This window comes from Paenibacillus mendelii, assembly GCF_024498075.1.
Taxonomy (GTDB): domain Bacteria; phylum Bacillota; class Bacilli; order Paenibacillales; family Paenibacillaceae; genus Paenibacillus_Z; species Paenibacillus_Z mendelii.
Map to the genome: position 1 here is coordinate 173014 of NZ_JANHOF010000010.1, position 48884 is coordinate 221897.

36 protein-coding genes (1 of these 36 running past the window's edge) are annotated in these 48884 nt (G+C 53.1%); 18 read left to right on the forward strand and 18 right to left on the reverse strand.

The window, feature by feature from the left end; genetic code table 11:
- Both uvrA and NNL21_RS25155 read right to left on the reverse strand, forming a co-directional pair.
- Positions 1-1909 carry the 5' portion of an excinuclease ABC subunit UvrA gene (gene uvrA / locus NNL21_RS25150; RefSeq protein ID WP_256555460.1) on the reverse strand. Its footprint begins 1010 nt before the window's first position, so the window shows 1909 of its 2919 coding nt (coding positions 1-1909); its start codon is at positions 1907-1909; its stop codon lies beyond the left edge, outside the window.
- Entirely contained in the window at positions 1902-2834 is a 933-nt protein-coding gene (locus NNL21_RS25155) for a nucleotidyltransferase family protein (protein WP_204820173.1), read from the reverse strand. The genes uvrA and NNL21_RS25155 overlap by 8 nt, the downstream gene beginning before the upstream one ends.
- Positions 2835-3117: 283 nt before the next feature.
- Between NNL21_RS25155 and NNL21_RS25160 the strand changes: the two genes are divergently transcribed.
- Complete coding sequence (locus tag NNL21_RS25160) at positions 3118-3345, forward strand: DUF1450 domain-containing protein (RefSeq protein WP_204820174.1); 228 nt, start codon at positions 3118-3120, stop codon at positions 3343-3345.
- A 119-nt stretch (positions 3346-3464) separates the two neighbouring features.
- Positions 3465-3968, forward strand: a complete 504-nt coding sequence (locus NNL21_RS25165) for a ferritin (RefSeq protein WP_305880959.1) — start codon at positions 3465-3467, stop codon at positions 3966-3968.
- A 91-nt stretch (positions 3969-4059) separates the two neighbouring features.
- Here NNL21_RS25165 and NNL21_RS25170 read toward each other — a convergent pair whose 3' ends face one another.
- Positions 4060-9798, reverse strand: coding sequence for a HAMP domain-containing protein (locus tag NNL21_RS25170; protein ID WP_204820176.1), 5739 nt, complete (start codon positions 9796-9798; stop codon positions 4060-4062).
- 232 nt (positions 9799-10030) lie between these two features.
- Positions 10031-10501, reverse strand: a complete 471-nt coding sequence (locus tag NNL21_RS25175) for a hypothetical protein (RefSeq protein ID WP_204820177.1) — start codon at positions 10499-10501, stop codon at positions 10031-10033.
- A 330-nt stretch (positions 10502-10831) separates the two neighbouring features.
- Between NNL21_RS25175 and NNL21_RS25180 the strand changes: the two genes are divergently transcribed.
- From NNL21_RS25180 to NNL21_RS25210, 7 genes are all read left to right on the forward strand, one after another.
- Positions 10832-11893 carry an ATP-binding cassette domain-containing protein gene (locus tag NNL21_RS25180; RefSeq protein WP_204820178.1) on the forward strand — a complete coding sequence of 354 codons (1062 nt, stop codon included), beginning with the start codon at positions 10832-10834 and terminating at the stop codon, positions 11891-11893.
- Positions 11890-13683, forward strand: coding sequence for a putative 2-aminoethylphosphonate ABC transporter permease subunit (locus NNL21_RS25185; RefSeq protein ID WP_204820179.1), 1794 nt, complete (start codon positions 11890-11892; stop codon positions 13681-13683). The genes NNL21_RS25180 and NNL21_RS25185 overlap by 4 nt, the downstream gene beginning before the upstream one ends.
- A gap of 137 nt (positions 13684-13820) precedes the next feature.
- Positions 13821-14621: a phosphonoacetaldehyde hydrolase gene (gene phnX / locus NNL21_RS25190; protein ID WP_204820180.1), complete on the forward strand. Its 801-nt coding sequence runs from the start codon at positions 13821-13823 to the stop codon at positions 14619-14621.
- Positions 14618-15784 carry a 2-aminoethylphosphonate--pyruvate transaminase gene (gene phnW, locus NNL21_RS25195; protein ID WP_204820181.1) on the forward strand — a complete coding sequence of 389 codons (1167 nt, stop codon included), beginning with the start codon at positions 14618-14620 and terminating at the stop codon, positions 15782-15784. The genes phnX and phnW overlap by 4 nt, the downstream gene beginning before the upstream one ends.
- Before the next feature lie 67 nt (positions 15785-15851).
- Positions 15852-17021: a saccharopine dehydrogenase family protein gene (locus NNL21_RS25200; RefSeq protein ID WP_204820182.1), complete on the forward strand. Its 1170-nt coding sequence runs from the start codon at positions 15852-15854 to the stop codon at positions 17019-17021.
- Between the two features lie 65 nt (positions 17022-17086).
- Positions 17087-17872, forward strand: a complete 786-nt coding sequence (locus NNL21_RS25205; RefSeq protein ID WP_204820183.1) for a DeoR/GlpR family DNA-binding transcription regulator — start codon at positions 17087-17089, stop codon at positions 17870-17872.
- 268 nt (positions 17873-18140) lie between these two features.
- The gene (locus NNL21_RS25210; protein ID WP_204820184.1) at positions 18141-19256 is read left to right on the forward strand and encodes a putative 2-aminoethylphosphonate ABC transporter substrate-binding protein; all 1116 of its coding nucleotides are present in this window, start codon (positions 18141-18143) and stop codon (positions 19254-19256) included.
- A gap of 118 nt (positions 19257-19374) precedes the next feature.
- Here NNL21_RS25210 and NNL21_RS25215 read toward each other — a convergent pair whose 3' ends face one another.
- The 3 genes from NNL21_RS25215 to NNL21_RS25225 all read right to left on the reverse strand — a co-directional run bounded on the left by NNL21_RS25215 (position 19375) and on the right by NNL21_RS25225 (position 23636).
- On the reverse strand, positions 19375-20121 hold the full coding sequence (locus NNL21_RS25215) for a phytanoyl-CoA dioxygenase family protein (RefSeq protein ID WP_204820185.1): 747 nt from the start codon (positions 20119-20121) through the stop codon (positions 19375-19377).
- A 257-nt stretch (positions 20122-20378) separates the two neighbouring features.
- Positions 20379-21605 carry a glucose-1-phosphate adenylyltransferase gene (locus NNL21_RS25220; protein WP_204820186.1) on the reverse strand — a complete coding sequence of 409 codons (1227 nt, stop codon included), beginning with the start codon at positions 21603-21605 and terminating at the stop codon, positions 20379-20381.
- 285 nt (positions 21606-21890) lie between these two features.
- Positions 21891-23636: an alpha-glycosidase gene (locus NNL21_RS25225; RefSeq protein ID WP_204820187.1), complete on the reverse strand. Its 1746-nt coding sequence runs from the start codon at positions 23634-23636 to the stop codon at positions 21891-21893.
- A 198-nt stretch (positions 23637-23834) separates the two neighbouring features.
- On the opposite strand from NNL21_RS25225, the gene NNL21_RS25230 reads away from it, so the two are divergent.
- The 4 genes from NNL21_RS25230 to NNL21_RS25245 all read left to right on the forward strand — a co-directional run bounded on the left by NNL21_RS25230 (position 23835) and on the right by NNL21_RS25245 (position 30988).
- Complete coding sequence (locus tag NNL21_RS25230; protein ID WP_204820223.1) at positions 23835-24161, forward strand: YflT domain-containing protein; 327 nt, start codon at positions 23835-23837, stop codon at positions 24159-24161.
- A gap of 106 nt (positions 24162-24267) precedes the next feature.
- Positions 24268-27972 carry a response regulator gene (locus NNL21_RS25235; protein ID WP_204820188.1) on the forward strand — a complete coding sequence of 1235 codons (3705 nt, stop codon included), beginning with the start codon at positions 24268-24270 and terminating at the stop codon, positions 27970-27972.
- A gap of 46 nt (positions 27973-28018) precedes the next feature.
- The gene (locus NNL21_RS25240) at positions 28019-28813 is read left to right on the forward strand and encodes a CheR family methyltransferase (RefSeq protein WP_309145355.1); all 795 of its coding nucleotides are present in this window, start codon (positions 28019-28021) and stop codon (positions 28811-28813) included.
- Positions 28814-28837: 24 nt separating this feature from the next.
- Positions 28838-30988 (forward strand): response regulator, encoded by a 2151-nt coding sequence (locus NNL21_RS25245; protein ID WP_204820189.1) that lies wholly within the window; start codon positions 28838-28840, stop codon positions 30986-30988.
- Between the two features lie 93 nt (positions 30989-31081).
- On the opposite strand, the gene NNL21_RS25250 is transcribed toward NNL21_RS25245, so the two are convergent.
- From NNL21_RS25250 to NNL21_RS25285, 8 genes are all read right to left on the reverse strand, one after another.
- Positions 31082-32953, reverse strand: a complete 1872-nt coding sequence (locus NNL21_RS25250; RefSeq protein WP_204820190.1) for an LTA synthase family protein — start codon at positions 32951-32953, stop codon at positions 31082-31084.
- A 300-nt stretch (positions 32954-33253) separates the two neighbouring features.
- Positions 33254-34279: an NADH:flavin oxidoreductase/NADH oxidase gene (locus NNL21_RS25255; RefSeq protein WP_204820191.1), complete on the reverse strand. Its 1026-nt coding sequence runs from the start codon at positions 34277-34279 to the stop codon at positions 33254-33256.
- Between the two features lie 153 nt (positions 34280-34432).
- On the reverse strand, positions 34433-35179 hold the full coding sequence (gene pyrH, locus NNL21_RS25260) for a UMP kinase (protein WP_204820192.1): 747 nt from the start codon (positions 35177-35179) through the stop codon (positions 34433-34435).
- Positions 35180-35679: 500 nt separating this feature from the next.
- On the reverse strand, positions 35680-36069 hold the full coding sequence (locus NNL21_RS25265) for a DUF350 domain-containing protein (protein ID WP_204820193.1): 390 nt from the start codon (positions 36067-36069) through the stop codon (positions 35680-35682).
- Complete coding sequence (locus NNL21_RS25270) at positions 36066-36740, reverse strand: hypothetical protein (protein WP_204820194.1); 675 nt, start codon at positions 36738-36740, stop codon at positions 36066-36068. The genes NNL21_RS25265 and NNL21_RS25270 overlap by 4 nt, the downstream gene beginning before the upstream one ends.
- A complete protein-coding gene (locus tag NNL21_RS25275; protein WP_204820195.1) occupies positions 36741-37940 on the reverse strand; it encodes a glutathionylspermidine synthase family protein in 1200 nt (399 codons plus the stop codon).
- Positions 37937-38617, reverse strand: coding sequence for a hypothetical protein (locus NNL21_RS25280; protein ID WP_204820196.1), 681 nt, complete (start codon positions 38615-38617; stop codon positions 37937-37939). Before NNL21_RS25280 ends, NNL21_RS25275 begins: the two co-directional genes overlap by 4 nt.
- Positions 38618-38637: 20 nt before the next feature.
- Positions 38638-38868, reverse strand: coding sequence for a hypothetical protein (locus NNL21_RS25285; protein WP_256555461.1), 231 nt, complete (start codon positions 38866-38868; stop codon positions 38638-38640).
- A gap of 226 nt (positions 38869-39094) precedes the next feature.
- Between NNL21_RS25285 and NNL21_RS25290 the strand changes: the two genes are divergently transcribed.
- Positions 39095-39475 carry a cbb3-type cytochrome c oxidase subunit I gene (locus NNL21_RS25290; RefSeq protein WP_204820197.1) on the forward strand — a complete coding sequence of 127 codons (381 nt, stop codon included), beginning with the start codon at positions 39095-39097 and terminating at the stop codon, positions 39473-39475.
- A gap of 166 nt (positions 39476-39641) precedes the next feature.
- On the opposite strand, the gene NNL21_RS25295 is transcribed toward NNL21_RS25290, so the two are convergent.
- Both NNL21_RS25295 and NNL21_RS25300 read right to left on the reverse strand, forming a co-directional pair.
- Positions 39642-41666 (reverse strand): DEAD/DEAH box helicase, encoded by a 2025-nt coding sequence (locus tag NNL21_RS25295; protein WP_204820198.1) that lies wholly within the window; start codon positions 41664-41666, stop codon positions 39642-39644.
- Positions 41667-41770: 104 nt separating this feature from the next.
- Complete coding sequence (locus NNL21_RS25300; RefSeq protein ID WP_204820199.1) at positions 41771-42850, reverse strand: Gfo/Idh/MocA family protein; 1080 nt, start codon at positions 42848-42850, stop codon at positions 41771-41773.
- Positions 42851-43097: 247 nt separating this feature from the next.
- On the opposite strand from NNL21_RS25300, the gene NNL21_RS25305 reads away from it, so the two are divergent.
- From NNL21_RS25305 to NNL21_RS25320, 4 genes are all read left to right on the forward strand, one after another.
- A complete protein-coding gene (locus tag NNL21_RS25305) occupies positions 43098-43943 on the forward strand; it encodes an SDR family oxidoreductase (RefSeq protein WP_204820226.1) in 846 nt (281 codons plus the stop codon).
- A 36-nt stretch (positions 43944-43979) separates the two neighbouring features.
- Complete coding sequence (pgsA, locus tag NNL21_RS25310) at positions 43980-44567, forward strand: CDP-diacylglycerol--glycerol-3-phosphate 3-phosphatidyltransferase (RefSeq protein WP_204820200.1); 588 nt, start codon at positions 43980-43982, stop codon at positions 44565-44567.
- A 319-nt stretch (positions 44568-44886) separates the two neighbouring features.
- The gene (locus NNL21_RS25315) at positions 44887-45618 is read left to right on the forward strand and encodes a hypothetical protein (RefSeq protein ID WP_204820201.1); all 732 of its coding nucleotides are present in this window, start codon (positions 44887-44889) and stop codon (positions 45616-45618) included.
- A 203-nt stretch (positions 45619-45821) separates the two neighbouring features.
- On the forward strand, positions 45822-46853 hold the full coding sequence (locus NNL21_RS25320) for a DUF2332 domain-containing protein (protein ID WP_204820202.1): 1032 nt from the start codon (positions 45822-45824) through the stop codon (positions 46851-46853).
- A 100-nt stretch (positions 46854-46953) separates the two neighbouring features.
- Here NNL21_RS25320 and NNL21_RS25325 read toward each other — a convergent pair whose 3' ends face one another.
- Positions 46954-48369: a HEAT repeat domain-containing protein gene (locus tag NNL21_RS25325; protein WP_204820203.1), complete on the reverse strand. Its 1416-nt coding sequence runs from the start codon at positions 48367-48369 to the stop codon at positions 46954-46956.
- Between the last annotated feature and the right edge of the window lie 515 nt (positions 48370-48884).

Below are 48884 nucleotides of genomic sequence, written 5' to 3' on the forward strand. Positions count from 1 at the left end.
CTACGATCCGCAGCTTGCCCCCATCGGGCCTTCGCCTCTGAATCGGCAGCGTTATTGTCTTTCGTCCACTGAGATATTGCCCTGTAAGCGAATGTACATCGGCCTTCAGATCGTCGATTGTTCCCTGCGAGACGATCTCCCCTCCATGAATGCCAGGCCCTGGCCCGATCTCGATGACATGATCCGCATGTGCGATCGTATCGATATCATGCTCCACGACGATCACGGTATTCCCCGTGTCTCTTAGCCGCTTCAACGTATCGATGACCCGGCGCCCATCGCGCGGATGAAGGCCGATGCTCGGCTCATCCAGTACATAGAGCATGCCCATGAGACCCGAGCCGATCTGCGTCGACAGCCGTATCCGCTGCGCCTCGCCGCCAGAGATGGAATCCGATCGCCGGTTCAAGTTGAGATAACCAATCCCGATATCCAGCAGCAGCCCGATCCGGCCTACCAGCTCATTCATGATCGGTACGCCCACACTCCGCATCCGCTCCGGCATCTTCAGCTTCACTTCATCAAGAACGGGCTTCAGCTCATCGATCGGCATCGTACAAGCATCGTGAACGTTCATACCTCCGACGGTGACAAGCAGCCGCTCCGGCTTCAGCCGCGTGCCGCTGCATTCCGGGCATATATGCTCCACCATGACCTTCTTGAACATGCTCTCCTCGTAGCCCTTCACATCCTGCTTCTTACGCGAATTCCGGTACCAGCGGTCGATCTCCCCTACGATCCCTTCGAACGTGAACATCTTCCCGACATGCTGCTGAATCCACGGGGAGCGGTCCCCATCCTCGGAGCCAAGAAACGGAAACCGTTCACCCTTCGTGCCGAAGAATAGCAGGTCTACGGCCGTCTGCGGCAGCTCGTTAAGCGGAGTGTCTAGGCTGAAGCCATAATGCTCGGAGAGGCTGTAGATGATCATATTCCGCCATGACCGGGAATTCGTCAGCTTGTAGATCCGGTCGCTGAGCGCCCCTTTGCGTATGCTCTTCTCGGGGTTATCGATCATCAGCTCGGGCTTGGCGTACTTGTACGTACCCAGACCGATACATGTACGGCAGGCGCTGTCGGCGTCATTGAAGGAGAAGTAGTAGGGCAGCAGCTCGCCCATCACAAGCCGGTGCTCGATACACCCGAAGCCGCGGTAGAACCGCTCCGTCAAATCTTGGCTTGCAGACTGGTCGTCAAAGCTGATCTGCAGAAAGCCTTCTCCAATCTTTAGTCCCTCTTCAACCGATCGGACCAGCGCCTTATATACGTCCCGACTTACCGCAAACTTATCGATCAATACTTTAATGTCGCACTTCTCATGCTCATCGAGCTCAATCGTATCGCTTGCATCGTGAAGCTTGCCATCGATATTGAACCTGCGATAACCCTTCTCGCGGATTTCATCGAACAGCACGGAATAGTCTTCCCCGTAGATTTTGCTTACAGGCGCATACAGCTCGACGATCGTCCCCTCCGGTAATGACAGGATATGCTCGGCGATTGAAGCCGGGGTCTTCATGGGCAGCTCATCCCGGCAATGCGGACAGTGCGCGGTTCCCAGTGCCGAGAAGAGCAGCCGCACATAATCGTAGATATCGGACATCGTGCCTACGGTCGAGCGCGGATTCGGAACGCCCGTCTTCTGCTCAATCGAGACAACGGGCGATAAGCCCGTCACGAAATCGAGATCGGGCTTCTTAAGCTGCGGAATATACCGCTTCGCATAGTTGGAGGAGAGCGATTCCAGAAACCGCCGTTGCCCCTCGCCATAGATTACATCGAAGGCCAGCGTCGACTTGCCCGAGCCGCTAACCCCCGTCACAACCGTAATTTGATCGCGCGGAATGTCTACCGAGATATTCTTCAGGTTGTTCTGACGCGCGCCTTTAATGGAAATCATCTTATGCATCGCCATGCATCCTCCCATCGAAATAGGCCAGCTCATCCACTTCCACCCGGCTCTTCGGCGTCAGCCGTACTGGAGAGGAAGCTTTAAAGATATATCCCTTCTCGGCAAGCCACTCCGTCGCATGAACAAGGAGCCCATCCTCCATCCGGTGCTTCTGCTTCATGTGCAGCATGAGCTCCGAGAATGGCCTCACATCCGACTCGCCGGCCAGATAATCGAAGATGAGATGAAATACCGTATCCTTCCGCTCCATCAAATAGGCATCGGCCTGCCGCACTGCATGCTGCATGATGCTCTCATTCTTCGGACCGTGCACCAGCTCGGTATACATGGCTTCAAAGAAGACCGGATTGTACTTCAGTGCCTGATGAATAACCTCTCGGGTCGGTATATCGCGGTGCATGACCACCTCGATCTGAGCCAGGCTCCTCACGACATCCATCATCCATATGAAGCTGTAGGCAGCGTCCCGCTTCACGGCGATCCACTTCTCCGCCTTCTCCAGCTGCACGATCGCGACTGCCCCCAGCTGCAGCAGCTGGATCGACCGATCCCGGTCACCCACATAGCGCAGCTGCTCATACAGCTCGCGTACCGCTTCATCCTTGCAATAGACCAGCGTACTCTTGTACAGATAGGAATGGAGTGAGCTGGTTTGAATCACCCGTTCGAACGTCTTTCTGAATTCCGCGCGCGACACGACGTTGGTACTGATGCAGATGCCCTGTTCTACCAAATGAAAGGCTGCGTAAGGCCGTTTCTCGTCATCGCATACCATGTACACATCGATGTCGGACTTCTCCCACACTTCGTCATACGACAAGCTGCCGCCGACAAAGACAGCTAGAATATGGCTGTCCTGCCGGACCCGCTCGACGAACGTCTCCATCACATTGCGATACGTCTGCTGAAGCTCGGTATTCATGAAGTAATTATCCGCTCCTTCAATAAATTTCCGATCCCATGGTGCAGCGCTTTCATTCACAGGATGCCTGACAGACCGAGATCGAACTAGCGTTCCCTATATTACCACTAAACAGAAATAAGTGGAAGATCATTTCATATTTCCCATATTAGATTTCCATTGTTTCTCATCCTAAGATCATGAACCAAACCAAACTTCGCTATGCCTGTTGACAGATTGAATGAGAATGAATATCATTGAGAAAGAAAGTGCAGACCACACCCGGAAAGGTCGGTGCGGATAGATGAAGAAAATCAAATACTGCTGTCGAAATTTCAGCAGGCATGACTCCAAAGCCGTATATAAGACAATCAAGAATGAATATCCGGATTTAAAGCAGAAGAAGAAGGATTGCCTCGGCAATTGCAGACTATGCGTCAAGCAGTGCATTGTCATGATCGGCAAGAAAGAGGTTATCGTCGCCCCCACTGCCGACAAGCTGTATGAGGAATTAAAGAAGCGAATAGGCTAAAATCACCCAATTGTGATACACTATAGAGACTGATGTCCAGCCACTCGCAGCCGTTGCTATGCATCGTGCGCAGTGGCTTGTCTGTCGTTACTACCGAAGAAAGGTGCGTGAGGCCCATGATGAACGATAAGCTCAGTCAAGCACTGAACGATCAATTGAATTTCGAATTTTACTCCGCTCATGTTTATTTGGCCATAGCCGCGTACTGCTCGGGAGAAAGCTTGGACGGGTTTGCGAACTTCTTTATCGTCCAGGCCGAGGAAGAACGGTTTCATGCCATGAAAATTTACAAATATTTGAATGATCGGGGGAAACGCGTCTCCATGACCGGCATGAACACCCCCAAGAACGCATACGGTTCCATACTCGAGGCATTCGAGCATGCTTATGAGCACGAGCAAATCGTGACGCGCCGTATTTATGACCTGTCCGATATTGCGATGAACGACCGCGAGCATGCGACCATTCAATTTCTCAAATGGTTCATCGACGAGCAGGTTGAAGAGGAATCCATGTTCGACAGCATCATTAACAAGCTGAAGCGGATCGACCAGGACAGCAACGCATTCTTCATGCTTGATAATGAATTCGCACAGCGTGTGTTCACGCCTCCTGCGGTCTAACAGCGTGCTCTAGGCCATATACAAAGAAACAGGACAGCCCCGGATGGGGACTGTCCTGTTTCTTTGTGCTGCCTCAGATACTCCAAATGAATTATGGTTGGTCCACCGTTTCTTCCTGCGAATCCAACCAGCTGCGGATCATAGAGAGCAATTGGGCGCTATTAACCGGTTTGGTGATGTAATCGGAAGCGCCTGCCTCCAGACACAGCTCCCGGTCACCCTTCATCGCTTTCGCCGTGAGCGCAATGATCGGGAGTTCCTTGAACACCGGCTTCTGGCGAATTGCACGCGTCGTCTCATAGCCATCCATCACCGGCATCATAATATCCATCAGGACGATATCGATATCGGGATTCTGCTCCAGAATGCCAATGGCGTCATGTCCGTTCTCCGCCGGAATGACCTTCATTTGGTGACGTTCAAGAATCGTCGTCAACGCAAATATATTTCGGATATCGTCATCGACGACCAGCACCTTTTTATACTCAATCATCTCATCCGACTGGTGAATCTTGACGAACGCTCTCTTCGACGCATCGGGAAGATTGTCCGCATGGCGGTGCAGATACAAGGAGGTTTCCTCGATAACCTGTACCGGCGACCTTACTTCCTTGATGACCGCCGACTTCATCAGCTCTTCAAGTGCATTCTCTTGCTCGGGTGTAAGCTTATTGGTCCGGTGGATGACGATCGGTTTATACTTATTCGTCGCGTTCTTCTGCACGTCTCGAACGAATCGCACGATATCCGTGTCCGGAAGCTCGTTATCCGCCAGTATGCAATCGAAGTTCTTCGTCTTCAACTGGTTCAGCGCCTTACGTGATGTGTCCACCGCCACAATCTTCACATCCTTGTTGTCCACCAGCTCGACCCACTGCGTCCGCCGGTCTTTATCGCCCGATACGATCAGCAGCTGCCGGACATCCGAAGCTGCGTACTCATTCAGCTTATCCAGCGCTTTGTCGAGTGCTTCATGCGTGACCGGCTTGCAGATGAAGTCGAAGATGCCCTTCTGCTTGAGCCCCACTTCGTCTTCCTCGACCGTGATAACGGACACTGGAATATGACGGACGTTCATCTCATTCTTCAGCTGGTCAATGACCAGCCAACCATCCGAATCCTTCAAGTGGATATCGAGTGTAATGGCGATGGGCTTGTATTTTATCGCAAGCTCTAACGCATTGCTGCCCGTAGTCGTAATGACCGCTTTTATCCCCTTCTTGCGCAGAAGATCAAGCAGAATCTCGTTGAACTTCATATCATCCTCGATGATCAGGAATACACGATCGCCAGGCTGGATATCATTCCGGTCGTCCGTAATCCCCTTCTCCATATCAAGCGTGTAGCTGCGCGTTTTCTGTGCGGGCGTGACATCGATTACCTCCGGCACGTATTTCGGCTTCGGCCGTTCCGCTTCAGGCTCAGGCAGCAGTCCGCCAATCGGCAAATACAAATTGAAGGTACTGCCAACGCCGACATTGCTCGAGACCGTAATTTCCCCATCAAGCATCACGGCAATTTCACGAGATATGGCAAGGCCCAGACCTGTGCCGCCATATTCGCGATTCGTACTGCCATCCACCTGCTGGAAGGCCTCGAATATAATCGGCTGCTTGTCCTCCGGAATTCCAATGCCGGTATCGCTGACCGAGAAGCACAATACCTTCTGAGCACGCGATAAGTTCTCGTTTCCTTCGCTCCAGCCTTCGGCCGCCTGCCGGATATGCATCGTGATCTGGCCTTTCTCGGTAAACTTAAAGGCATTCGACAGCAGGTTCTTGATAATCTGCTGCAGCCGTTTCGGATCCGTCATGAATGTCTTCGGAAGCCCCGGCTCCGTTATAATCTGGTATTCCAGCTTCTTATCCTCCGCGATATGGCGGAAGGTGCGCTCCATCCCGGCTGTGAGATCTGTGATAGACATATCGGTATAGTCCGGTGTGACGGTGCCTGACTCGATCTTCGACAAATCAAGAATGTCATTGATCAGATTGAGCAGCTCCATCCCCGATTCTTGAATCATCTTCGAGAACTTCACTTGATTCACGGTCAAATTCTTATCGAGATTCTCGGCCAGCTGCTCCGCCAGCAGAAGCAAGGAGTTCAGCGGCGTACGAAGCTCATGCGACATATTCGCCAGGAATTCGGATTTGTATCTGGATGTCAGCGCCAGCTGCTCGGCCTTCTCCTCCAAGAATCGCTTCGCCAGCTCGACCTCGTCGTTCTTGCTCTCCACCTCGGCTTTCTGAATGACCAGCAGCTTGGCTTTGTCTTCCAGCTCCTCGTTCGTGTTTTGCAGTTCCATCTGCTGCTTCTGCAGCTCCTCGGTCAACGACTGGGACTGCATCAGCAGCTCCTCCGTCCGCTGGTTCGCCTGCATGGTATTAATGACGATCCCAATGGATTCTGTCAGCTGGTCGAGAAAAGCGATATCGATCTCGCTGAAGGCCCGGAATGAGGCCAGTTCAAGCACCGCCAACACTTGATCCTCAAAAATAATCGGCAGCAAAATAATGTTAAGCGGCGTTGCTTCGCCAAGTCCCGACGAGATTACGACGTAATCATTCGGTACGTTAGTCAATAGAATGCGCTGTTTCTCAATAAGACATTGGCCGACGAGCCCCTGCCCCGCACGATATTCATTTGACAGATGCTTACGCTGCTGATACGCATAGCTCGCGAACAACGCAAGCACCGGTTCTCCATTACCCGGCTCATTAATATAAAATACGCCATGCTGCATGGACACGAGCGGCGCAAGCTCCGATAGAATCATGCGGCTGACGGCATATAAGTCCCGTTGGCCCTGCAGCAGCCGCGAGAATTTGGCGAGATTCGTCTTCAGCCAATCCTGCTCCGTGTTGATTCGAGTCGTTTCCTTCAAATTGCGGATCATCTCATTGACATTGTCCTTGAGCTCGGCTACTTCGCCTGCAGCGGCAACATCGATCGACCGGGACAGATCCCCCTTGGTTACCGCCGTCGCGACATTCGTAATCGCCCGCACCTGCGTGGTCAGCGTACTGGCCATATAGTTGACATTATCGGTCAAATCCCGCCATGTCCCCGCCGCGCCCGGAACGTTCGCTTGACCGCCCAGCTTGCCTTCCGCGCCGACCTCGCGGGAAACGGTCGTAACCTGATCCGCGAAGGTCGCCAGCGTATCGATCATGCTGTTGATTGTATCGGTCAGCTCGGCGATCTCGCCCTTCGCCTCCACGGTCAGCTTCTGCTTCATATTCCCGTTCGCGACCGCTGTCACGACCTTGGCGATACCGCGCACTTGGTCCGTCAAGTTCGTCGCCATTATATTGACGTTGTCGGTGAGATCCTTCCAGATTCCGCCGACACCGCGCACCTGGGCTTGTCCGCCCAGCTTGCCGTCCGTGCCGACCTCGCGCGCCACCCGCGTCACCTCGGAGGCGAATGAATTGAGCTGATCCACCATCGTATTGATCGTGTTCTTCAGCTCGAACAGCTCGCCCTTCACGTCGACCGTAATTTTCTTCGAGAGGTCGCCATTGGCAACCGCGGTCGTAACGCCGGCGATATTACGCATTTGAACGGTCAAGTTGCTGGCCATGTAGTTCACCGTATCGGTCAAGTCTTTCCACGTGCCGGATACGTCCTTGACGTCAGCTTGGGCACCGAGCTTTCCTTCCGTGCCAACCTCACGCGCGACCCGCGTAACCTCGGAAGCAAAGTTGCTCAGCTGATCCACCATCGTATTCATCGTTATTTTGAGCTCGAGAATTTCACCCTTGACGTCGACAGTGATTTTCTTGGATAAATCCCCTTTGGCGACCGCTGTCGTCACTTCGGCGATATTCCGTACCTGGTCGGTCAGATTGCGGGCCATGCTGTTAACGCCCTCTGTCAAATCCTTCCACGTACCGCCGACACCCTTCACCTGCGCTTGTCCGCCCAGTCTGCCCTCCGTACCCACCTCGCGCGCCACCCGCGTCACCTCGGAGGCGAACGTGGAGAGCTGATCCACCATCGTATTGATCGTATTCTTCAGCTCCAGAATTTCCCCCTGGACATCGGCTGTAATTTTCTTCGACAAGTCGCCATTGGCAACCGCCGTCGTCACGACAGCGATGTTACGCACTTGGTTCGTCAGATTCGACGCCATGTAGTTTACGCTCTCCGTCAAATCGCGCCATGTCCCCGCTACGCCTCTAACCTGCGCTTGTCCGCCAAGCATCCCGAGCGTACCGACCTCGCGGGCCACCCTCGTAACCTCGGACGCGAATGTAGAAAGCTGATCTACCATCGTATTGATTGTATTCTTCAGCTCCAGAATTTCGCCCTTGGCATTCACGGTGATTTGCTTGGATAGATCCCCTTTGGCGACCGCCGTCGTCACATCGGCGATATTACGCACCTGGTCGGTCAGCGTGCTCGCCATGAAGTTAACGCTATCGGTCAGATCCTTCCACGTGCCGGATACGTCCTTCACGTCCGCTTGTCCGCCCAGCTTGCCCTCCGTGGAAACTTCGCGTGCGACCCGCGTCACCTCGGATGCAAAGTTGCTGAGCTGGTCGACCATCGTATTAATGGTGCTCTTCAACTCCAGAATCTCGCCTTTAGCGTCCACCGTGATCGTCTTGGACAGATCGCCCTTCGCGACGGCCGTTGTCACCTCCGCGATGTTGCGCACCTGGTTCGTCAAGTTCGACGCCATATAGTTCACGCTCTCCGTCAAATCACGCCACGTTCCCGCAACGCCGCTAACCTCGGCTTGGCCGCCGAGTATACCTTCCGTGCCAACCTCGCGCGCCATCCGCGTCACCTCGGAAGCGAATGTGCTGAGCTGATCGACCATGGTGTTAATCGTATTCTTCAGTTCAAGGATTTCACCTTGAACATCAGCTGTAATTTTCTTCGACAAGTCGCCGTTTGCAACCGCCGTCGTCACGACAGCGATATTGCGCACCTGATTCGTCAGGTTCGACGCCATGTAGTTCACGCTCTCCGTCAAATCCCGCCATGTTCCAGATACGCCTTTCACATCCGCTTGTCCGCCAAGCTTGCCTTCCGTCCCGACTTCCTTCGCGACACGCGTGACCTCGGAAGAGAATGTCGAGAGCTGATCGACCATCGTATTAATCGTGTTCTTCAGTTCCAGAATTTCACCCTTGGCGTTAACCGTGATCTGCTTGGACAAATCGCCATTGGCGACGGCTGTCGTGACAGCCGCAATATTACGGACCTGATCGGTCAAGTTGGTCGCCATATTATTAACGCTATCGGTCAAATCCTTCCACGTGCCGGACACGCCCTTCACATCGGCTTGTCCGCCGAGCTTACCCTCGGTTCCGACCTCGCGGGCAACGCGAGTCACCTCGGAGGCGAACGTGCTGAGCTGATTAACCATCATATTGATGTTCGTCGCGGTCCGCTGGAATTCACCGGTCAGCGCCCGGCCTTCGAATTCCAGCTCCACCTTCTGAGAAAGGTCGCCCTGCGCAACGGCATTAATAACGCGTACCATCTCACTGGTCGGCTGAATGAGGTCGACGACCAGCCCGTTCAACGACTCGACGACCGTCTCCCAAGAACCGCCCGTGCTCTTATGAACAAACCGCCGGGACAGCTTTCCCTCTTTGCCGACAATCGTCGCAACCGTCTGAACCTCGGTAACCAAGCTTTCCTGCATATCCATAATCTCGTTGAATGTGTCTGCCACTTTGCCCGCAAGACCCGTGTGGTCATACGGCATTCTATATGAGAAATTGCCTTTCTTCAGCGCCATCAAGGCGTTTAACAATTCACCAGCATCAATGCCATCTTGAACGGTCTCCCGCTTCTGTTCCTGATCCGACATGAACTATTTTCCCTCCTGTGTAAGGATTATGAAAAATCGCATGATAAATAAACAGATAGATCGACCTTCCTCCCCATATTTTACTAGTATTCGGGCCCGCTGTCATCTGGCAAGCATTGCCGAACCCCCGTCATAGAGCTATTCCCTAATTTTTATGAAGGAATTTGTAAGCTTCCACGCAAAAAAAGCCTTACCCCAACTGACTAGGGTAAGACGCCTATCCTTCTGAACATTATGTAATGAGTCTTTCGAACCATCGGAAGATATCTCCGATAATAGGGACGATACCGAAGCCGTGATTGCCAACCGCAACCGCGCCGAACGCTGTGTCGCCGATCGCGACTGCCCCCAAGGCCAACTCTCCGATACTGACAGCGCCGAGTGCGAGATCGCCAATCGCCACCGCACCGCAAGCGAGTCCGTTAGAAATCGCGACTGCGCCAAGTCCAAGCAGGCCGCCGAGCGCCACCGCACCGAAGGAGAACAGACCGACACTGACTGCACCCCCTGCAACAACGCCGATCGCAATATCGCCAAGCGCAATGAGGCCAAGTGCTACCTTTGGCTTGCCGGCCCCGCTTCCTTTCGTACGAATGCTAATAACCGGAAAACCCGCCGACGGCCATTGATAATCAATTCCGGCTCCGCCACTGATGCCATCCGTATATCTTCCAATGCGCCCTAAACGGCTCCAATCGAACATCTGTGAACCACCTTCCGTTCAACCATATTCTCCCATTATGAACGAAGCAGGACGGGGATGTATCAGTCTGAATAAGGAATTGTGGCTCCGTCTCTAGACGGAGATACCGAATGTATATTTTCGTCGTCTTGCCTATTAATAACAACCAATTGCAATAAACCAAAATAAATCACACAATCTTTACTTGTATTTTACACCTCATTTACATTAATCCCTTAGACTATGAATGTCTGAAGCGCTAATACCCAAGCGAAGCCAACCAATTCCACTTTTTCAAAGTTATCGATTTCGTTCACCTTGCTTTTATATTGTTGAGTTAGGAGATTGGCTATGAATCCAGAGGGACTGACCATTCGCGATGTTCGAAAGACGTTTGGAGCCTTTCAAGCATTGAGCGACATTCAAATTGACATTCCAAAAGGCAAATTCACTTGTTTACTTGGCCCGAGCGGTTGTGGCAAAACGACGCTTCTCCGCATCATTTCCGGCTTGGAACGGCCGGACAGCGGAACGGTGCTGCTCGGAGGCCGCGACATCACGCCGCTTCCTGCAGCCAAACGAAACTTCGGAATCGTATTTCAATCCTACGCGCTGTTCCCGAATATGACTGTTTCGGCCAATATCGCTTATGGGCTGAAAGGAAAGATACCGCGTCGAGACGTGGAAGCGAAGCTCGATGAAATGCTTCGGCTAATGGATCTGGAAGCGATCCGTGACCGTTATCCATCGCAAATCTCAGGCGGCCAGCAGCAGCGCGTCGCATTAGCCCGTGCCGTGGCGTTGTCGCCGGAGGTGCTGCTTCTGGACGAGCCTCTGTCCGCCCTGGATGCGAAGGTACGCGTCAAGCTGCGGGAAGAGCTTTGTCTGCTGCAGCAGCGCCTTGGGATCACGACAGTCATGGTCACTCATGATCAGGAGGAAGCGCTCACGATGGCGGATCGGATCATCGTCATGGATCACGGCCAGGTTGTCCAAATCGGAACGCCTCAGGAGGTCTATGACCGGCCGAACACGCCTTTCGTCGCTGACTTCATCGGGGCGATCAACTTCTTCCCCGTACAAGAAAAGAATAACCCGCTCTATGCCATGCGGCCGGAGCACATCATTATCGCACCTGACGGAGCAGAAGATGCAATGGACGACGGTTTCAGGTCTTTCCGTGCCGTCGTTCAGCACATTGAATTTCGCGGAGCCTTCTATCGAATCAGCCTGCTGCCGATTGACGAGAATGGCAGTGCAGCAGTTACAGCGGTGACGGTTGATGTGTCGGCACAAGTGGCCCAGCAGTATCGTCTAGAGCGCGATACCGTCATGACACTGCAGCTTCCTGCCGACCGTCTGCTGCAATATCCGCCTAAAGCAGTCGGGGCGTATGCTGAGGCTCGCCCATGACTAGAACCGACAGCTCAGCACGGATCGACTCACAGCCTCAGCTGCCGCCAGATAACCGGGGACCCGCACCCGGCAGCAGGATTCAGCGTACCTTTGAGCGATTCCGGCGCAGCTGGGGCACAGCCGAATGGATACAAGCTGCTGCCCTTCTGACCATGCTCCTGTTGCTCACGGTGCTGATCATTTTACCGCTCATTTCCATTTTCAAACAAGCCTTTCTGACTGTAGACGGCAGCTATGCAGGACTAGCATATTTTCAAACCTATCTGGAATCTCCGGCACTACTGCAGTCGCTGCAAAACACGGTTTTCGTCTCATTCATGACCACGATCATTGCCGTACCGCTGGCGTTTCTATTGGCTTACGTGCTGACCCGCACGGATATTCGCGGCAAATCCCTGTACAAAGCAGCAGCGCTGCTGCCGTTATTCGCGCCTACGATGATGCACGGCATCGGCTTGACGTATTTATTTGGCCATCAAGGGCTCATCTCCACGGGGTTCTTCGGCTGGCTGCCTTTTGAACTGCGCATTCCGCTGTATGGACCGGTCGGCATCATTATTTCGGAAGTCATCTACACGTTCCCGCAGGCGTTCCTCATCTTGACAGCGGCCTTGTCCATCAGTGACTACCGGCTGTATGAGGCTGCGGAGACACTTGGAGCAAACAAGCTGAAGAAGCTATTCACCGTAACATTGCCATCCGTCAAATATGCGCTTATGAGCGCCATAATTGTCTGCGCCACGCTAAGCTTTACCGATTTTGGCGCTCCGAAGGTGGTCGGCGGACAGTTCAACGTACTGGCCACAGATATTTTCAAGCAGGTCGTCGGCCAGCAAAATATGGCTTTGGGCGCTGTCGTCAGCATCGTGCTTACCCTCCCAGCCGTCCTTGCATTCGTTATCGACCGGATCGTCACACGCAGACAACAGGCTTACGTTACATCTAGATCGACGCCTTATGCCGTGAGGCCTCATCGGATGCGTAATGGCGTGGCGCATACGTACGCCGGATTGATTGCGCTGGCGATGCTCACCTTGCTCGCGGCGGTCGTCACCGCATCGCTTGTGAAAGTGTGGCCCTATCAGATGACGTTCTCTTGGGACAACTACAAATTTACCGATTCAGCCGCAGGGGGCTTCGCGCCATTCTGGAACAGCTTGCGCATGGCTGCGATAACCGCCGTCATAGGAACGTTCATCACCTTTTTATTCGCCTACCTGATTGAACATATACGCATCCTGCCGTTGGTACGGCAAGCCGGTTATTTTCTCTCCATCATGCCGCTTGCCTTGCCTGGTCTTGTCATCGGATTGGCCTATATTTTCTTCTTCAATGATCCCGGCAATCCGTTGAACGTCATTTATGGAACGATGAGTATTCTTGTGCTGGCGAATATCGCCCACTTTTACTCTGTGCCCTTCATGACTGCAACAACGTCGCTGAAAATGATGGACAAGGAATTCGAGAACGTATCCTTGTCGATGAATGTCTCTTGGCTTCGTTCATTCATGCGAATAACTTTGCCACTATCGCTGCCAGCCATTATGGAGATGGCCATCTATTTCTTCATTAATGCCATGGTTACGGTCTCTGCGGTTATCTTTCTCTACGGTGCGGACTTGAAGCTCGCCTCCGTCGCCATTGTCAGTATGGACGATGCCGGAGACACCGCTCAAGCGGCGGCCATGTCCGTCTTGATTATCTGTACAAACTTGATCGTCCGCCTGCTCTACGAAGCCTATTCCGCCCGTATTAGGCACAAGACGGTCGCTTGGCGCGAGCGCTAAACATGTCAGTTTTGCTCGATTTCGCTTCCCCGAAGCGATGAGCTCACAAAACGAAGCTTATGCTTTCGATGTCAGTTTTGCTCGATTTCGCTTCTCCAAAGTGATGAGCTCACAAAACTTTTAGGAGGAATTAAAAAATGATCAAAGCTGTGATCGTGGATTGGGCTGGAACGATGGTTGATTTCGGTAGTTTTGCACCGGTGGAGGCATTCCGCCGTTTATTCCTGGAGCGCGGCATCGATGTCCCGTTCTCCATTGTCCGTGGTCCAATGGGACGGATGAAGAAAGATCATCTCCGCGACATTTGCGCCGCACCGGAAGTCGCACATGCCTGGACGGCGAAATATGGCCGTCCGGTCGACGAAACCGATATCGACGAGATGTATGAGACGTTCGAACCGATGCTTATGTCCATCCTCCATGAATTCGCCCAGCCTGTTCCTGGGGCCATTGAACTTACGGAACGGCTTCGTGCTAGCGGAATCGCCATCGGATCCACAACAGGCTATACCCGCCCCATGATGAACATTATTAAACCCGAAGCGGCAAAACGCGGTTATACGCCCGATGTGGTTGTAACTCCGGATGAAGTACCCGGCGGCGGCCGGCCGTATCCTTGGATGGTTTATCGCGTCGCTGAACTGCTCGGTATTTATCCGATGCACGCTATTGTTAAATGCGGTGATACGGAAGCGGATATGTACGAAGGAAGACATGCCGGCGCATGGACCGTAGGTGTCGTGTTCGGCGGCAATGAGCCCGGCTTAAGCCTAGAGGAAACCGCTGCACTGTCGGCTGCAGAGCGTGAACGGCTATATGTCGAAGTGTCCACCCGTCTGACTGCAGCCGGAGCCCATTACATCATCCGGGAAATCGGGGAACTGGATCGTGTTATTACACACATTAACCATGCACTTAAGCGGGGTGAACAGCCATGATGAAGCCATTATCTCCCGGTCCACTGTCAGACGTGAAAACCAATATGCCGAATATGAATCCCTATCTGCTTCTAACGCCCGGCCCACTGAGCACGACCGCGACCGTAAAGGAAGCGATGCTGCGCGATTGGTGTACTTGGGATAGCGAATACAACCAGCTCATCCAATCGATCCGCGAACGGCTTGTCCGCTTAGCAGCGCCTTCCAATCCAGCTGAGTATACTGCTGTTCTCATGCAAGGAAGCGGCACATTCAGCGTAGAGGCCGCACTCGGAACCGCACTTCCTTGCAATGGCGGCAAGCTGGCTGTTCTCACGAATGGTGCATATGGAGACCGTATAGCCCAAATTGCAGACATTCTTGGCATCTCTTCCACCATTATCCCCTTCGGAGAGGTTGCGAGCGTGCAGCCAGAGAAGCTGGATTTGGCACTTGAAGCGGATCCCATGATTACCCATGTGGCCGTCGTTCATAGCGAGACGACGACAGGCATTCTCAATCCTCTTGCTGCTATCGCGGAGGTTGTCCGCCGTCACGAAAAAACGTTCATCGTCGATGCGATGAGCAGCTTCGGCGGCATCCCCTTCGACATCGCCGAGCTCGGAATCGACTTTTTGGTCAGCAGCAGCAATAAATGCATTCAAGGCGTGCCGGGCTTCGGCTTCGTCCTTGCACGCAGGCAAGTGATCGAATCATGCCGAGGCAATGCCCGCTCGTTATCGCTTGATCTGTACGATCAATGGAATACGATGGAGCGGATGCAGGGCAAATGGAGATATACGTCGCCTACTCACGTTGTCCGCGCCTTCGACCAAGCGCTAATTGAGCTTGAGCTGGAAGGCGGCATCGAAGCCCGCCATACCCGTTATACCGATAATCAACGGAAGCTCGTGGAGGGAATGGAAGCCGCGGGGTTTACGCCGCTGCTGCCACGCGAACTGCAATCGCCAATCATTACATCGTTCCGCTATCCGGAAGACGAGAGCTTCTCGTTCCAATCCTTCTATGAAGCGCTTAAACAAGAGGGGTTTGTCATCTACCCCGGTAAAGTGTCCTCCGCAGATACGTTCCGCATTGGCAGTATCGGTGAAATATACCCGGATGATATTCGGCGCTTAATCAAGGCTGTTACACAATATGAAGCGAAGCGTTCCGAGCCGTGACGGGATCACCGAGTAACGTAAAGTAATGACAATTCATTTTAGTTTTCATTCGAAGGGAGCTTCTCTCATGAACGTATTTTGTCTGGGCGGCGCAGGCCGCATCTGCCGTGAAGCGGTACTTGATCTGGTTCAGCATTCGGAATTCGAACAAATTACGATTGGCGATTATAACTTGGAAGAGGCTAACCGTGTTGCCGCAGAGCTAAACGACCCTCGCGTAGATGTTGTACAAGTCAATGTACGCGATCACGACGCTACGGTCCGTCAAATGCGCGGCTATGATATTGTCATGGACGGCACGACCATTACGCTGAATGGGTTGTCGACGGCATGCATCGCCGAGGCGGGATGCCATGGCATCAACTTAAACGGCTTCGGGGACGAAGACCGCAGTCACGAAGGCTTCGTACGACACGGCCGAACCTGCTTGCCGGGATTCGGAATGACACCAGGCGTTACCCAAATGATGGCCATGCATGCCGCCAATCAGCTAGACGAAGTTCATGATGTACGCGTCAGCCATGGGTCTTATCGCCCTGTTGCATTCTCGAAGTCGATCGCTGAAACGACAACATACGAATACGACCCGCAGCTTCCAGGGCGAGTTGTGTATGAGAACGGCGAATTTATTCAAGTACCGCCTTTTGCCCGTCCTCGTGAAATCAGGCTGCCGGAGCCATATGGCACAGCCGTTCAATACATCATTCCCCATGCCGAGACGCGCACCCTCGCCCGCGCCCTGCAAAACAAAGGTGTGCGATTGATCGAAGTACGGGGAACCTGGCCGCAGCAAAATATGCGCCTTGTCCGGGCTCTGTACGAATACGGGTTCATGCGGAATGACACGATTCGTATCGGCGACGCGGAAATTGGCATCATGGATGCAATCGGGAGCTATTTATGCGATGCGCCGGAGGGCAGCCAAACGGAATTATACGGCTATGCGCTTCACGTCGAAGTAACCGGTGTGAAGAACGGCATTCCAAGATGCCATACACTCACCCATACCCATCCGTTATCCGACGGCACCGTACCAGGCTGGGAGGCACTTCGGGCCTATACACGCAACGTCGGTATTCCGCTTGCCATCGCAACAGAGCTTATTGCGAAAGGTCAGACCCTTTGCACAGGCCGTCCTGGAATCGTAACGCCTGAGGAAGCATTCGAGCCTGCTGTTATTTTTAAACAGCTGCGCAAACGCGATATTCACATTCACGAAACGATTGGAAATTTATAAACAAACGACGTACAGATTATTATCGGGACTCACATGAACGATTACGCATAAAGGAGATTACGACGATGTCGCTTGCCGGGGAAGAACGAAAGCAAATCATATTGAACATGATTCAGCTCCAAGGAAAGGTCCGTTCGCCCGAGCTGGCTGCGAAGCTCGAGGTGTCATCTGAAACGATACGCCGCTATTTGGAGGAACTGGAGCTTGAGAATAAGCTGAAGAGAGTCTACGGGGGCGCGGTCAAAATCAACGTGGAGCGTGAAGAACCTGTCTACGTGCAGCGTGAAGTGCTCCAAGCTGCAGAGAAACGACAGATCGGCAACGCTGCAGCGGCTCTCGTGCAGGACAAAGAGGTCATCGTCCTTGATGACGGCACGACAACGCTGCAGATGATCGACATGCTGGCGTTAAAAAGCCAGTTAACCATATTAGTCACATCCGTCTATACATTGAATTTACTCATCGCCTACAAAAACCGCGGCGTGTTCGATGGTGAAATCGTCCTTCTCGGAGGGCGTGTCAACCCGAAGCATTACCGGACCTCCGGCTCACTGGCCATCCACTTCATGTCCTATTTCCATGTGGATAAAGCATTTATCGTGGCAGATGGGCTGCAAATCGATGGCGGCGTTACGAGCTATGAGGACGAGCGCGCTATGCTTTCCCGCGCATTCATGAAGCAGGCCAAGCAAACGATCGTGCTCGCAGACCACACGAAGATCGGCACGAATCATTACTGCCGGATCGCCGGTCTGGAGGAGGTCGACATTATTATTAGCAATGTTGCACCGCCAAAAGAATGGAAAGATAAGCTGGACGAGAAGGACATTCATTGGATTGTAGCAGAATAACACGATTTAATGGCATACCTTGTGACAATGCACCGGCACCACACACAAACCGCAGCCCACGCAGGTGGAATATTATCAGCCATTCCATTAAAGAGGACACAGACTACGCCGCGAATCAGCGTATTTATTGCCGACCATGGAGGGAATGCAGATAAAAACAACAAAACAAAAAACAAAACAAAATATTTACTTGTACTTTACCTTCATTTAAAGAACCAACTTTATAGTAAGAGGAGTAAGAATTGCAGAAAGAAAAGGAGCGAAATCAATGAAAAAACGTTGGTTATTCATCATGAGCGCACTCATTGTCTTGTCGGTTCTATCGGCATGCGGCAGCAAAAACAATACACCTGAAACAAATGCCGGAGGCAATAACACAGCTACCACCGCAGGCGGCGGCAGCGCAGAAGCCGGCGTCGACGCGGAAAGCAAGGAGCTGACCATCTATACCGCGCTTGAGGATGATCAAATCAATGAATATCTGAAGTCATGGAAGAGTAAATACCCGGACGTGAAGCTCAATATTGTTCGTGATTCAACCGGTATCGTCACAGCGAAGCTGCTTGCCGAGAAGGATAACCCGCAAGCCGACATCGTATGGGGAACCGCGGCAACGAGCCTGCTCGTACTTGACCGGAACGGTCTGATCGCTCCGTATTCCCCAAAGGGGATCGAGCGGATCGAGCCGAGCTTCAAGGATAGCGCGAATCCCGCGCACTGGGTCGGCATAGATGCATGGGAAACGGCCTTCACGGTCAATACCGTAGAACTCGAGAAGAAGGGAATTGCCATCCCGCAATCTTACGAGGACTTGATTAAACCCGAATATAAAGGGCTGATAACCATGCCGAACCCCGCTTCTTCCGGTACGGGCTTCCTGACGGTGTCCGGACTGGTTCAGCTCATGGGCGCTGACCAAGCTTGGGCCTATCTGGACAAGCTGCATGAGAACATCGGCTTGTATACCCACTCGGGCTCCAAACCCGCGAAGATGGCCGGCACGGGTGAATACCCGATTGGCATCTCGTTTGGCTACCGCAGCATAACCGAGAAGAAGAAAGGCTCTCCTGTGGAAACGGTATTTCCGGCAGAAGGATCCGGCTGGGACGTAGAAGCGAATGCGCTTGTGAACAAAGCGACAATCAAGCAAGTCGCGAAGGACTTCCTGGACTGGGCAATTTCAGATGAAGCTATGCAGGAGTACAACAAGAATTTTGCCATCGTTTCCGTGAAGAGCGATTCCGGCGCCATCCCTGAAGGATATTCAAAAAACCCGGTTGAGCAGTTGATCAAGTATGATCTGCAGCAAGCAGCTCAAGACCGCGACGCCATTCTCGGCGAGTGGACCAAACGGTATGACACCAAGAGCGAGCCAAAATCATAATGGAACACGAACTGGCCGGCGCGTGCAGCATCTACACGTGCCGGCCAGCTTCTGAATAACCGCATATATGGTAGCCACCGTTAGAATGTGATTTCAACTGCCACTTGGAAGGAATCTGCTAGTAACGCAAGATCGCATCGTCATCCCCGACTGGGCAGGAAGGCCTTAAACGCACTCCATCTTCCGTCAGTTGGGGGTTGGATGCAGCTGTATAACACATAATAAAGGACCTGCGATGGTTGTCGGACTCATTGGCAGATGAAGCATGCAATAGGTTGCTATGAAAGAATAACACCGATCCGGGCCGTAATTCGCAATAGATTCTTTCGAACATGGACTCGACCTGATTTAATCGCATCTGATCCGCACCGGTTTGCGTGCCCACTTTGCCGTGGTCCAGCCTGCCAAGCCTATGCGAGCCTCTCAGCACCTGCAAACAGCCGTTCTCGATCGTGGCGGCATCCAGAGCGACGAATGCGCTGATCATCGTCGGAAACATAAATCCTTGACCGTACCAATAGCCGTAGTCCTGATGCCATTCCCAGGCACCGCCGGACTTCGCTTCCTTGAGCATCACTTTCCCGTGAAAGAAGGAGGCGTCTTCCCCCAGCAGAATCCGGATTGGATTGACGACCTTGGGCGCGATGCTGGCGGCAGACCAGATATCGTCCCGCAAATCATGCCAGATGGCCAATTTCGAATTTCTGCCCGATGCGTCCGTGGGACCCCGCTGATGGGATTGCGTGACGCCCTCCCCCCGTTCGATCTCCTCAATCATTCTCTTGACTTCCTCTTGACTGAATAAATCCGGAAGAACAACGTAACCGTCGCGTTGATAGTCGAACATATGCTGATGCGTTAACAATAAACCCGCCTCCTTATTTTCGGTTTAGCTCTTTTGTTTGCTCTCTTTCATTTTACGAACCGGCAGGAAGAGAGTAAACCTCGAATACGGCTAAATACAATCACGATTCTGCTGACTTGAATAGCCCGCTCTTCCAGATTCAGTTTACCAGGCTGTAGTTGAACTAACCTTATAAATGTTCCGAAACGACAAAAACCGCCGGGAAGTGAAGAAACACTTCATCCGGGCGGTCTTCAAATAACAGTCATTCTTCCTAATTATACTTTCTCAAAAGTCATCGTAGATGCCGAGAACGTTTCCCGTTCCTCGAAAATGTCCTGTGGCAGCAATAGAGGAGATACCGAGAATCGCGGATGTGCGGCAACCCGTTCGCCAGCGCCGACGACGCTTACCTCGCCATCCATACTGCCGACGACGGCACCGTCTTCAATGACTGCCCCTTCACCGATAATGGCCCGGTTCAACTTCACGTTCTTGCCGATTCTCGCCCCCGGCATAACGATGCTCTCATAGATCTCGGAGCCCCTGCCTACCGTAACTCCCCCGAACAGCACGGAGCGTGCAAGATCTCCCTCTACAGGACAACCGGGGTGTACGTAGGAATCCTGAATATCCGCCCCCCGTGACACGAAGGAACGAAGCGTCTGCTTCCGCTCGCGCGTCATCACCGGCCACTCTTCCATGGCTTCTTGCATTTCGCCGTCTAGAAGATCCATATGCGCCTCCCAGAGACTATCGACCGTACCCACATCACGCCAGTAACCATCGAATGTATGGGCAACCAAGCTCTCCCCCTGCTGCAGCATACGCGGAATGATGTCTTTACCAAAATCCCGGCTGGAGGCTGGATCCTCATGATCTTCAATAAGCGCGGCCCGCAAATCCGCCCAACGGAACATGTAGATGCCCATGGAGGCCAGATTGCTCTGCGGCTTGGCCGGTTTCTCCACGAATTCGGTGATTCGGCCGGCCTGGTCCGTATTCATAATGCCGAAGCGGCTTGCTTCCTTCCACCGCACGCGCTTCACGGCGATCGTAGCTGCCGCGCCCGATTCAGCATGGGTTTTGGCGAGCTCTTTATAATCCATTTGATAGATATGATCCCCGGAGAGGATCAGCACATTCTCCGGAGCATGCTGGTCGATATAATCGATATTTTGATAAATAGCATCCGCCGTTCCGGCATAGCCCTCTCGCCCGATGCGGCTGGAGGGCAGCAGCGCAATGCTTGTCCGGTCCGCTGAACCCTTCCTGTGCCAAGGGGCGCCGTTCCCGATATGGGCATGCAGCGACTCTGCCTTGTACTGTGTAAGCAACCCGATTGTTCCAATGCCGGAATTGACGCAATTACTCAACGTATAGTCAACAATGCGACAGCGGCCACCGAAGGGAACCGCTGGTTTGGCAAGATGGGCGGTAAGCGGCGCCAGCCGCCGGCCTTCTCCTCCAGCAAGCAGCATAGCGATACATTCGTTTGATTTCATAACGTGTTCCTCCTGTATGAGTTTGTAGCTTCATTTGCACCTTGTTTTGTATAACCTTAATACACCTCGCGGGAAAGGGTTGAAACCCGTTATGCCTATTTAGAAAATAAAGCTGCTAATATCCCAAAAATGCGTGTCAATCCCTTATAAACCGGGTAATATCCATAAAATACGCATACCTATAAAGCCGCCCTCCTAACGTCCATTACGGAACATTAGAAGGGCGGCTTTTCGCATGGAGCTATAAACTCAACCAGCCTTGCTTGCATGCTTCCAAACGTTGCGCTACAGCTTCCTGCACATGATGCGGTACCCGAACGGCTCCAGCTCGATAACCTGCTCGCCCCCGATTGTAGGGACATGCTCGCCCGTAAGCGCATCCTCCCAATCGTCCGTCTCCATCGGATGCGTCATCGCGGTTTGCTCGCCGGTAGGGTTCATCCATACTACGTAGTGCTCCCCTTCGCCCAACCGCTCATAAATGATCCGCTTGTCTCCCTGATCAGCCTTCAGAAAGCGGAAACGCCCGCTTCGAAGCACTGGATGCGATTTGCGCTGATCGATAAGCAGCTTATAGAAATCATACAATTCCCGGTCCTGCTGCTCCTCATCCCAGATCATGCACTGGCGGCAATCGGGATCGTCTCCGCCCTTAAGTCCGATCTCATCGCCGTAAAAGATGCACGGCGTGCCTATGTACGTCATTAAGTACACGACCGCCAGCTTCAGCTTCCGCTTATCTTCACCCATTCGGGTCAGCACCCGCGGCGTATCATGACTCGAGAGCAGGTTGAAGATGACTTCATTCGTTTGCTGCGGGTAGCGCATCAGCAAATTGCTCATCTGGTCTGCAAACGCTCGTCCATCGAAGTCATCGGAGGCGAAGAAGCCCATCACCTTGTCGGCGAAGGGATAGTTCATAACGGAATCGAACTGATCCCCCAGCAGCCACATACGGGAATCGCTCCATACTTCTCCGATAATATAGGCATCCGGTTTGGCGGCCTTCACGGTCTGCCGGAATTCCCGCCAAAATTGATGATCGACTTCATTGGCCACATCCAGCCGCCAGCCATCGATATCCGTCTCCTTGATCCAGGACTGGGCGACATCGAGCAAATATTGCTTCACCTCAGGATTCGACGTGTTGAGCTTCGGCATGCTGCCGAAGAAACCGAACGTATCATAGGTCGCAACCCCGTCCCTTACTTCAGCCGGGAAGGAATGGATATGGAACCAGTCTGCATATTTGGATTGCTCGCCATGGCGGAGAACATCCTGGAAGGGAGGGAATTGTTCACCTGTATGATTGAAGACGGCATCAAGCACGACGCGGATTCCCAGGTCGTGACAAGCCTTCACCAACTTTTTCAATAGCGATTTATCCCCAAAATGCGGGTCTATTACGGTATAATTAATCGTGTCGTATTTGTGATTCGAGGGCGACTCAAATATCGGTGTCAGATAGACAGCCGTTACGCCAAGATCGGTTAGATGGTCGAGATGATCCAATATTCCCTGCAAGTCCCCGCCGAATTGGTTCTCGTAGGTCGGGGTGCTGCCCCATTCGGCAGTATGTGCCGGATTAATTTCCGGATTGCCGATTGCAAACCGGTCCGGCATGATTTGATAAAAGACAGCTTCCTTTGCCCATTCGGGTGCCGCGAACAGATCCACTTCATGTATATAAGGAAATTCATAATAACCGCCCGCAGGATGCGGCTCGTCGGGCCCAATGCCCGTTTCCGTCATAAAGACCGTCTCTTCACCGCTGTGCAGACGGAATCCATATGAGAATCGTTTGTAGGTCGGTTTCACTGCCGCCTCCCAGTAATCGAAGAAGTGATCGGAGGCCACCTTTTCCATCGGAACATCTTCATGAAACCCATCCCAGTTGTATTTGTCTCCCGTCACGGCGGTTACCGCCTCTACATCGTCTCGTTTCGTCTGTACGCGCAGATGGATCGTTGCCTTATCGTAGGCATACGCCCAGTTACTGCGCGGCGAGTGGTGAAAACATTCCCATTGCATAGAATCCATCTCCTCTAAATCGGTACGGCCGATCTTTCTGCGGCCGCTTAGAGGAGATTTACACGCTCGGTATGAGGTCTGAATCGGCGTAGAACTTTCGAACCGGGGCTTGTTTCAATTCTCCCTATTCGGTGGTAATACTGACTTAGCCTCACCTGGCAAATCCAATTGAAAGACGGAGGGATTACGATGCAACAGATGAAACCGACTGTTCAAATTGTGACAACTGCCATGGATGCGCTGCATGCCGTGCGAGAACTGAATCAACGCGGCTATCGGCAGGATGATATCTATGTGATGGCCCACGATAGCGACCAGACCAAATCGCTGGCCGACGCAACGGACGCTAACCGGATCGGAATGTCTGAGGAAGGGATGTTTACCTCCATGGCTAACGTCTTCCGCTCACGCGGCGACGAGATTCGTTCCAAGCTTCAATCGATCGGGTTATCGGAAACGGAAGCCGAGCGGTATGAAGAGGAGCTTGATCAAGGTCGTGTACTTGTTATTACGAACGTCCACTAATCCATTGATGAATGGTGCGGTTAGGTCGCAAGCCCCAGGGCTGGCGGCCTGTTCGCATGTTAACAAATAATCCACCCCATATGTAGGGTTACAGGTGAGGGATCGAATGAAGACGAGAACGAAGCTGATTACAAGTTTTATCGTGATGATTTTACTGCTATTATTCGTTTCTTTATCCGGGCTGAACAACTTCTCCCGCGTAGGAGACAAGCTTGAAGAGGTGTATGATCACCGGTACCAGAAGGTCATGCTTGCCTTCGAGACTCGCGGAGCCGTTAATAATACCGCCAAAGGCCTGGTCAATGTGCTCACCGTTCCGACCGTTGACAGCATCACCAAGAATGAGAAGGAGCTTAACAAAGAGCCGATCATAGCAAAAGAGGGTCTGGCGGAGTTGAAAAACCGGGCCTCTACAGAAGCTGAGATTTCTTTGCTGGAAGATGTAGAGCGCAATATGGAGCTATTTTTCGGCTATGAGAAGCAAGTCATTCAGTTGATTAGTGAAGGCAAAGCCAGCGAAGCCATCGCTCTGCGCGAAAAAGAAGGCATTCAATTTCAAGAAGACACCATCGCGCTTTTGGATAAGCTTGCCGAAACTCAACGCCGGGCAACGGACGAGGCCGTAGGCGTTGCGCAGGATACGAATCAGGAATCGCGCAACATCATGCTGATCACCACTATTATCGGACTGCTGCTTGGGCTGGGCACGATGCTGTGGAATCTGACGGGGGTTACACGAGGACTTAACAGCTTGTCCATGCTTATTACCGCCTATACGCATGGCACCCTCGACCGGACGTTACGTCAAAAGACGGAAACGGCTGATGAATTCGGCGATGTAGCCAAAGCCTTCAATCAGCTGGCGAACTCGCTTGAGCAGAAGACTGCGTTCGAACAGGCTTATAACAAAAAGATCGAGGATGAGGCATGGGTCAAATCCAACCTGGCCAATACAACGGTTGATTTGCAGAATGTACAAATTCTCGAGACGATTACCCAAGGATTCGTGGACAAGATGGTTCCCCTTGTCGGAGCTGCCTATGGCGGCCTATATATTCGGGAGGGACTCGGAGACGAGAATCGTCTTCGTCTGATGGGCGCTTATGCTCCGCATGATGAGTCCGTATTCGAGCAGACGTTTGCCTTCGGCCAAGGTCTGGTCGGGCAATGCGCGATTAACCAAGAGATTATCGAGCTGTCGGATTTGCCGTCCACTCACATCAAGATCAAATCCGGCTTAGGCGAAACGGCGCCTCTGCACCTGATGCTGCTGCCGGTCATGTACCAGAGCAGTCTGCTCGGTATTATTGAGCTCGCCGCCCTGAGGCCTTTCGAATTACGCGAGAAGGAACTGCTGAACGAGCTTGCTGAGAGCTTCGGCATTATCTTGAACAATATGTTCGGACGGATGCGTATCGAGGAGCTGCTGCGTGAGTCGCAAGCGCTCAGCGAAGAGCTGCAGGTTCAGTCCGAGGAGCTTCTGTCTCAACAAGAAGAGCTCCGCCGTTCCAACGATACGCTCGAGGAACAGACCCATGCCCTGAAGAAATCGGAAGAGATGCTCCAGAGTCAACAGGAAGAGCTCGAGCAGAGTAATGAGGAGCTGCTGCAGAAGACACATCTGCTCGAATTGCAGATGCGCCAGACTGAACAGAAGAACGAACAAATCGAGAAGACGAAGAATGTGCTTGAGAAGCAGACGGTTCAGCTGGCTCTCGCGTCCAAATATAAATCCGAGTTCCTGGCCAATATGTCCCATGAACTGCGAACGCCGCTCAACAGCCTTCTTATTCTGTCCCAGATGCTCATGGTTAATAAGGACGGTAATTTATCCTCGAAACAGATTGAATTCGCATCGACGATTCATTCCTCGGGCGGCGATCTGCTGAAGCTGATTGACGAGATTCTGGATCTGTCCAAAATCGGGGCAGGCAAAATGAATCTGGTCACTGAGCATGTGCCCATCAACGATATGCTGCAAGGCCTGCGCAGAAACTTCCTGCCTGTGAGCCAGCAGAAGGACATTGCTTTCGAGGTGACTGTTGATCAAAGTGTACCTGATGAGATGTACACGGATAGCCATCGTGTTAAACAGGTTCTCAAAAACTTGCTGTCCAATGCGTTCAAATTTACGCATCAGGGGAGCGTCTCTCTCCGGGTTCGCCTTGCTAAGCCAGATGAGGCGATTTCCAGAAATATCGACAGCGGGCGGATGATCGCCTTCGAAGTGCATGATACCGGTATTGGCATATCGGAGGAGAAGCAGGATATTATATTCGAAGCGTTCCAGCAGGCAGACGGTACGACAAGCCGCGTATATGGCGGAACGGGGCTTGGTCTTGCGATTAGCCGGGAGCTGGCACACTTGCTTGGCGGTTCCGTCTCACTGGACAGCGTCGAAGGCCAGGGTAGTACCTTCACCCTCTATTTGCCGGAATACCATATTGCCGAGCCAGCTATTGAAGACAAAGAAGTCATCGACGGAATGTCTTTTCAAGGACCCGATTTCGGGATGCAGGCCGTCGCCGCAGCCCTTCAAGCTTCCGGATCCGCGGCACAGCCGCAAATCAAATCCTTGGATTTGCCCGAACGGGTCACCGCGGAAATTGAGGATGACCGCGAATCTATCAAGTCCGACGACCGCGTCGTCTTGATTATAGAAGACGACGAGCATTTTGCCCGCGTGATGCTCGACATTGCGCGTTCGCATGGCTTCAAGGGCGTTGTCACTCTGCAGGGTGATACAGGCCTGGCTTATGCGAAAGCCCATAAGCCGGACGCCATTCTGCTCGATATTATGCTGCCCGTCATGGATGGCTGGTCGGTACTCCATCACTTGAAGCATAATGCGGATACTAGGCACATTCCCGTCCATGTCATATCCGTCATGGACGATGTCCAGCAAGGTCTGTCCATGGGCGCCATCGCCTACTTGAAGAAGCCCGCATCGAAGGACCGGCTTGATGATTTGTTCGAGCAGATCGAATCCTTCCTCGAGCGCGACCTGAAGCATCTGCTCGTTGTCGAAGACGATGCTGCGCAGCGGACTAGCATTATGGAGCTAATTGGTCATGACGATGTCGCCATCCATGCGGTATCGACAGGCCGTGAAGCGCTGGCCGAATTGAATAGCCACCATTACGATTGCATGGTGCTGGATCTCGGCCTTCCGGATATCTCCGGATTCGATCTGCTGGACAGCATTCGCCGCAATGACAGCTTGCGCGATTTGCCGATCATCATCTATACCGGACGCGAGCTGGACAAGAAGGAAGAACTGCAGCTGAAGAAATATGCGGAGACGATCATTATTAAGGATGTGAAGTCGCCTGAGCGGCTGCTCGATGAAACCACCTTGTTCCTGCACCGGGTTGTCGCCGATTTGCCAGAGGACAAGCGGAGCGTGCTGCGCAAGCTTCATAGCGTGGAGGCTATCTTCGAAGGCAAACAGATTCTGATCGTCGACGACGATATCCGCAACGTGTTCGCCCTGTCCAGCGCACTGGAAGGGTACAAGATGGATATTCAGTTTGCCGAGAACGGCATTGAAGCACTAGAGATGCTTGAAAATAATAAAGACATTCAGCTCATACTGATGGATATGATGATGCCGGAGATGGATGGTTACGAAACCATGCGTCAGATCCGTTCCAAGCCTGAGTACGAGCGGATGCCGATTATCGCCATCACCGCCAAGGCGATGAAAGAAGACCGGGACAAGTGCATCGAGGCCGGTGCCTCCGATTATATCGCCAAGCCGGTCAACATCGATCAGCTGCTGTCTCTGATGAGGGTGTGGTTGTATAAATAATCAACAGGGGCTTCATGCAGCCGGAGAACGGGAGCGGATCGAAATCGTGCTGCTTCTCGAAGGCTTATATCGTCTATATGGATATGATTTTCGCAACTATGCCTTCTCGTCCGTCCGCCGACGAATCTGGCACCGTGTAGGCGCCGAGCGGCTGCCTTCCATAACGGCGCTTACCGAACAAATTTTGCATGACCGGGATGCCATGAACCGGCTGTTATCGGACTTAACCATCCATGTCACCGAGATGTTCCGTGACCCGGAAGTGTTTCGCGCCTTCCGCAAGCACGTCGTGCCGATGCTGCGAACCTATCCGTTTATCCGGATCTGGCATGCAGGCTGCTCGACTGGCGAGGAAGTGTACTCGATGGCCATTCTGCTGAAGGAGGAAGGTTTGTACGATAAGACGCGCATCTATGCCACCGACATGAACGAACGCGTGTTGGATTTAGCGAAAGCAGGCGTCTTTCCCATCGATCGTATGCAGGACTTCACGCGAAATTATATGGAGGCCGGCGGCAAGGAAGCGTTCAGCCACTATTATACGGCTAAATACGACTCTGTATTATTCCAAGCGGAGCTGCGCAACAACATTGTATTCGCCCAGCATAACTTGGTCACGGACCGTTCGTTTAATGAATTTAACGTCATTTTTTGCCGTAATGTTATGATCTATTTCAATAAAGATCTTCAGGATCATGTACATGGACTGCTGTATGACAGCTTAAGCACCTTCGGCGTTCTTGCGCTTGGAACGAAGGAATCGATTAATTTCACACGGCATGCCGGCGCATACGAAGAGATTGACGATTCGCACTGCAGGCTATACCGTAAGTTAAGATAAAAAAGGCAGGTGAAACGAAAGCAGATGGTTGCATACGACGGACCGATAAACATTTTGCTAGTCGACGATCATCCGGACAATCTCCTGGCACTGGAAGCCGTGCTTGGCGACTTGAATTACAATTTGATTAAATGTCTGTCGGGTGAAGCAGCCCTGCGCTGCTTGCTCAAGGACGAGTTTGCGGTCATCCTGCTCGATGTTCAAATGCCGCAGATGGACGGCTTTGAAACCGCGCGGCTGATCAAGATGCGCGACAAAACACGGGAGACGCCGATTATATTCATATCGGCAACGAGTAAAGAAACCGAGCACTTCTTTATCGGTTACGAGGTCGGTGCCATCGACTACATGTTGAAGCCATTCGTTCCACAAATCTTACGGACCAAAATCGAAGGCTTCGTGCGCATGTATGTCAATACGAAGACCCTCCAGCTCCAGAGAGAGCTCCTGCACCAAAAGACCAAAGAACTGGAGCGGATGAACCGCGAGCTGATGCGCACCGCCTACCAGCTGAACAAAACACAGGTCATGGCGCGCGTTATCCAAGAAACAACCGGGGATACGATGATTACCTTCGATGATGAGGGGCTAATTCTCGCCGTTAATCCGGCACTGACCCCCATGTTCGGCTATCTAGAGAGCGATGTTATCGGCCAATCTATTGCAGAGCTTATCCCCTGCTTCGGTGAGGGGATGTTCAAGAGCCTGGCGGCAGGTGAAGCAGCCGGCAAACGAGTCGAGCTGACTCCGGTGCGCAAGGACGGCAGACGGTTTCCAGCAGAAGTCCAAACCGGTATGGCGATGGTTGATGAGGAGCGTATCTATGCCTGTACCATCAGTGATATGACGGAGCGGAAGCGCTTCGAGCAGGAGCTGATGAACGCGAAGGAAGAAGCGGAGATCGCCGCGCGGGCGAAGACGGATTTCCTGGCAATGGTGAGCCATGAAATACGTACGCCGATGAATGGCGTACTCGGCATGACCGGACTCATACTGGAAACCGAGCTCGATGATGAGCAACGCGAGTATGCTGAAATTATCCGCAAGAGCGGCGATGCCCTGCTGACGGTCATTAATGACATCCTGGACTACAGCAAGATTGAATCCGGCAAGCTGGAGCTGGAGGAGATTCCGTTTCAGATCGAAATGGTCATCGCCGAAACGTTCGAATTATTCACGGCGAAGTCGAAGCAGCTTGCGTTGGAGCTATCCTGCGAATTTGATCCCACGCTGCCGCCAATTGTCATCGGGGACGGGATGAAGCTGCGGCAGGTGCTGATCAATCTGGTCGGCAATGCCGTCAAGTTTACGCCGCAGGGCAGTATTAAGGTCTCGGTCCGGCTTCTGGAGCAGCGAGAGGATGCGATCGAGATGGAGTTTACCGTTCAGGATACGGGCGTTGGCATACCCGAGGAGAAGCTGCCTCTCCTCTTTCAGCCCTTCTCCCAAGTCGATACATCGCTTACAAGACGTTATGGCGGAACTGGACTCGGGCTTGCCATCTGCAAAAACCTGGTGGAGCTGATGAATGGCACGATTGATGTCACCACCAAAGTAGACGTCGGAACGACCTTCCGCTTCACGGTAACCATGAAGCCTCAAGGGGCACCGACCGATAACGATCATCGCAACATGAGCAAGACGATTAATTTCACCTGTCCATCCGCTCCGTCCCGGATCTCTACCGATTCGCAGGATGGTCCGATATCCTTCACTGCGTTTCTAGAGCAGACGAGTGAGGAGCCTGGCAGCGCCGTTACGAAGCGGAGCCCGGTTTACAAAACGAGCATCTTGATCGCAGATGACAATGAGGTCAATCAGAAGCTGACGCTCTATCTGCTGAACAAGCTGGGTATTACAGCCGACTTGGCTTCGGATGGCCAAGAAGCGGTTATGAAAGCTTCGCAGAAGGCCTACGACCTGATTCTGATGGACATGCGCATGCCCATTTTGGATGGTCTGGAGGCAACCCGTCAGGTACTGGCTGCCGCCCAGCCGGATCATGCGCCGATTATCGTCGCGATGACAGCCAATGTGCTCCCTGCCGACCGTGAACGATGTCTTGCCGCAGGGATGACGGATTTTCTGGGAAAGCCGATTCAGCTTGACACCGTGAAGCGTCTGCTTCAACGATACGGTCTTTGGGTTTCGCCTATACAGTCGACCTCCTTATAGAGGGCGGCTTTTTTTATATCGTTATCTGTCCGCGCAGCAACAAAAAATCGTGATTGCAGCGTATGAACGCCGCAATCACGATTGACATTACCCTTATTTGCTTGCATCAGGCTCACGGTCCGGAAGCTGACTGACATAGCTATCGGAATAATTGAGAAGCTCCAGCGCTTTATTGTACTCGGCCTCGGAGGCTTCCGGCTTGGAGGCCCCGTCACCGGCCAGCGGATATTCGGTGCCATCCTGGAAGCCGCTCCCCGTAATGAATAGCGACTGCTGGCTAACGAATGATCCGGATGGCAGATAATAACGCTGAGGAAGTATGTTGTAGGTCTGATTCAGTAAATCTTGACCGAAGTGAATATGATTCTCCAACGATGCTCCCGTTAAATTCGCAATCGTCGGGAGCACGTCAACCTGTCCGCCGATTTGCTCGAACACGGCTGGATGCGTGATTCCCGGGGAAGCAATAACAAGCGGAATATTAATCATATCGGTATAGCCATACTCGCGGCCGTAGATTTCCTTCATAAGCTCTTCATCGTCTTTATTCAACGAATAAATCGGCAGTCCCAGATGGTCACCGTAGACGACGATGAGGCTCTTATCCCAGATCCCCTTCTCCTTGAGATCCTCGATAAACTTGCCAAGCGCATAATCCGCGTAGCTCTGTGCGCGAATATAATCGCCCACGAACGTATCCTGGTAACGTTCCGGAAGCGTAATGTGGTCCTTCTCTTCCGGCGTGCTGTATGGATGATGAGCCGTCATCGAGATGACTTGGGCATAGAAGGGATTCCCGGTTTGCTGCATCTTCTCGAGCTCTTCCGCCGTCTTCCGGTACAACACCTCATCGGAGGGCCCGAAGAACACGGTATCCTCTTCGCCAAAAAACGCCTGGTCATAATAACGGTCAAATCCGAGCGCACTGTACATTTCCTTGCGGTTCCAGAACTCTACGACGTTCGTATGGAATGTGGCCGTTTGGTAGCCCTTCTCCTGGAGCATCTTCGGCATGCTCGGCAGATCCTTACCAGCGTACACCATCGTAGCGGCGCCGCGCGGCGGGATATAGAAGGACGTATTCACGATAAACTCCGCATCGGAGGTATTTCCCTGGCCTACCTGCTGATAGAAGTTCGGGAAGTAGAAGTTATCGCTCATCAGCTTGTTCATGTTGGGCGTAACCTCTTGTCCGTCAATCTTCAAACCAAGCAGGAAGTTCTGGAAGGACTCCAGCTGGATAACGATCACATTCTTCCCTTCAGCCGCATTCCACAGCTTAGGTGACGATGGCTCTTGTATGCCCTTGATATTGCGTATGGCATCCTGCGTAATTTGCTCAGGAGGCAGCAGCACTTGTTCATCGCGCTTAAAGATAGTGTAGGCTTCATAATTCAGAATCCCCATCTCTTCCGCTTTCTTGATTTCGTTCATGCTCGCCCGGTTAGGCCACACATTCATCAGACATACTGCAAACGAAACGACGAACAGTCCCATGACGATTGTCCGTTTCTCCCTGCGGGGGGTGATCGCGCTCCAGAATCGTTTGTTCTTCCCGCGGAATGAGAGCACCATGAGCACAATAATGTCGGTGAAAATAAATAAGAAGTACGGATCCAGCAGCGAGAACACGCTGTTCTTAACCGCCGTTACCTGATTGACCTGCTCAAGCGCATGATAGGTGACAATGACGCCATAATATTTGTAGTACATAATAACGGCGAAGAATACGCTGGTGAACAGTAAATTCACCGCATTATATATCATCAGCTTCCGCTTGGAGGCAAACCATTCAATGAGGCAGAATACCAGCCATATGAACGGAATTTCGGTCACCAGCGGCTGCCAAGTCGGAACGGTATCAAACGTAACGTACCAGGCCAAATAACTTTTTATAAGCAGTACGATTGTGAAAAAAATAAACGGTCTTGTGCTTATCCGACGGTTAGTCGCCGATAAGGACATGATCGCACCTCCTTATTTACAAATGGATCAGCTATATAAGTGTCTAGCATCAGCTTTCTGCGTAAAAACTATTAATTTACGGCGGGATGCATACTAGACTTTATTATGCCTTTGTAAAGCTCAGATGTCAAAAAACAGATTCCCTATTCTATGCGTTTCAGCTCGGTTTTCCACAACATTTTAACCCTTCTCGGCTTCATTCGAAGAAGCTCGCCCAAATGTCGCCGCTTTATTAACCAAAAAAAACCGCGGCGCACCTGCTGGTGTGCCGCGGCCTGTCCTATTCGAACTTCCCTTCCGTTACTCCGCCCGCCCATATTGTTTCGGCAGAACGCCTTTAAACTGACCGCCATTCGCACGAATCGCATGGTAAGCCCAGTAAGGATCGCGAAGCATGCCTCTTCCGACGGCTACGAGATCCGCATCTCCGCTTGCCACGGTCGCCTCTGCGAGCTTCGGATCGTCCAGATTGCCTACCGCGATCACAGGCACCTCTAGCGCCTGTTTAATCGCGCGTGCGAACCCCACTTGATAGCCCGGATAGTTTCCAGGCTTGCGCTTGCCAGCCGGACCTTCTCCGCCGCTGCTGACATGGAATACCTCCACCCCTGCATCACGGTAATGTCTGGCGATTTCGACCATATGGTCAACATCATAGCCATCATCCATATATTCGATGGCCGATATGCGCATAATTAACGGCATTCCTTCCGGCATCTCGGCCTTCACGGCGCGAATGACCTCGGTGCCAAACTGCCATAACTGGCGGCCGTATTCATCCTCCCGGTCATTAATGCCCGGCGAATGGAATTGATGGATCAGATACCCGTGAGCGCCATGCAGCTCAATCGTGTCGACGCCTGCCGCCACAGCCCGCCGCGCAGCGTCGCCAAACTTAACGACCATAGCCTTAACCTCTTGCGTGGTCAGTGCGCGCGGTTGCTTGAATTCACTGCTGACAGGAATCGCCGAGGGCCCGACTGGCACCTCCGCGTCCTCAGCCTTGCGGCCGGCATGAGCGATCTGAATCCCGATTTTCGCGCCATAGTGATGAACTTGGTCGATGATGCGCGCGAATGCCGGTATATGTTCGTCAGACCATAGACCCAAATCATAGTCGCTGATCCGTCCGTCTGGCTCCACGTCGGTCATTTCCATTATGATTAATCCGGCTCCGCCTATCGCTCGCGAAACATAATGAACATAATGCCAATCGTTCGGTATCCCGTCCTTGGCTTCTACCGAATACTGACACATCGGCGGCATCACGACACGATTGCGGAGTACGAGATTTTTGAAGGTGAATGGTTGGTCCAAATACGTCATCTCTCCAACCTCCTAATTAATTTTCTATAGTTACTTAATATATGTTTACTTATTATAAACCACTCGGATTACTTTGAGAAGTGGTCACTTTAACACGCCAAGGTACGCTTGCAGTAGTGTCCCCTACAGAGAGGTGACTTTATAAGCTCAGCCTTATATCTCCTCATCATAAGCAAGAACGCTGTCTTGGCTGATGATGGTTCCGGCCTCAAGTCCTTCGCAAACGGCACGCAGCGACCCTGGGGTATCGAAGCCGACCACGTGAATGGGCAGCCCATAGTCCCTTGCGAGAATGAATGCCGATTGATCCATGACCTTCAAGTCATGCCGAAGCACGTCGTCATAATGAAGCGAACGATATTTGCGCGCCCCGGGATCAACCTTCGGATCACCGCTCATCACGCCGTCCACCCCCTGCTTGGCGACAAGAAGCGCCTCGCTGTTCACTTCGATCGCCCGCTGGACGGATGGATAATCCGTCGTCACATAAGGCTGCCCGTTTCCTCCAGCGAAGATCACGATATAGCCTTTCTCCAGGTGGTGAATCGCCCTTAGCCGAATATACGGCTCTGCTACGGACGTGATGGGAATGGCCGTCATGACCCTGACTTCTTTGCTTGTGCCCGCCTTCAGCACCCCCCGCAGCATCAGGCTGTTGACCACGGTAGCCAGCGTTCCGATATTGTCCGCCTCCGCCCGTTCAATGCCCCAGCGCTCCGCCAGATTCCCTCTGAAAATATTGCCCCCGCCAATGACAATCGATACCTCGACGCCAAGTTCAATCACGGACATGATTTCTCCGGCAATCCGGTTCATCCGGTCCGGATCGAAACCGGCGCCGCTCTGCCCCGCTACCGCGCCGCCACTTAATTTTACCAGAATTCGCTTGTACTTGATCATACAGCGCACCACCTCCACAGAGAAATAAAAAACACCAAAGCCGCAAAGGCTTTGGTGTTTCGCTTGCTCGGGAACGGAATAGATGAGAAATAGGTATAACGGTCATTCGCAGCCGCAATCCGCATCTTGTCCATCCTCCGTCCTTTGTATATACACTAATTAAAAGCTTACCTTATCCGCTTCCATATGGCAATAACTTCCTTATCACTGAAACAAACCATGTCGTCACTAACAGCCCATTCCTAGCTATAGCTGGCGCTCGGCTGCATCCAGCGAATCTCCGAAAGCGTCGGCATCGCGGATCTGAAGCATTATTATCAGCTCTTTAATCACAAGTATAACGTGACCCCTGCCGGTTACCGTAAGCAGTGTCAGGCCCAAGCCGCATATCCGATCATGCGGAATGACAACAAAAAAGAGCCGCTTTCGCGACCCCCAATGCCCAGCAGCTGATATTCCACATACGCCGGCCGGCTCTCCCCACTACAGGGAGCATTCTATTAAATAATCAGACTGCTTACAGCAAAGCTCATGCCGATATACACGAAGCAGAGCAGCACACCTACCGCGACATTGCCCTCTTGCAGCTGCTCGGACAGCTTGAAGCCCGGCGTTACCCACTCGAATACCCAATAGGCGGCTACGAGACATACATAACCCACTGCGAACCATAGGATCATGTTCCAGATGGACGTATTCGTGTAAGCGGCGACGCCCAGCACGATAGCCGTGGCCAGAAACTTGCCGCCCATAGCCAGCCCGACTGCTGTATTGCCGCGCTTCAGCTCATCCATATCACGGTATGGCGTCATCCAGTTGAACACGACCATACCTAATAATTGCAGCAAGATGATTACAATAACGCTGATTAACAAATCAACCACGATCACGAAGCCCACCCCCGAAACTTGGCATATGCCATATCATAATTCACAAAGTCATGCACTTCTTCCAGTATCACATTGACCTTCTTCGCTTTCTTTAATGCTTCGTAACGCTTCTCATCGATCGGCTGCTTAATTTGATTGCCCGAGGGCAGCGTCAAGATGGCAAACTGCCGGTTCTTCCCATCCAGCTCAGTCTGATAGACCCCGACCAGGTCCACCTCTGAATTGAGCTGCACCTTGAGCTTATCAATATCTTCCTTTGCCGCTGCTTCCGACTTGAACGACTTGATCGGCTTCCAGCCGGTAAGGGTAATATCATTGCGGCCATTCGAATTCGTTATCATATGGGCGGCCATATATTGCAGCGTCCATATCTTATCGCCTGTTGCATAATTATCATCGTTGGGCAGCAGATCGTTATCCGGAAGCACCGTCATATCGCTGCCGATGAGATCTCCGACCGTTCCCTCCACGATTCTATAATCCCAAGGGAGGGCTGTATCCTCCGCAACCGCAGTATCACTGTAGCTTCCGCTGTCCGTGCTCGATCGCGAGAATAAAGAGGAATTGCTAAAAATACCGATAAGGACAACAAGGAGAACGCCCCCTAACAACAGTAGAAGCACAAGTGCCCCTTGATTGCCCTGCGGTCTACGCTTCCTATGATGATTCATTCATTTCACCCCTATAGCTACAAAATGACTCGCGTTCCCCGTAATGAGACCGCCTGCCCGCCCAAGCAAGCCGGAGGGCGTCCCGTTAATAACGAACATGCCGATAAGCAGATGAAACTCCCCCGATTCCAGCCGTACACGGGCAAGCTCAGCCCGCTTCTGATAGACAAGCGGGAAGAGCTGGCTCGTATCGAAGCCATCCTCATCCTTCTCTTCCAATTCCCCGTCGTCATTGTAGAGTATGACCGAGCCGCCTTCACGGCCGAACATGGATTTGGATACGAAGCTGCCATCGAATACCGCTTTATTATAGGTAGGCAGCATGTAGGTGCCGATCGCTTCCCGCTCTTCCGCGTCAAAGAGCAGCTCCAGCTCATATAACCCCCATATGAGCGCCTGAAGCCCCTTGGATTGAAGCAGAATGGCATGAATCGGATTAAACAACTGCAAGCGGCCCGACTCTATGGCATAAGCAAGCGCTTCGCCTCCATCATCGACCGCCATCCACTCCTTCGGATATAGCGCGAACAAGCGTTCAATCGTCCGGTCATCGCCATCCTTCAGCATGCCTTCATCCACCCACAGCTCCAAACAGTCTGTGCAGACCATATCCAGTCCGCTGTGGCGTACAAGCATCTCGATCGTACCGGAATCCTCCAGATGCGAGCCATATGACACACAGGCCGCGGTATCGGGCATCTCCTCCGCCCAAGCGGCAGCCACATTCTCCTTCATTCGCACGTTCGGCGAATCGAGACCAAGCTGCGCGCACAGCCAAGGCGTCGCTGCTGCCGCCTCCACGTAGCCTGTCGGTGTATCGGCATTCAGCTCGAGCAGCTTGATCTCACCTTCGTTAGACAGGGCAAAGTCGAATCGGGCATAACGGCTCAACAGCCCTTCCGGGTTCAACTCCATGGTGTCCAGTACATTCCACAGCATCTCGGGAATACCGATCATGGCATATAGATCATGCCGCCCCCAGACAAAACGAACAGCTCGATCGAACACGAGCCACAGCTTAGCCGATGCCAGTTCTAATTCAGTGTACACATCCCTGCGCAGGGCAACGGCTTGGTCGAGCCAATAAGCCTCGCCTTCCATATCCGCCCAGCCGAACCCTAGAGCAGCTAATGCTTCTACCCGCTTTACGCGGTCCGGATGCGGCATGCCAATAACCTCGAATGCGCCTGAATGATTCATCCGCCGAACCCGCTGCTGGAGCTCCTGCCCGAGCTTGAGCTTGAGGAGCTGAAGCCGCTGGAACGCCCCCCGATCCCGCCTTTGGTCGACGACGTCGAGCGGCGGGTGACGGAGCCTGTCGTATCCGACGTCCGCGGACGTACGGCGGAGCCGACGACCGGCTTATTCTGGAACGTCTCCGACGTATAGGAGCGCGGCTTATACGCCGTTCCCGTCCTGGCATCATAGGCTCTGTTATTGGCGTAATAGGAGGTGGATGAGTACGCTGAACCCCGGTTAAAAATCAAATGATAGAGCAATAAATCATCCCAGCCGAAGCCGGAATTCGTATGAATGACTGTGGTGCCGCCTGAGCTGCCGCCCGAGCCCGGTTCCTCTTCTTCTGTCTCTGAAGTCGGTACACCCTCTTCTTGCGGCAGCGGTATATTCCAGTCAACCGACGGATCATAGAACGCCTTGACAGCTTCTGTGGACCACTCGACGAGCTTAGGCTCACCGGCAGCCGATGCAGCCGTTCCCGGTTCCGCCGATACCCTCTCAGCGAGCCCGCCGCTCATGAACGCGTTCGCAAGTAACGCGATGCCTAGCGAGGTGGAAAGCACACGCAGCGGCTTTCCTTCCTTGTTAAATAAGAATGCGCGTGTTGGAGCACCCGCTTGATCTTCCTCCCGGGTCATGCCAATCACCCCTTTCTTCACTATTTAATACGCGTACCTTGTATAACCGGAATGACCAGCAGCTCCAGCGTCTGATTGTCGATGTTCAGACGCCCTTCCACAGTCTCGTATTCGCTGCTGCCTACAGTCAAATAATTCGCGTGCTGCAGAGCGTCCAGCATGGCTTTATTCCATTGCCGTTCATCGATTTGCTCAAGCTTGCCTCCGGCTTCTTTGACAACTAACGTCACCCGGATCGTGTCGTTCCCCAATTCACTCACTCCTTTTCCATAAAAAGAAATATGACATTCATACGTCTGTTCCGGCTTTAATGTTGCGGAAATTTAAAGAAAGGCATGTCTTCCATATCCGTGCAACGAACCGATACGATTATACCTCATTTCGAAAATACACTTTTTTCCACAAGATGAAGGAATACCAGCAATCTTGGAAGAATATAGTTAAAAGTTTGCAAAATGATGTCGAAGGAGATGTCGCATGGGTATTCGTTTTATAAAGATAGCGGTCATTTATTTATTAATCGGCGTGATTGCGGGCATGGTGATGGGAATCACCCAAGCGTTCGAGTATACCTCCGCACACGCGCACATCAACCTGCTCGGATGGGCATCACTGGGACTGATCGGCGTCCTGTACGTGCTCTTCCCTAAAGCCGGTGAAACCTCGCTCGCGAAAGCGCAGTTCTGGACGCATAACATCGGACTGCCCCTGCTGGTAATCAGCATGATGTTCTTTGCAAATAATAAGGATAACATCGGCATTCCTTTGTCCGCTGTCGGCGGTCTGCTGGTCATTCTTTCTGTCATTCTGTTAGTCGTTAACGTGTTTAAACATGTGAAGGCCATTCCGCAGAAATAATCCTCGCGAATGCCTTAGAGAATAATAAGCGGTTTCCAGCCTTTCTTACAGGAAGCACGGAAACGGCTTTTTTCTATGCCATGACTTGACTCACAGGCCGTTCTGCACACGGCATGAAGAACCGCCAGGAAGCTCCTGACGGTTCTCACAGCCTGCATCGCTGCAGTTATTTGCGTTTACTCGGCCGATTCGGTCGGCCGCCCTTGCTGCCGCCGCCTCGCTGGCCAGACGGTCCGGATGACCCCGGTGAGGCTCCGCGGCCTCGCGACGGCGCCTTCCCGGATCGTTTCGAAAATCCGCCGCGCTGCTGCTGCTCCGAAGCTGAGCGCACATCTGCCGCACGGCTCCACGGCGTTTCGACGTGATCTCCGCCGGCACGTGCACCTGCTCCGCCCCGCTGCGGACGCGCTTCCGCGCTGCCTGCGCCGCGGCCCCACTGGCCTTCGCTGCGCTCACCGCCTGCGCGTGCGCCTGCTCCGCCTCGCTGCGGACGCGCTTCTGCGCTGCCTGCGCCTCGCCCCCACTTGCCTTCGCTGCGCTCACCGCCTGCGCGCGAACCTGCTCCGCCTCGCTGCGGACGCGCTTCCGCGCTGCCTGCGCCGCGGCCCCACTGGCCCTCGCTGCGCTCACTGCCTGCGCGTGCGCCTGCTCCGCCCCGCTGCGGACGCGTTTCTGCGCTGCCTGCGCCGCGGCCCCACTGGCCTTCGCTGCGCTCACCGCCTGCGCGCGAACCTGCTCCGCCTCGCTGCGGACGCGCTTCCGAGCTGCCTGCGCCTCGGCCCCACTGGCCTTCGCTGCGCTCACTGCCTGCGCGTGCGCCTGCTCCGCCTCGCTGCGGACGCGCTTCCGCACTGCCTGCGCCGCGGCCCCACTGGCCCTCGCTGCGCTCACTGCCTGCGCGCGCTCCGCTGCGTCCCTGCCGCGGGCTTGCCGCTCCGCCGCGGCGGTCACGGCCCGAACGGCCGCCTTCGCGGGCAACGCGCCCGCCGGCACCGCCGCGTCCTTGACGAGCGCCCGCTCCAGCTCCGCGCTCCTTGCGGCCATCGGCTGCCGGGCGCGGCTCCTTCGGAACCGTTGATCCGTCTGCGCGTCTGCGCTCCACCGTCATGCCGATTCCCCGCTCAATCGTCTGAATCGTCATACGGTCATGCGGTGTTGCGATCGTCACGGCTAGTCCATCGCCCCCCGCCCGGCCGGTACGGCCAATGCGGTGGATGTAGCTGTCAACATCATGCGGAACGTCATAGTTGTACACGTGAGTGACGCCCTCGACATCGAGTCCACGCGCTGCCACATCGGTCGCCACAAGAAGCTGCAGCTTCGCATCGCGGAACCGCTTCATGACCTGCTCCCGCTTCGCTTGGGATAGGTCTCCGTGAAGCTCGTCGCTCGCAAAGCCCATCTCCTGCAGCGCTTCGTTCAGCGCTTTCGCGCGCCGCTTCGTGCGGCAGAAGATCATGGCCAGATACGGGCGATGTTCAAGAATCAGCTGGCAGAGCGCCTCCTGCTTCCCTCGGTCCGTCGTCTCGATCACCACTTGCCGGATCCCCTTAACCGTCACCTGCGGCGTGCGGACCGTAATATCCTTCGGCGCATTCATGAACTGCAGCGCCAGCGTCCGAACCGCTTGCGGCATCGTCGCCGAGAACAGCATCGTCTGGCGCCGCGTCGGAATTTGCTCGATGATCTCGACCACTTCGTTAAGGAAGCCCATATGAAGCATTTGGTCCGCTTCATCCAGCACCAGCATCGAGATCGAGCCGAGCGAGATCGTTCCCCGACGCATATGGTCAAGCAGCCGTCCCGGCGTTGCAACGGCAAAATGAACGCCGTTCTCCAGCTTCCTCATCTGCGCTTCCACATCTTGTCCACCGTAAACGGCAAGCACCTTGAACTCGGACCGCGAAGCGAGCCAGCGCTTCAGCTCCGCCGTAATTTGCAAGGCCAGCTCCCGCGTCGGAGTCAAGATCAGACCCTGAAGACGGTTCTTCTCCGGATCCAGCTTTTCCAGCATCGGCAATAGGAAGGCGAGTGTCTTGCCCGTTCCTGTCTGTGCCTGGCACACAACGTCATATCCCTGCAGGATAACGGGGATAGCCCCCTCTTGAATCGGCGTTGCTTCATGAATGCCGCCGCTATGCAGCGCTTCAACACGTTCTGGTGAAACACCTAATTCTGCAAAACCAGCCAATATAGCCACCTCTTTTTATGTGAATCTATCGTATGAATCGATCCCTGAATCCGTTCACGAATACAAGCACACCTTATCGTACCACAAATCGCCGTTATTGACCCTTATTCCCGTTCCGACCAAATTTGTGCTGCCGTGTGTATGGTCTCGCCCGATTCGATTGCCTGCGCCATCATAAGAGACAAGTAGTGGTCCTGTGATGCTTCCGCCAAGCTGTAGAAGGATGGACCTCCCTCGGCATAACAAGCCATATTCGCCAGACTCGTCGCAATGGCGATTTCATCATCCGTCAGCCTCGCGGGAATGAAGGGGTTGCGATACACCCACTCCGATCCGGCTTGTATACCCTGATGATAATACCCTTCCAAATTTCCATTATGCCCCATATCGATTCTCCGCATCTCCGTATAGATGGGGGTCCGGTAATCGAGCAGATACCGGATCTCCTCATCGACGATTTCGCCGCGGTCGCCGCGGACCAGCACCCGATTCTTGCGCACCCACGAGAAATATTGCTCGCCTGCAAAATCGAACACCGCCGTCCGTCCGCCAAACCGCAGCGTTGCCAGGTCCTGCACCGATTCTCCGAAGGATTCTTCCTGCGGGGGGCCGCTGCGGTTCGGCCCAGCCATGAGCGGCGCGGTGAACCGTTCACCGCGGATAACGGCGTCCTCGAACCGCACCCCGAGCAGGCGCCGGATCAAGCTGATGCCGTGATAGCCATGCGCGGCAGACATCTGTACATGCGAGACGCTGCCCAGCTTACCCGAGTGTGCGACGGCCATTCTAGCCGCATGCATCGGCTGGTAGAGGTACTGCTCGGCCACCTGCACGCCCGCATCCGCTCCAACCTGCTCGAATAACGAGATAAGTGATGTAAGATCCCGGGCAGGCGGCGTTTCCGCTAGAACTGGGATGCCCCGATTCACTAATTCTGCCATATAGTCTGGACAACTCTCCCGCGAAACAGACACGACGACGAAGGAGAAATCCCGGTCCTTCACGAATTGCTCCATACCGGTAACCGTGCGGACTCCCCACTCCGAGGTGATCGCCGCCCCTTTCTCTTCCTTGCGCACCAGCATTCGCGTAACCTCGAACCGTTCCGGCAGTGCTGCCGCAATGCGCAGGTAGAACGCCGCTCGCCAGCCTCCGCCGATAATACCAAATCGGATTTTCTCCATAGTGCTCCGGTCTCCTTTATATAGAAATGATCGCTTTCCATCTTGCTGTCTTCATCTAACCTAGCTCACCTGTTATAAACACCCGTTCTAAACCGAGCCTCTCCCGTATTTATCCATTATAGCTGCGATTCAAACCCTTGTCAGTTCGACAGCCTCAGTCCCAAAGTCTTGTTTTATATCCATGTCCAGCTGCTCTATAATAGAACTAGCAGGACTCGAAACATGAAGGAGGATCAGTCCGATGTTGATGAACGATCGAACCGTCATTGTCACAAGTGCCAACTCCGGCATGGGTCTTGCAACAACCGTGCAGCTGGCACGAGAGGGTGCGCATGTGATCATGGCATGCCGCAGCGCCGAGAGAGGCGCCCAGGCGTTAGCGGAAGCGCAGCGGTTGACCGGAGCGGCAGCCCCGATCGAGCTGATACTGTGCGATCTTGGCTCGCTGGCTGGCATCCATTCATTCGCGGAACAATTCTCGGCTAAATTCGCAAAGCTCGACGTACTCGTTAACAACGCAGGCGTCGTAACCATCAAGCGCCAGATGACGACAGACGGCTTCGAGGCGATGATGGGGGTCAATCATCTGGGTCATTTCCTGCTGACGAACCTGCTGCTGCCGCAGCTGCTCCTCGCCCCGGAAGGCCGGGTAGTCACCGTTTCATCCGGAGCGCATAAGGTGGGGAAGATCGATTGGTCCGATCCGTACTTAACCAAAGGATTTAGCGTGTGGAGAGGCTACGGACAATCCAAGCTCGCCAACATCTTGTTCACCAAATCGCTCGCCCAGCGGCTGAAGGGCACGAATGCCATCGCAAATTGCGTCCATCCGGGCGCTGTCAGCACCAATCTGGGCGTAAGCCGGGAGACCGGCTTCGGCAAATTGATTCATACTGTGCTTCGGCCCTTTTTCCAAACATCCGCAGAAGGCGCCCGTACAGCGATCCATCTGGCTTCAAGCCCGGAAGTCACCGGGATAAGCGGCGAATATTTCTATAAGCTCAAGCCGGCCAAAGTCTCCGCACTAGCCCAGGATACAGCGCTGGCTGATAAACTGTGGGCCTGGAGCGAGAGTGAGGTTGGCCTGCGATAACCAGGTATATTTCAATAAGAAATGGAGCGAGGCTGTTTGAACTTAGCGAATAAGATCACCGTCGCCAGAATTATGCTGATCCCTTTCTTCTTTCTGTTTCTTCAGACTTACCCGGCATGGTTAACCGAGCACATACATACCTTCGGCTTTATTAACACCTATGGACTTTACATTGCCACAGCCATATTTATCGTAGCTGCCGCTACGGATAAGCTGGATGGATACATCGCCCGCAAGTACAACATGATCACCAATATCGGCAAGCTGCTGGATCCGCTCGCCGACAAGCTTCTCATTTCCGTTGCCCTGATCATGCTCGTGCAGAAGCATATGCTTCCTTCTTGGGTAGCTTTCATCATTATCGCGCGGGAAATCATCATTACAGCCTTAAGAATCGTCGCCTCCTCCAAGAAGATCGCGCTGGCCGCAGACCATTACGGAAAATTGAAGCTCGTCCTGCAGGTTGTCGCCATTGTAGCCGTCTTACTGGATAATTACCCGTTCCAGTTCGTCGTTGACATTCGAATCGATTACATCATCATGCTGGCCGCGGTAGTGATTACGATCTATTCCGGCTACAACTATATTCGCAACAACTATATCCAATTAGAACTGAACAGATAGGCGCTTACGGTAGTTCCATATCCGTTTAATATTGCCTTATTTTCCATACCGTCTTATAATAAACGCAACTTATGCGAAAATGGTGGGAGCTTGCCCGTGATGATGACAGTGTTCTCGACAACAGATTCGGTTACCTCCACAACTGAATACCTGCTCTGTTATGAACCTTCATTCAATACGGTATTTCTGTAGAAGGGGGCAAGTCTCCTTTTCCTCGATCATACGGATATGAAGCCAGGAATGATCTCTGTTCATTTCCGGCTTTTTTTGCGTTCACAAATAGGCTGCGTAAGTGTCAAAGGGAGGAAGGGAGGCAAACATGAACTATATTCATACGACCAAACAAAATTACGAGCATTATGCAAGCGGAAAAGTGCTGTACAATGCGCCTGGGACAACTTCGTTCCCCGTTCGGCTCGCAAGCGAAATCATCCAACGATGCTTTCAGCTGCTGCGCGCTAAAGGCGTTACAGGACCTTATCATCTATATGATCCCTGCTGTGGCTCCGGTTACATGCTAACCGTTCTTGGCATGCTGCATCAGGACCAAATAACCCGAATTACGGCCTCGGACCGGGATGAAGCGATGGTGGAGCTTGCCCGGCAGAACCTGTCCTTGCTGCACCCGGATGGGCTGACGAAGCGAAGGAGACAATTAAGCGAGCTCAGCGAACGCCACCAGAAGCTGTCCCATGCAGAAGCGCTGCACAGCGCCGACTATCTGATGGACTTAATCACTCCGTCGCCGATCCCATCATTCACCTGCTTTAAGGCCGACAGTACGATTGACAATAGCGGCGATGAACGATGCAGGAATGCTCAGATTATCCTGACCGATCTTCCTTATGGCGGAATCGTAAATTGGATCAGCAGCAGCACCAGCCCGGTGCATGACTTCTTTGAAAGCATTCATAAAGTGGCCGATTCCGCCTCTTGTGTGATCGCTGTGGCTGCGGATAAGAGTCAGTCCTTGAAGCATGACAAGTTCAAACGTCTGCAGTATCAAAAAATAGGGAAACGTCATTTTGCCATCTTCGAGCCGCTTGCGTAAGTATTCCACCGATGATCTCGAGCCATGGCGCTTCATGCGATGAACTCGAGACCTGCCGCTTCAATCGACGAACTCGAGACCTGCGGTTCATTTGTTTTCATAAATTTTCATGATCACAATGATTAAATTGATAAGGTTCTCGTTATCAGGATGGGATGATAAAATAATTCCAATAATTAGATATTTATATTGGAGGGATTACATTGGATCGCGATGAACGATCGAACCGCTTCCGTAACTTCGCTCTCCATGAATGCAGAGGCTCAAGCAGCTTATATGAATATTTGGCCATGCACATCGCCGAAGACGACGAGCTGCTTGATCTAGCCTCACACGCCAGGCCCGGCCAACCGATTCCCAACCTCTTCTTCGGTGCGGTACATTACTTATTGCAGCAAGGAATTGAACACGAGCTTAGCGTCTATTATAGGAGCCTCGTTGACCCCCCGCGGGCTATCGGGGAGCAAGCCTTCTCCGCATTCCAAAGCTTTTGCCGCCTGTATCGGGATCCGATTATCGCCATCCTCCAGAATAAATATGTGCAAACGAATGAAGTCAGGCGCTGCGCTTACCTCTACCCGAGCTTCTGTCACATTTATGGGAAGGTTCAACTGCCTCTGGCCCTCATTGAAATCGGGACAAGTGCCGGCCTGCAGCTTCTATGGGATACGTACAGTTACCGCTATCAATCAGAGGAGCTGCTTGGTGCCCCATCTTCACCCGTGCAGATTCAAGCCGAATTAAGAGGTCACCGATTGCCTCCTCTTATGAAGAACAGTCCTCCCGTCGCATTCAGGCGCGGGATTGACCTCCATATCAATGATCTAACCCAGCCTGACGATTATGCATGGCTGAAGTCCTTAATCTGGCCTGAGCATCAGGACCGGGCCGAACTCTTTGAGAAGGCCGCACGTCACTTTCAGAAGCAACCTGTTCCGCTGATCGAAGGTGACGGCATCGCCAGCTTGAGGGAGTTGGCCGATCAAGTTCCGGCTGCTTCTGCCTTATGCGTCTTTCATACCCATGTGGCGAATCAATTATCGCCGTCATCCAAGAATTCGCTAATCGAAACTATACATGCGCTCGGCCAAACGAGGGACGTCTTCCATCTGTACAATAATTTGCGGGATGCGAACATCCTCCACCTTGATTATTATCTATCCGGTCAATACCATACGGAGAAGCTAGCCATCACGGATGGACACGGCCGTTGGTTTCAGTGGGAGCTGGCGTGATCTCTCCATCAGACATAGCCGGCACGATCCCTGACAGCTGCCCGCGCGTTCCCTGACAAACAAGAAGAGGGCCCTATAGCGGCCCTCTTTCGCTTGGTTCTTATGGGTAGAATGCATTTTCTTTCGTGGTCGTGAAGCACCAGCGGGAGCGAAACAGATCCTCGATCAACGCTTCCTTCGCCTCTTCGGTACCGATATAACGCAGCGCCTCGAGCGAGTGCGCACGAACGTAACGGTTCTCGTCATCGAGCGATTGAATCAGCTGTGGTACCGCCGCTTTGGCGGCAGAACCTAATCGAGATAGCGATAGACCAGCCATGAAGCGAACCTGCACATCCTCGTCCTGCAAGCAGCGAATTAATCCGGCCGTGACTTCGTCGATTGGAGTGCCGATGATTCCGAGCGCTTCTACGACTGCGCGGCGAACAGCAACGGCTGTTCCGTTATCGAGCAGACCATTCAATGCCGGTACGGCTGAAGCGGCTAGATCACGAAGCTCGCCAAGTGCGAACACGGCATGTACAACCGTCTCTGGACGAGCATCGTTTAGCGCGGCGATCAGACCAGGCACTGCCGCTTCGCCCGATATCGACAAGCCGTATGCGGCAAGTCGGGAAATCGCTTTGTTCTCATGACGGAGCGCTTGCAGCAGCGCTTCTACTCCTGGCGCACCTGCGGCAGCAAGGTCGTAAGCCGCATTGAGCGCTACGGGCTCCGAGGCGTCTCCAAGACCTTGAACGAGGCTGCTTACCTGCTCGGCAGATGCCGGCTTCGTTCCAGCCATGCTTCCCATGCGGCCGGACAGCCAGTTCCACGTCTCTTCCCAGAGCACATCGTGCTCCCCGAAAGGCGTGCTGTACGACGCCGGCTTCCGCCATGCCGTCTCTTGATTATTCCAGCTAGGCGATTCAGGCGCCTGTGTCCGCATGAACTCGAACTTGAGCATATAGCGGTGCTTCCCAAGCACATTCGGTGTGGAGCGGTGCCAGATATCGTAGTGAATCAAGGCGAACGTGCCTGCACTGCCGCTGGCTACCGCCTCGTCTGCAATGTCATCCTTGGCGAAGGTGCGTGTTTCGTAGTTCTGCGTGCCAGGCATAACGCCTGTCGGTCCTAATTCAACCGGCGTATCCTGAGGGAAATACATGATCATTGCCCACCAAGGATGATGGTTGCGCATCCGGCCATAGCCCCAGTAGCTGTCCTTATGCCAGCCGCCAGCCACCGGACTTGCATTATAGTGCCCGTGCCGATGAGCATGGAGCATATAATTCTCGCCGAGTACGCTCGTAAGCGCACCAGTTATCACCGGGTGATCAAATACCTTCTGCAGCTCGCGGATGCGGGGCAGCAGGTTGTTGCCCGGGTTACCCTCATTCTCATACACTTGGTTCAATTGCGCCATCAGCTGCTCATGGAATGAATCCGAGAAATCAGTTTGTAGAATAAGGAATCCGTTGGTAATAAATGTTCTTAGCTGCTCGTCAGTCAATAATAAGGGTGATTGTTGGTTCATCTTAATTAGGAACCTCCCGTTTCATGAATAGTGGATTACTGTTCCTTTATTATGATGGAAACCCTCTCATAACGACATGAACGAAGTTAACGACCGTTTATACAAAACTAAGATGATCGTTTCGAGAGCTCGTCCTAAACGAGATGATGGATAATACTTCTACCATGCCAACCGTGCCATGCCGCGCCCGCTGTCACTTCCACATTCAGCATCGAGCAGTCGTCGAGCAGCCAACTTCCGTCATGCATTGCTGCTGTAACACGGCCGCCTGTACACTTTCACCAGCTGTAACACCCAAAAAGGGTCTTACAGCCATCGCCTCCCACTCTGTGCAGCAGCTGTTAGACCCTTTTCTACCGTTACAGCTCCCGATCCGCGGCCCCTCGTACACTTTCACCAGCTGTAACACCCAAAAACTATATAGCCCCCTAATCCACTTGGACACTTCACCCACTTCAGATACACTAATAGATAAGAAGGTGAAGGTTCATGAAGAGACGGTTTCGGTGCCCCGT

Coding starts and splice junctions, on each gene's coding strand:
- NNL21_RS25155 (WP_204820173.1), bottom strand. CDS start 2,834: ATGAATACCGAGCTTCAGCAGACGTATCGCAATGTGATGGAGACGTTC.
- NNL21_RS25300 (WP_204820199.1), bottom strand. CDS start 42,850: ATGGAGAAAATCCGATTTGGTATTATCGGCGGAGGCTGGCGAGCGGCG.
- NNL21_RS25315 (WP_204820201.1), top strand. CDS start 44,887: ATGAACTATATTCATACGACCAAACAAAATTACGAGCATTATGCAAGC.
- NNL21_RS25245 (WP_204820189.1), top strand. CDS start 28,838: ATGGTTGCATACGACGGACCGATAAACATTTTGCTAGTCGACGATCAT.
- NNL21_RS25230 (WP_204820223.1), top strand. CDS start 23,835: ATGAAACCGACTGTTCAAATTGTGACAACTGCCATGGATGCGCTGCAT.
- NNL21_RS25160 (WP_204820174.1), top strand. CDS start 3,118: ATGAAGAAAATCAAATACTGCTGTCGAAATTTCAGCAGGCATGACTCC.
- NNL21_RS25180 (WP_204820178.1), top strand. CDS start 10,832: ATGAATCCAGAGGGACTGACCATTCGCGATGTTCGAAAGACGTTTGGA.
- NNL21_RS25270 (WP_204820194.1), bottom strand. CDS start 36,740: ATGAATCATCATAGGAAGCGTAGACCGCAGGGCAATCAAGGGGCACTT.
- phnW (WP_204820181.1), top strand. CDS start 14,618: ATGATGAAGCCATTATCTCCCGGTCCACTGTCAGACGTGAAAACCAAT.
- NNL21_RS25175 (WP_204820177.1), bottom strand. CDS start 10,501: ATGTTCGATTGGAGCCGTTTAGGGCGCATTGGAAGATATACGGATGGC.
- NNL21_RS25170 (WP_204820176.1), bottom strand. CDS start 9,798: ATGTCGGATCAGGAACAGAAGCGGGAGACCGTTCAAGATGGCATTGAT.
- phnX (WP_204820180.1), top strand. CDS start 13,821: ATGATCAAAGCTGTGATCGTGGATTGGGCTGGAACGATGGTTGATTTC.
- NNL21_RS25275 (WP_204820195.1), bottom strand. CDS start 37,940: ATGAATCATTCAGGCGCATTCGAGGTTATTGGCATGCCGCATCCGGAC.
- pyrH (WP_204820192.1), bottom strand. CDS start 35,179: ATGATCAAGTACAAGCGAATTCTGGTAAAATTAAGTGGCGGCGCGGTA.
- NNL21_RS25325 (WP_204820203.1), bottom strand. CDS start 48,369: ATGAACCAACAATCACCCTTATTATTGACTGACGAGCAGCTAAGAACA.
- NNL21_RS25305 (WP_204820226.1), top strand. CDS start 43,098: ATGAACGATCGAACCGTCATTGTCACAAGTGCCAACTCCGGCATGGGT.
- NNL21_RS25225 (WP_204820187.1), bottom strand. CDS start 23,636: ATGCAATGGGAATGTTTTCACCACTCGCCGCGCAGTAACTGGGCGTAT.
- NNL21_RS25255 (WP_204820191.1), bottom strand. CDS start 34,279: ATGACGTATTTGGACCAACCATTCACCTTCAAAAATCTCGTACTCCGC.
- NNL21_RS25205 (WP_204820183.1), top strand. CDS start 17,087: ATGTCGCTTGCCGGGGAAGAACGAAAGCAAATCATATTGAACATGATT.
- NNL21_RS25280 (WP_204820196.1), bottom strand. CDS start 38,617: ATGACCCGGGAGGAAGATCAAGCGGGTGCTCCAACACGCGCATTCTTA.
- NNL21_RS25185 (WP_204820179.1), top strand. CDS start 11,890: ATGACTAGAACCGACAGCTCAGCACGGATCGACTCACAGCCTCAGCTG.
- NNL21_RS25250 (WP_204820190.1), bottom strand. CDS start 32,953: ATGTCCTTATCGGCGACTAACCGTCGGATAAGCACAAGACCGTTTATT.
- NNL21_RS25220 (WP_204820186.1), bottom strand. CDS start 21,605: ATGAAATCAAACGAATGTATCGCTATGCTGCTTGCTGGAGGAGAAGGC.
- NNL21_RS25290 (WP_204820197.1), top strand. CDS start 39,095: ATGGGTATTCGTTTTATAAAGATAGCGGTCATTTATTTATTAATCGGC.
- NNL21_RS25210 (WP_204820184.1), top strand. CDS start 18,141: ATGAAAAAACGTTGGTTATTCATCATGAGCGCACTCATTGTCTTGTCG.
- NNL21_RS25200 (WP_204820182.1), top strand. CDS start 15,852: ATGAACGTATTTTGTCTGGGCGGCGCAGGCCGCATCTGCCGTGAAGCG.
- NNL21_RS25165 (WP_305880959.1), top strand. CDS start 3,465: ATGAACGATAAGCTCAGTCAAGCACTGAACGATCAATTGAATTTCGAA.
- NNL21_RS25235 (WP_204820188.1), top strand. CDS start 24,268: ATGAAGACGAGAACGAAGCTGATTACAAGTTTTATCGTGATGATTTTA.